The 56278-nt window shown below is 68.7% G+C and carries 51 protein-coding genes and 11 pseudogenes (1 of these 62 cut by a window edge); 31 read left to right on the forward strand and 31 right to left on the reverse strand.

The window, feature by feature from the left end:
* Positions 1-310 precede the first annotated feature (310 nt).
* On the reverse strand, positions 311-1264 hold the full coding sequence (locus tag ACFZAT_RS32020; protein WP_391269221.1) for a helix-turn-helix domain-containing protein: 954 nt from the start codon (positions 1262-1264) through the stop codon (positions 311-313).
* Between the two features lie 353 nt (positions 1265-1617).
* On the opposite strand from ACFZAT_RS32020, the gene ACFZAT_RS32025 reads away from it, so the two are divergent.
* Positions 1618-1923: an STAS domain-containing protein gene (locus ACFZAT_RS32025; RefSeq protein ID WP_391269223.1), complete on the forward strand. Its 306-nt coding sequence runs from the start codon at positions 1618-1620 to the stop codon at positions 1921-1923.
* 60 nt (positions 1924-1983) lie between these two features.
* On the opposite strand, the gene ACFZAT_RS32030 is transcribed toward ACFZAT_RS32025, so the two are convergent.
* From ACFZAT_RS32030 to ACFZAT_RS32055, 6 genes are all read right to left on the reverse strand, one after another.
* Positions 1984-2397 (reverse strand): ATP-binding protein, encoded by a 414-nt coding sequence (locus ACFZAT_RS32030; RefSeq protein ID WP_391269225.1) that lies wholly within the window; start codon positions 2395-2397, stop codon positions 1984-1986.
* A 360-nt stretch (positions 2398-2757) separates the two neighbouring features.
* Entirely contained in the window at positions 2758-3417 is a 660-nt protein-coding gene (locus ACFZAT_RS32035) for a glycosyltransferase (RefSeq protein ID WP_391269227.1), read from the reverse strand.
* 60 nt (positions 3418-3477) lie between these two features.
* Positions 3478-4092, reverse strand: a complete 615-nt coding sequence (locus ACFZAT_RS32040; RefSeq protein ID WP_391269229.1) for an SAM-dependent methyltransferase — start codon at positions 4090-4092, stop codon at positions 3478-3480.
* Complete coding sequence (locus ACFZAT_RS32045; RefSeq protein WP_391269231.1) at positions 4089-4862, reverse strand: PIG-L family deacetylase; 774 nt, start codon at positions 4860-4862, stop codon at positions 4089-4091. Before ACFZAT_RS32045 ends, ACFZAT_RS32040 begins: the two co-directional genes overlap by 4 nt.
* Positions 4859-5866: an acyl-CoA dehydrogenase family protein gene (locus ACFZAT_RS32050; protein ID WP_391269233.1), complete on the reverse strand. Its 1008-nt coding sequence runs from the start codon at positions 5864-5866 to the stop codon at positions 4859-4861. Before ACFZAT_RS32050 ends, ACFZAT_RS32045 begins: the two co-directional genes overlap by 4 nt.
* Positions 5867-6018: 152 nt before the next feature.
* Positions 6019-7008: an SDR family NAD(P)-dependent oxidoreductase gene (locus tag ACFZAT_RS32055; RefSeq protein WP_391269235.1), complete on the reverse strand. Its 990-nt coding sequence runs from the start codon at positions 7006-7008 to the stop codon at positions 6019-6021.
* Positions 7009-7201: 193 nt separating this feature from the next.
* On the opposite strand from ACFZAT_RS32055, the gene ACFZAT_RS32060 reads away from it, so the two are divergent.
* From ACFZAT_RS32060 to ACFZAT_RS32070, 3 genes are all read left to right on the forward strand, one after another.
* Complete coding sequence (locus ACFZAT_RS32060) at positions 7202-7357, forward strand: DUF6131 family protein (RefSeq protein ID WP_391269237.1); 156 nt, start codon at positions 7202-7204, stop codon at positions 7355-7357.
* A 739-nt stretch (positions 7358-8096) separates the two neighbouring features.
* Positions 8097-8330, forward strand: coding sequence for a DUF5133 domain-containing protein (locus ACFZAT_RS32065; protein ID WP_391269239.1), 234 nt, complete (start codon positions 8097-8099; stop codon positions 8328-8330).
* 32 nt (positions 8331-8362) lie between these two features.
* Positions 8363-8536, forward strand: a complete 174-nt coding sequence (locus tag ACFZAT_RS32070) for a hypothetical protein (RefSeq protein ID WP_391269241.1) — start codon at positions 8363-8365, stop codon at positions 8534-8536.
* Between the two features lie 20 nt (positions 8537-8556).
* On the opposite strand, the pseudogene ACFZAT_RS32075 reads toward ACFZAT_RS32070, so the two are convergent.
* Positions 8557-8661, reverse strand: a pseudogene (locus ACFZAT_RS32075) (glycine cleavage system protein H); the annotation flags it as partial.
* A 313-nt stretch (positions 8662-8974) separates the two neighbouring features.
* Between ACFZAT_RS32075 and ACFZAT_RS32080 the strand changes: the two are divergent.
* The 9 genes from ACFZAT_RS32080 to ACFZAT_RS32120 all read left to right on the forward strand — a co-directional run bounded on the left by ACFZAT_RS32080 (position 8975) and on the right by ACFZAT_RS32120 (position 15974).
* The gene (locus tag ACFZAT_RS32080) at positions 8975-9661 is read left to right on the forward strand and encodes a DJ-1/PfpI family protein (protein WP_391269242.1); all 687 of its coding nucleotides are present in this window, start codon (positions 8975-8977) and stop codon (positions 9659-9661) included.
* A gap of 185 nt (positions 9662-9846) precedes the next feature.
* Positions 9847-10089 (forward strand): HVA1 family protein, encoded by a 243-nt coding sequence (locus ACFZAT_RS32085; RefSeq protein ID WP_391269243.1) that lies wholly within the window; start codon positions 9847-9849, stop codon positions 10087-10089.
* The gene (locus ACFZAT_RS32090) at positions 10086-10271 is read left to right on the forward strand and encodes a DUF3140 domain-containing protein (RefSeq protein ID WP_391269245.1); all 186 of its coding nucleotides are present in this window, start codon (positions 10086-10088) and stop codon (positions 10269-10271) included. Before ACFZAT_RS32085 ends, ACFZAT_RS32090 begins: the two co-directional genes overlap by 4 nt.
* A 94-nt stretch (positions 10272-10365) precedes the next feature.
* Entirely contained in the window at positions 10366-10770 is a 405-nt protein-coding gene (locus ACFZAT_RS32095; RefSeq protein ID WP_391269247.1) for a hypothetical protein, read from the forward strand.
* A 334-nt stretch (positions 10771-11104) separates the two neighbouring features.
* Complete coding sequence (locus tag ACFZAT_RS32100; protein WP_391269250.1) at positions 11105-12073, forward strand: alpha/beta hydrolase fold domain-containing protein; 969 nt, start codon at positions 11105-11107, stop codon at positions 12071-12073.
* A gap of 126 nt (positions 12074-12199) precedes the next feature.
* Positions 12200-12889, forward strand: a complete 690-nt coding sequence (locus ACFZAT_RS32105; protein ID WP_391269252.1) for a GPR1/FUN34/YaaH family transporter — start codon at positions 12200-12202, stop codon at positions 12887-12889.
* A gap of 71 nt (positions 12890-12960) precedes the next feature.
* Positions 12961-14871, forward strand: coding sequence for an amidohydrolase family protein (locus ACFZAT_RS32110; protein ID WP_391269254.1), 1911 nt, complete (start codon positions 12961-12963; stop codon positions 14869-14871).
* A 27-nt stretch (positions 14872-14898) separates the two neighbouring features.
* A complete protein-coding gene (locus tag ACFZAT_RS32115; protein ID WP_391269256.1) occupies positions 14899-15411 on the forward strand; it encodes a DoxX family membrane protein in 513 nt (170 codons plus the stop codon).
* Positions 15411-15974 carry a ferritin-like domain-containing protein gene (locus tag ACFZAT_RS32120; protein ID WP_391269258.1) on the forward strand — a complete coding sequence of 188 codons (564 nt, stop codon included), beginning with the start codon at positions 15411-15413 and terminating at the stop codon, positions 15972-15974. The genes ACFZAT_RS32115 and ACFZAT_RS32120 overlap by 1 nt, the downstream gene beginning before the upstream one ends.
* 195 nt (positions 15975-16169) lie before the next feature.
* Here the strand turns inward: ACFZAT_RS32120 and ACFZAT_RS32125 are convergent, their stop codons facing one another.
* From ACFZAT_RS32125 to ACFZAT_RS32155, 7 genes are all read right to left on the reverse strand, one after another.
* Positions 16170-17003, reverse strand: coding sequence for an alpha/beta fold hydrolase (locus ACFZAT_RS32125; RefSeq protein ID WP_391269260.1), 834 nt, complete (start codon positions 17001-17003; stop codon positions 16170-16172).
* 78 nt (positions 17004-17081) lie between these two features.
* Positions 17082-17744: an isochorismatase family protein gene (locus ACFZAT_RS32130; protein WP_391269261.1), complete on the reverse strand. Its 663-nt coding sequence runs from the start codon at positions 17742-17744 to the stop codon at positions 17082-17084.
* A 171-nt stretch (positions 17745-17915) separates the two neighbouring features.
* Positions 17916-18317 carry an SsgA family sporulation/cell division regulator gene (locus ACFZAT_RS32135; RefSeq protein WP_391269262.1) on the reverse strand — a complete coding sequence of 134 codons (402 nt, stop codon included), beginning with the start codon at positions 18315-18317 and terminating at the stop codon, positions 17916-17918.
* Between the two features lie 51 nt (positions 18318-18368).
* Positions 18369-19025 carry a CE1759 family FMN reductase gene (locus ACFZAT_RS32140; RefSeq protein WP_391269264.1) on the reverse strand — a complete coding sequence of 219 codons (657 nt, stop codon included), beginning with the start codon at positions 19023-19025 and terminating at the stop codon, positions 18369-18371.
* Positions 19022-20107 carry a CE1758 family FMN-dependent luciferase-like monooxygenase gene (locus tag ACFZAT_RS32145; protein WP_391269266.1) on the reverse strand — a complete coding sequence of 362 codons (1086 nt, stop codon included), beginning with the start codon at positions 20105-20107 and terminating at the stop codon, positions 19022-19024. Before ACFZAT_RS32145 ends, ACFZAT_RS32140 begins: the two co-directional genes overlap by 4 nt.
* Before the next feature lie 104 nt (positions 20108-20211).
* Positions 20212-21225 carry a helix-turn-helix domain-containing protein gene (locus tag ACFZAT_RS32150; RefSeq protein ID WP_391269267.1) on the reverse strand — a complete coding sequence of 338 codons (1014 nt, stop codon included), beginning with the start codon at positions 21223-21225 and terminating at the stop codon, positions 20212-20214.
* 210 nt (positions 21226-21435) lie between these two features.
* Positions 21436-23901, reverse strand: a complete 2466-nt coding sequence (locus tag ACFZAT_RS32155) for a helix-turn-helix domain-containing protein (RefSeq protein WP_391269269.1) — start codon at positions 23899-23901, stop codon at positions 21436-21438.
* Between the two features lie 62 nt (positions 23902-23963).
* On the opposite strand from ACFZAT_RS32155, the gene ACFZAT_RS32160 reads away from it, so the two are divergent.
* Positions 23964-24122, forward strand: a complete 159-nt coding sequence (locus tag ACFZAT_RS32160) for a hypothetical protein (protein WP_391269272.1) — start codon at positions 23964-23966, stop codon at positions 24120-24122.
* A gap of 175 nt (positions 24123-24297) precedes the next feature.
* On the opposite strand, the gene ACFZAT_RS32165 is transcribed toward ACFZAT_RS32160, so the two are convergent.
* The 3 genes and pseudogenes from ACFZAT_RS32165 to ACFZAT_RS32175 form a co-directional block, all read right to left on the reverse strand.
* A complete protein-coding gene (locus tag ACFZAT_RS32165) occupies positions 24298-26280 on the reverse strand; it encodes a discoidin domain-containing protein (RefSeq protein WP_391269274.1) in 1983 nt (660 codons plus the stop codon).
* A 745-nt stretch (positions 26281-27025) separates the two neighbouring features.
* Positions 27026-28660 (reverse strand): alkaline phosphatase D family protein, encoded by a 1635-nt coding sequence (locus ACFZAT_RS32170; protein WP_391269327.1) that lies wholly within the window; start codon positions 28658-28660, stop codon positions 27026-27028.
* A 72-nt stretch (positions 28661-28732) separates the two neighbouring features.
* A pseudogene (locus tag ACFZAT_RS32175) lies at positions 28733-28939 on the reverse strand (transposase); the annotation flags it as partial.
* A 219-nt stretch (positions 28940-29158) separates the two neighbouring features.
* Here ACFZAT_RS32175 and ACFZAT_RS32180 point away from each other — a divergent pair.
* Both ACFZAT_RS32180 and ACFZAT_RS32185 read left to right on the forward strand, forming a co-directional pair.
* Entirely contained in the window at positions 29159-30226 is a 1068-nt protein-coding gene (locus ACFZAT_RS32180) for a glycoside hydrolase family 19 protein (protein WP_391269276.1), read from the forward strand.
* A 145-nt stretch (positions 30227-30371) separates the two neighbouring features.
* A pseudogene (locus ACFZAT_RS32185) lies at positions 30372-30488 on the forward strand (N-acetyltransferase); the annotation flags it as partial.
* Positions 30489-30583: 95 nt separating this feature from the next.
* Here the strand turns inward: ACFZAT_RS32185 and ACFZAT_RS32190 are convergent.
* The 4 genes and pseudogenes from ACFZAT_RS32190 to ACFZAT_RS32205 form a co-directional block, all read right to left on the reverse strand.
* Positions 30584-30754, reverse strand: a pseudogene (locus ACFZAT_RS32190) (IS5/IS1182 family transposase); the annotation flags it as partial.
* A gap of 196 nt (positions 30755-30950) precedes the next feature.
* Positions 30951-31469 carry a hypothetical protein gene (locus ACFZAT_RS32195; protein WP_391269278.1) on the reverse strand — a complete coding sequence of 173 codons (519 nt, stop codon included), beginning with the start codon at positions 31467-31469 and terminating at the stop codon, positions 30951-30953.
* Positions 31470-32178: 709 nt separating this feature from the next.
* Positions 32179-32361, reverse strand: coding sequence for a hypothetical protein (locus ACFZAT_RS32200; protein ID WP_391269279.1), 183 nt, complete (start codon positions 32359-32361; stop codon positions 32179-32181).
* Between the two features lie 454 nt (positions 32362-32815).
* A complete protein-coding gene (locus tag ACFZAT_RS32205) occupies positions 32816-33178 on the reverse strand; it encodes a helix-turn-helix domain-containing protein (protein ID WP_391269281.1) in 363 nt (120 codons plus the stop codon).
* A 131-nt stretch (positions 33179-33309) separates the two neighbouring features.
* Here ACFZAT_RS32205 and ACFZAT_RS32210 point away from each other — a divergent pair, with 131 nt between their 5' ends.
* From ACFZAT_RS32210 to ACFZAT_RS32220, 3 genes and pseudogenes are all read left to right on the forward strand, one after another.
* Positions 33310-34293, forward strand: coding sequence for an alcohol dehydrogenase catalytic domain-containing protein (locus ACFZAT_RS32210; protein ID WP_391269329.1), 984 nt, complete (start codon positions 33310-33312; stop codon positions 34291-34293).
* Positions 34294-34612: 319 nt separating this feature from the next.
* Positions 34613-34723, forward strand: a pseudogene (locus ACFZAT_RS32215) (IS5/IS1182 family transposase); the annotation flags it as partial.
* A gap of 73 nt (positions 34724-34796) precedes the next feature.
* Positions 34797-35429 (forward strand): hypothetical protein, encoded by a 633-nt coding sequence (locus ACFZAT_RS32220; RefSeq protein ID WP_391269282.1) that lies wholly within the window; start codon positions 34797-34799, stop codon positions 35427-35429.
* A gap of 131 nt (positions 35430-35560) precedes the next feature.
* Here the strand turns inward: ACFZAT_RS32220 and ACFZAT_RS32225 are convergent.
* Both ACFZAT_RS32225 and ACFZAT_RS32230 read right to left on the reverse strand, forming a co-directional pair.
* A pseudogene (locus ACFZAT_RS32225) lies at positions 35561-35686 on the reverse strand (hypothetical protein); the annotation flags it as partial.
* A 39-nt stretch (positions 35687-35725) separates the two neighbouring features.
* Entirely contained in the window at positions 35726-36202 is a 477-nt protein-coding gene (locus tag ACFZAT_RS32230; RefSeq protein WP_391269284.1) for a DUF6003 family protein, read from the reverse strand.
* Positions 36203-36424: 222 nt separating this feature from the next.
* Here ACFZAT_RS32230 and ACFZAT_RS32235 point away from each other — a divergent pair.
* Positions 36425-36835: pseudogene (locus ACFZAT_RS32235) on the forward strand (PRC-barrel domain containing protein).
* Positions 36836-37004: 169 nt separating this feature from the next.
* Here the strand turns inward: ACFZAT_RS32235 and ACFZAT_RS32240 are convergent.
* Positions 37005-37457 carry a peptidase inhibitor family I36 protein gene (locus ACFZAT_RS32240; RefSeq protein ID WP_391269331.1) on the reverse strand — a complete coding sequence of 151 codons (453 nt, stop codon included), beginning with the start codon at positions 37455-37457 and terminating at the stop codon, positions 37005-37007.
* On the opposite strand from ACFZAT_RS32240, the gene ACFZAT_RS32245 reads away from it, so the two are divergent.
* The 4 genes and pseudogenes from ACFZAT_RS32245 (at position 37411) to ACFZAT_RS32260 (ending at position 40111) form a co-directional block, all read left to right on the forward strand.
* Positions 37411-37542 carry a hypothetical protein gene (locus tag ACFZAT_RS32245; protein ID WP_391269334.1) on the forward strand — a complete coding sequence of 44 codons (132 nt, stop codon included), beginning with the start codon at positions 37411-37413 and terminating at the stop codon, positions 37540-37542. The two genes, ACFZAT_RS32240 and ACFZAT_RS32245, sit on opposite strands and share 47 nt — an antisense overlap.
* A gap of 91 nt (positions 37543-37633) precedes the next feature.
* A complete protein-coding gene (locus ACFZAT_RS32250; protein WP_391269286.1) occupies positions 37634-37903 on the forward strand; it encodes an integrase core domain-containing protein in 270 nt (89 codons plus the stop codon).
* 6 nt (positions 37904-37909) lie between these two features.
* A pseudogene (locus ACFZAT_RS32255) lies at positions 37910-38171 on the forward strand (IS5/IS1182 family transposase); the annotation flags it as partial.
* Positions 38172-38416: 245 nt separating this feature from the next.
* Positions 38417-40111: a RecQ family ATP-dependent DNA helicase gene (locus ACFZAT_RS32260; protein ID WP_391269288.1), complete on the forward strand. Its 1695-nt coding sequence runs from the start codon at positions 38417-38419 to the stop codon at positions 40109-40111.
* Positions 40112-40188: 77 nt separating this feature from the next.
* Here ACFZAT_RS32260 and ACFZAT_RS32265 read toward each other — a convergent pair whose 3' ends face one another.
* Complete coding sequence (locus tag ACFZAT_RS32265) at positions 40189-40317, reverse strand: hypothetical protein (RefSeq protein ID WP_391269290.1); 129 nt, start codon at positions 40315-40317, stop codon at positions 40189-40191.
* A 215-nt stretch (positions 40318-40532) separates the two neighbouring features.
* On the opposite strand from ACFZAT_RS32265, the pseudogene ACFZAT_RS32270 reads away from it, so the two are divergent.
* The 3 genes and pseudogenes from ACFZAT_RS32270 to ACFZAT_RS32280 form a co-directional block, all read left to right on the forward strand.
* Positions 40533-40808: pseudogene (locus tag ACFZAT_RS32270) on the forward strand (relaxase domain-containing protein); the annotation flags it as partial.
* 117 nt (positions 40809-40925) lie between these two features.
* Positions 40926-41165 (forward strand): annotated as a pseudogene (locus ACFZAT_RS32275) (transposase); the annotation flags it as partial.
* A 1004-nt stretch (positions 41166-42169) separates the two neighbouring features.
* Positions 42170-42631, forward strand: a complete 462-nt coding sequence (locus ACFZAT_RS32280) for a hypothetical protein (protein WP_391269292.1) — start codon at positions 42170-42172, stop codon at positions 42629-42631.
* Positions 42632-42701: 70 nt separating this feature from the next.
* Here ACFZAT_RS32280 and ACFZAT_RS32285 read toward each other — a convergent pair whose 3' ends face one another.
* Both ACFZAT_RS32285 and ACFZAT_RS32290 read right to left on the reverse strand, forming a co-directional pair.
* A complete protein-coding gene (locus ACFZAT_RS32285) occupies positions 42702-43103 on the reverse strand; it encodes a DUF5958 family protein (protein ID WP_391269294.1) in 402 nt (133 codons plus the stop codon).
* A 2-nt stretch (positions 43104-43105) separates the two neighbouring features.
* Entirely contained in the window at positions 43106-43732 is a 627-nt protein-coding gene (locus ACFZAT_RS32290; protein ID WP_391269296.1) for a DUF6000 family protein, read from the reverse strand.
* Positions 43733-43833: 101 nt separating this feature from the next.
* On the opposite strand from ACFZAT_RS32290, the gene ACFZAT_RS32295 reads away from it, so the two are divergent.
* Complete coding sequence (locus tag ACFZAT_RS32295) at positions 43834-44106, forward strand: hypothetical protein (RefSeq protein ID WP_391269298.1); 273 nt, start codon at positions 43834-43836, stop codon at positions 44104-44106.
* Here the strand turns inward: ACFZAT_RS32295 and ACFZAT_RS32300 are convergent.
* Complete coding sequence (locus ACFZAT_RS32300; RefSeq protein WP_391269299.1) at positions 44096-44971, reverse strand: acyl-CoA thioester hydrolase/BAAT C-terminal domain-containing protein; 876 nt, start codon at positions 44969-44971, stop codon at positions 44096-44098. The genes ACFZAT_RS32295 and ACFZAT_RS32300 overlap by 11 nt on opposite strands.
* A 189-nt stretch (positions 44972-45160) precedes the next feature.
* Between ACFZAT_RS32300 and ACFZAT_RS32305 the strand changes: the two are divergent.
* Positions 45161-46341: pseudogene (locus ACFZAT_RS32305) on the forward strand (IS701 family transposase).
* Positions 46342-46504: 163 nt separating this feature from the next.
* Here the strand turns inward: ACFZAT_RS32305 and ACFZAT_RS32310 are convergent.
* Positions 46505-48379, reverse strand: a complete 1875-nt coding sequence (locus tag ACFZAT_RS32310; RefSeq protein WP_391269301.1) for a hypothetical protein — start codon at positions 48377-48379, stop codon at positions 46505-46507.
* Positions 48380-49288: 909 nt separating this feature from the next.
* Positions 49289-49867 carry a DUF1524 domain-containing protein gene (locus ACFZAT_RS32315; protein WP_391269303.1) on the reverse strand — a complete coding sequence of 193 codons (579 nt, stop codon included), beginning with the start codon at positions 49865-49867 and terminating at the stop codon, positions 49289-49291.
* Positions 49868-50646: 779 nt separating this feature from the next.
* Between ACFZAT_RS32315 and ACFZAT_RS32320 the strand changes: the two genes are divergently transcribed.
* The gene (locus tag ACFZAT_RS32320) at positions 50647-54240 is read left to right on the forward strand and encodes a LamG-like jellyroll fold domain-containing protein (protein ID WP_391269305.1); all 3594 of its coding nucleotides are present in this window, start codon (positions 50647-50649) and stop codon (positions 54238-54240) included.
* Positions 54241-54530: 290 nt separating this feature from the next.
* Positions 54531-56278: the 5' end (the start) of an RHS repeat-associated core domain-containing protein gene (locus tag ACFZAT_RS32325; protein ID WP_391269308.1), read on the forward strand. It continues 4726 nt past the right edge of the window; 1748 of the gene's 6474 nt are visible here — the first part of the coding sequence; the start codon lies at positions 54531-54533; its stop codon lies off the right edge, out of view.

Below are 56278 nucleotides of genomic sequence, written 5' to 3' on the forward strand. Positions count from 1 at the left end.
CCGGTCCGGCAGTAACGGCTCGATCCTCGCCCACTGGGCGTCAGTCAACGACACACATCACCCAACGATCAGATGATCCGAAGGAAACGCTCTAGGCGCCACGGGACCGTGAGGTGCATGGAGCCCACCCCGCGCGGCCTCGCCGCCGCGCTCGCTCGTCTCACCGCTGCTCGTCGTAGACGTGGGGCGGGTACGGTGATGCGGGGCCGTCTGCCGCGGCGATCTCCCGTGCTGCCGCGCATTCAGCGGCTGGCATACGGTGCCAGAAAGGTGCACCGCGAACGCCGACCCCACGCCTCAGGAAGGCCCTTCAATCGCCTGCGCGAAGAGTCGCGGCCGGGGTGACGCCGTACAGGCGGCGGTAGGCGGCTGCGAAGCGTCCGACATGAGTGAAGCCCCAGCGGGTGGCGATCACGGTCACACTCGATGTGTGAGGATCGGCATGCTGCAGATCACGGTGAGCGTGTGTCAGGCGCACTTGGCGAAGGTAGGCGAGAGGGCTCATCCCGGTGTGCCGTCGGAAGGCGTACTGCACGGCACGCGGGGTGACAAAGGCGGCGGCGGCGATATCTGACAGGCTGATGGGGCGCTGAGCGTTCTCCTCGATGAACGAGCGCGCCCGGCGCAGGGTCTGTGTGTGAGCGTCGTCGCTGTCGATGCGATGGCACGGTTCCTGCTGTGAGGTGTTGGGGAATGCGGTCAGGGCAACAGCGGCCAGGTGATCTGTGGCAGTGGCGACGACTAGTGGATCCGGGGCCGACGGGCCCGTCAGGACATTGTCACGCAGGAAGGCGACCGTGTTGCCCAGGCGCCGGCCGGCTCCGGCGTCGTGTGTGCGCTGGCCGGTGAAACGGACCGGGCCCTGCGGAGAGCGGGCGCCGACGGCGGCCACCCGCTCGAGAACCGAGGGGTCGAACATGGTGATGGTGTAACGCGCGGAGTGCAGGACGCCGGTATACGGGCGCTCCGGAAGCGCGATGAGGAAGCTCTCGCCCGGGCCGTAGATGTCATCACGGCCGTCGGTGGTGTCCACCATGCTGCCGCTGTGTACGGTGATCAAGCAGTGCATGCCCAGCGGGTTGGCATCGTAGGACATGGTGTAACCGAAGGTGAGGCGATCGACGATCAGGCCGTCGGTCGCAGTCCGCACGATGCGAGCGTGCGTGTCGTTGGGCCGGCCGCCGATGCGCATCGGCGTGTACGCCTGCGACAAGAACTCTTCCGTCTCGGCCAGGCTGCTGCTGTCGAAACGCTCGGTGTCCAAGTCCGCCTCCCATACGGCCTTCGGTGGGCCGATCGCGCCTAATAGTACGGCGCTGTTTCCGCCCCAGGTCACGGCGTTGCGGGGCCGGTGAGATCAGCGGTGCACCACATCCAACCGGGGCGGATGTGTTCCAGAAGGTCGAAAGACGAAATGCCTCAGTCCATCTTGCGAACTGTCTGCCGCGATCACGGGGACGCGGACATACAGGGAGAGCGTGTGGGCACCGGTGGGTCGGGCGGCTCACTACAGGGGCGCCGGACTATGCGTGCGCAGAGAGAGAGGGGCCCGCAGTGCTCGCAAGCCAAACAGCTCGGCACCCCAGCGGGGGTGCCGAGCTGTTGGTGGAACGGGACGTGCACACCGGCCACTGGATGCTCTCCGCCCGGGGGGCGTTCGACGCGGTCACCACCAGCCTACTGAGCCAGGCGCTGGAGGCGGCCTGCCAGGCAGGGGGGCGCTACATCGTGGTCAACTGCTCCGAGATCAATTTCGCCGACGTCGCCTTCTTGCGTGCGCTGCTCTGCCACTCCCATGGGGCACGGGTCGTTGTGGCCGCACCGTCCCCTGTCGTGTGCCGCCTTCTGGAAGCCACCGACACGACCCATCTGCTTCAAGCGACGGGTGGTCCGGGCGAGGCCCACGGAGAGAGGACCCATTGAAGACAGCTGTCGTCCGGGGCGGCGTGGCCGACCCGGACATGGAAGTGGAAATGGAACGCTTTACACCAGAGGCACCGCGGCTTCGATACGTTTCCCGGTGTCGGTGGGGATCACCGACAGGCGTTTCGCGAGGCGATTGACCATGGCCCAGCCATAGCCGCCGGTGGTGAACTCTCCCTTGGCGCGCAAGGGGAGAACGGGAAGTGCGGTGCTGTGGTCCGCGACCGACAGGAGCAGTTCGTTGCCCTCGATCCGGGCGGAGAATCCGGTCAAGCAGACTCCATGTCTGTAAGCGTTGGTGACCAGTTCGGAAGTCACCAACAAGGCGTCAGCCCAGACGACATCGCCCTGACCTATCTCCTTGCCGGAGAGGAACTGGGTGCGCAGCAGCCTTTCGACCCGCTCGCGAGCTTCAGCGGGGCTCGACGGAAGGCCGGCGCCTGCGACGAAAGCACCAACGACCTCATCGCTCACACTCCCTCCATCTCCTATCAGCAGTTGCCTCTGGCATCCCGCATGCCCCCTGATCACGGGCGTACACGGAGACACAGCGACTCCCTCTCGGGCGGTGGCGCACCAGTCCACGGGCCGGGGAGCGGGAAGGCCGGCGCAAGGCGTCGCTGGACGCGCCGGCGCGGGCTCGGACCACCTCAGCGGCCTCGGATCCGTACCTCGCGGGCAGCCATGGCCAGCCTCCACCGCAAGCAGGTGATGTCGTGCGGCCCAGGCCGGGGCGCGTTCCTCGTCGAGGGTTCCCTCGGTGCTGATGTCGCCGGCCGCATGTGTGCGCGACCGGTGGATGTGGGCGGCTCGGCTCCGGTGCGGGGTGGTCATCTATGGTTCCGCTGGTGGTTGGAGGGAGAGAAGCAGGTCGGCGAGGCCGGCCGGGGCGCGGCCGCGCAGCCGGTCAGAAGTATGGACAGGGTGGTCGTCCGTGCGGGCGACGCGGTGTCCGGCTGCCGTAAGCCGTGTCACGAGGTCACGGTCCTCGCTCGTGGTGAGCGCGGCGAAGCCTCCTACAGAGTGGTACGCGGTGGCGGACACGCCCATGTTCGCGCCGTGGATGTGGGGGTGTTTCCAGGTGGTGTCGCCTTGTGCGGTGGGCCGGGTGCGGTAGTAGGCGGTGTCATGCGGGCTGTGTGCGTTTCCAGGACCCGATGGCGTGCCTGAGGTGAGCCGGATAGTGCCGAGTACGGCGTCGTGGCCGCGCCGGGCCCACGCGGTCTGCCGGGCCAGCCAGTGCCTGGGCACCCTCGAGTCGGCGTCGGTCATGGCCAGCCAGATGTCTGCTTCCTGTGGGCCCAGAAGCGCCAGGGCGTGCTGTACCCCGGCGGCGCGGGCTGCTCCCACATTGCGTCGGTTGATTCTGATGACGTAGGCGCCCGCGCGTGCGGCGAGGACGCCCGTGGCGTCGGTGCAGGCGTCCGCGGCCACCACGGTTCGCACGGGCAGCGGGGGCCACTTCGGCAGCGGCCGCACTGATGCTGCGGACACAGTCGGCGACGCGTTCTGCCTCGTTGTGGGCGGGGACCACGACGGCCACGGCCGAGATGTTCATGCCAGGCCCTCGGCGCGGGCAGGCGACAGTGCGATGCCAGGGACAGTGCCCCGTTCGTGGACAGTGAGGGTGAAATCCGGGTCGTCGTACCGGGCCAGCGGGCGCAGTTCCGGAACGGTGCTGACCTCTTCGGCGATCTCCCGGCCGGTGCGGGTGTGCTCGTCGACCGGGTGGTTCCAGTGAACGGTGATCAGGTGTCCGCCGTCGGCGAGGCTGCCGGCGCTCTGGCGCAGTACCCGGGAGCGAGCGGAGGAGCCGAAGTAGTACAGAAGCTCCGACAGGATCACCAGGTCGAAGGGGCCATCGGGCCATTCGTCGGGTACCGCCATGTGCTGAACCGTCACCTGGGGCAGGCCGGCCAGACGGCGCGTGGCTGTGCCGACTGCTGAGGGGACGCGATCGGCGCAGAGCAGGGCGTCGCAACGCGGGGCGAGGAGTTCGCTGAGGACGCCGACGGAGCATCCGGGTTCGAACGCTCTGCGGTAGCGGGCACGGGGGAGCGCTGCGATGGTCAGTCCGTATTTGCGCTGGTCGTACCAGCGCCGGGCCAGCTGCCAGGGGTCGGCGGCTCGGTCGTACTGGCCCTCGAAGTAGCTGGCAGGAGTGTTCAACGCATCACCGTTTCGTACGTGCGGGTGTGGTGGGCGAGCTCCTGCGGAGGCAGGACAGCGTCCTGCTCGGGGCCGCGGGGTTCCAGCTGGCTGGTGAAGCAGGCCAGTGCCGCCCTCTTGCGTGTGAGGCCGTCCTCGGTGAGCGGCAGCACGCCCGCCCGGTGCCAAGGCACCCGCGGGTCGCCGGGATGGGCCCAGTGCCACATCCACACCGGATACGTCCAGACGGTGACCCCGCGGTCAACCCCCGCTCGCCGTGCGGCGCGGCCGGCCGCCTCGTGGTCGCTGTGCAGATCGCCTTCCCACGGCGCCAGGCACAGCGCGGCTCCGGTATGAGCCAGAACTTCGGCGATGACCGCGCGGGCATCCTCCTCATGGCGGTCGAGACGAGTGTCGGGCAGTCCGGCGTGCACGGCGTCCGGCAGCGTACCGAGCGCGCGCAGAGCCTCGGTGAGTTCCTTCCCCCGCCGCTCGGCGAGACGGGCCATCGCCCCGGCGTTGCCGGTGCCGTGCGAGGCTTCACCGGCGGTCAGGCACACGGTGTGCACCGGTACGCCCGCAGTCAGAAGGGTGGCGACGGTGCCGCCGCAACCCAGGACCTCGTCGTCCGGATGCGCGGCCACCACCACGACCGGGCCCTGGGGCACCCGCAGCCGGGGCAGCGTCCCCTCCAGGTTTTCTGCCTGCCAGACAGCCTCGTCGGTCCCGGCGGCGTCGATCAGCGCTGCGGCCTCCTGCCGGGACCCCACAGCCCTGGCAGCCCCCCTCATCGAACTACCTTCGCGGGCTCGCGCGCCACCAACCGGCCGAGCTCCGCGAGATTCGACTCGGCATGGTGCTGACGCACGTACACCGTAAGGTCCGCGACCGCTTGTGCGTGCCTCTCGTCATGACACAAAGGTCCCGCTCCCGTCGCGCGGCCCACGTGCTCCATCACCTTGGTGCAGACCTTCTCGACCAGGGCCCGTACCCGCAGTCCGCGCAGCGCGGCCTCACCGCGCTCGTCCCGGGGATCGGCGTCGATGGCGTCTCCGGCCCCTTGGACCATCGTCTGCGCGGTGTGCAGGAGCAGGTCGACCGTGCCCAGGTGGGCAGCCGCGTGGTCGTTGGCCCCGTCCGTCGCGACGCGACTGTAGAGAGCGGCGGAGACGGCCTGCGCGCCGCCGAGCCAGCATGCCGCCACGCCGATCCCGCCGTGCAGGAAGCCGGGGCGCCGCAGATACTCCTCCGGGTCGCCTACTGCCCGCGCCGCCACATCCGCGAAAGTCACGTCCAGGGTGTCACTGCCCCGCATGCCCACCGCGGGCCACGTCCCGGCAACCGGCGAGACTCCCGGCTGGTCGAGCGCCACCGCGAAGAGCCGGTAGCCGTCCTCGGCATCAGCCGTCACCAGCGCGTGAGTACAGGAGCGGGCTCCTGAGCAGTACGGCTTGAGACCGGTCAGCCGCCATCCTTGCTCGGTCCGTCGGGCCGTGACGCCGGGGCCCGGCGGGCGCGCCGCCCACACTCCCCACCGCTCGGCAGGGGCGGGCCGTGCCTGCTCCAGCTCCTGCATGATCGCCACAGCGTCGAGATGGCCCTCGGCGAGCCGTGCCAGGGACAGGTCCCTGCGGCCCAGTTCGGCCAGGACGGTGAATCGGTCGGCGGTTGCCCGGCCGGGCAGCGGGACCTGCGCGGCGTCTTCCGCGACGAAATCCGCGAACAGTTGACCCGCACGGGACTCCGGGCTGAGCGGGGAAAGTGGAGGATCCTCATGCCGGGGACGGTCGGTCATCACTCATTCCTCCTGGAGCTGGTGGGCTGGCACCCTGGATGACGGGCACGGACCAGTCACCCGCAGGGCTATGTCTCAGCAGTTCATTCGCCGGATCGCCGCTGAGCCGTGGCCGCGAGCTGCCCGGCCGGTGCAAGCTGCTGGCTGTGTGCTCAGGAGCTGGTGCGCGGCCCGGGCTCTTGCTGATTGGCCTGCGGCACCACATGGTCGTTACGTGCGCTGCCCCAGGCACGGACGAGCCTGGCGATCGGGTTGAGCGGCTCCCCGGCCTCGGCGCCCTGGCGCAGGGGGCCCGGGCCGGACGCGGATGGCAGCAGGCGTGCGGCGACGCCGCTGAGCCGGGTCGTCAGGCCGGGCGCCATCCCGTGCGCGAGCTGGGCCGCTTTGGCCGGTGCGGTGAGCACCAGCCGGGCGCGTCGCTGGATGACCGCGTCCACGATCCTGCGAGCGGCCCGTTCGGCGTCCATCGACAGGGGAGGGGCGCCTGCGACTGTGCTGAACCAGCCGAACTCGGCATCGACGTTTCCGCCGAACTCCGCCTGCCGGTGTGATCCGGTCCGCATCAGACCCGGGTGGACGGCGGTGACGCTGACGCCCGATGCCGCCATCTCTGCGTGCAACCCCTCGGCGAGGGCAGCGATCGCGGCCTTGGCGCACGAGTAGGGCAGCAGGTGCGGAACGCCGAGCAGACCGCCCACCGAACCGATGAGGCCGAGGCGGCCCCGGGTCTTCTTCAGGTAGGGCAGCGCTTCCAGAGAGGTGTGCAGGGCGCCGTAGAACATGGTGTCCATGGCGTCACCGAACTCCGCTGCGCCCACGTCCTCGACGGGCGCGACCTGGATGACGCCGGCGTTGGCGATGACGAGGTCGAGACCGTCACGCTCATGGACCTCGCGCACCAGGGCACCCACAGCGGCGCGGTCGCGCACGTCGCAGACGACCGTACGCACGCTGGACCCAGTGGCCTCCCGCAGCTGCGCAGCCGCCCGCTCCAGTTCGTCGGCATCGCGGGCGGCGATGGTCACGATGCACCCGCGCTCCGCCAGCTGCCGGGCCACAAACAGCCCCAGACCCCGGGAGCCGCCAGTGACCAAGGCCCCGGGGCCCCTGGTCCGATGCGGGAGGGGGGTGCGGTTGGTCATCTCATCGCCTTTCCGGGGGGCGCCCTCGATGGGTGCGGGTACTGCCGTGGGCGGGACGCGCTCCAGGTGCCCGCGTCTTGCCGCTTGTAACACCCCGCATTGCTATTCCGCGAGGCTGCTGTGCAGATCACCCCGGTTGTAGGTCGGCCACACCGGCGTGAAACTGATGACGTGTGCTGATCGGAGGCGTGCCATGATCATCCTCGGTCTTATCCTTCTCATCATCGGCCTGATCGCTGGTATCGGCGCCCTATGGACCATAGGAGTCATCCTGCTGGCCATCGGTGCGGTGCTCTGGGCCCTCGGAGCCCTCGGGCACGCCGTGGGAGGGCGACGGCACTACTGGTGACTGCCCTCTGTCAAGTGACTGCGGCGAAAGCCCCGCACAGGTGAGGAGCCTGGCGGCAGGGGACTGCGGTGTCCCCGTTCTTCTCGACCAGCCGGCTGCCGCTGTCGTGCGCCGTAGTCCAGGGCAGCCGGCCGGGTCGGGCTTGTTCGGTCTGCCAGCCGAACAGGTCCTTGGGGCCGAGCCGCTCACGGTTGCCCGGCGTTGTGGGCGAGGTATGCGGCCAGTACGAAGAAGGAGGCGGCGATGATCCGCAGGGTCGTCTTCTCCCGGGCTTCGCTGACGTTGTAGGTGGCCGACGCGGCAACCAGCGGCGTTATGCGGCGGGTAAACGCGTCAGGGGGTCGGGGACGGGCCGGGGATAGCGCGGCCGCTTCAGCAGCAGCCCTTCGTGGCGGCGTCCGGCACGTCTTGTCCGCCTCGACCGCGACAACAGGGGCCAGCACGTGCCCCAACGCGTGGGCCGACCACAAAGTCGGGCAGCGCGTGCGGTCCGGCCCCGGGGCCCTGCCGGGAGGGCCGGTGACGGCGAGGTCGCATCGGCGATGACGCGGCCGACCGTGCTGTCGCCGACGGCCATCGTGGTCGAGGCCGGCCTCTCCCCGGCGGCATCCGCTGCCCACCAGCCGGTGGTCCGGAAGGCGCTTGGGGCACTTGTGACGGGCGAGGAGTGCGGGGCGCAGAACCGGGCAGGAGGAGGCACGACCCCAGTCGGTGCAGGTGAAAGAAAGACGGTTCTGTGATGCTGATGGCCCATCCCGCGGTGCTGCGGAACCTGATCGACCAGTACGAAGCCCTCGCCACCGTGGATGCCTCCCGTGCGGACAGCGCTCAGGTGCGCCAGCGTATGAATGACGTCGCCTACACGTTGTGCGTGTCCACCGGTACCCGCGACATCGACGCGGCGCTGGTCGCGGCCCGGCACCAGCTGCCCGGGGCCCGCCCGCTGGACGACTCGGTCCTGCAGGCGGGCTGAACCGCCGCCATTCTCCGCTGTCACTGGCCTCGATGAACGGACACCCTCACGTGGACACCACCGCCACGAGCGCAGCACCGATCTACAACGTGCTGATAGCTGAGCGGGGCGACGTCGTCGCCGACGCGGCACGGGCCGCCGAGCAGGCCCTGCGAGAGACGAACCTCACCCTGGACTTCGGCCTTCGGGCTGACGACAACGCGTAGCTGCCGATGCTGTTCAGGTCGATCTCCACGAGCCGACCCTCACCGTAGGGGTCGCCGTTGACCGTCTCGGGGCTCGCCGCGAGCTCGTCGATCACCGCGACGACCGTCCCCGAGACCGGAGCGTAGAGATCGAAGGCCGCGACCGGTCACTTCACCTGACCCATGCGCTGCCCCGCGATGAGGCGTCGCCCCGCCTGAGGAAGGCGGGCCCAGACGACGGCCCCGAGCCATTCCCGGGCGTGGTCTGTGATCCCGGCCCGGCCCCGTTCTCGGCGGTCCTGATCACCCTCACGTGCATCTCGGTGTACCGCAGCTCTTCCGGGATCACCGCGCCTCGTTCGACATCACTTTCGCACCGTGCCGTGAACGAGTTCTTCGCGACGGCGCGCATACGGTTCGTCTACTCAGACTCCCTTTTCTTTTGAGGAGAGCATCACCATGAAGGTCCTCGTCGTTCTCACCTCGCACGACCGGCTCGGCGACACCGGCCGTGCCACCGGGTTCTGGCTGGAGGAACTCGCCGCACCCTATTACCGCTTCAAGGAGGCCGGGTGGGAGATCACTCTCGTCTCCCCGAAGGGCGGCCGACCGCCGTTGGACCCCAAGAGCAACGAGTCCGGCGCCCAGACCGACCAGACCCGACGCTTCGAGGCGGACACCGAAGCCATGGCGGCATTGGCGAACACCAACCCGCTCGATTCCATCGACGCCGACGACTACGACACCGTCTTCTACCCGGGCGGCCACGGCCCGCTGTGGGACCTTGCCGAAGACGCCGACTCCGCTCGCCTGATCGAGAACACCCTTCGCGCCGGCAAGCCCCTCGCCCTGGTCTGCCACGCTCCAGGCGTTCTCCGTCACGCCCGAAACGAGGACGGAACGCCCCTCGTGCAGGGCAGGAAGGTCACAGGCTTCACCAACACGGAGGAGGAGGGCGTCCAGCTCACCGAAATCGTTCCCTTCCTCGTGGAAGATGAACTCAAGAAGCTCGGCGGCCACTACACCAAGCAGGCGGACTGGCAGCCCCATGTGGTCCAGGACGGCCTCCTCATCACCGGTCAGAACCCTGCTTCCTCCGGCCCCGCAGCCGACGCTCTCGTCGAGTTCGTCTCGGCCCACGGCTGAGCACCCGATCGCCTCAGGAGCGCCCAACGGCGTGGTCCGCAGGTTCGCGTGAGCGGACAGCGGCCGGCATTGGGCCGCACTGGAGGGTGCGCTTCCCGGGTGCGTGAACGCCGGACACCCGTGATCCTGGCGGAGACGGGCACCTGTCCGCCACAGCCGACCCCCGGACGAGAAAGGGCGTTCCGATGGCCAGCGAAGGCAAAGGCAAGGCCAAGAAGCTTTCCCATGGTGACGACGTCACGTGGAAGAGTCACGGACAGGAGATCGAGGGACCCGTCACCAGGAAGTTCGATAAGCGGGCCGAGGCAGCCGGCCGCACGGTGGACGCGTCCAAGGATGAACCTCAATACGAGGTGAAGAGCGATAAGACGGGCGCTACCGCAGTGCACAAGCCCGAGTCGCTCCGCAAGAAGGGGAGTGGCTCGTGAGCGGCGGTCGGAACCCGGACCGGCAGGAGATTCTCGACCGGTTCGGTGACGCCGCCGGCATGACCGCCGGCGAGTTTGAGAAAAGGCTGGACACGGACGACTCCCGGGCGGCCGGGCAGAAGGGCGGCGGTGGGGAGTCGACCGGCCACGCTTCCGGCCGCCCCGGATCGTCGAGTCGATGAACCGGGGCCACGACCCCGAGACGTAGCCCCCTGGCCTCGGCCCGTGGTCCCGCGCGCCAACAGCGCTCATCAGGGGCCGCCGCGGCGGCCCCTGATGAGCGCTGAAGACGGTCTTTTCCAGGCGTGCTTCGGCCGCGAGAGAGCGTTGTGCCGGGCGGCGCGGCCGCAGCTGTTTCGCGCCCGCACCGGAAGCGCTTTGCCCAAGCTCAAGAACACGCTGACATACGACGCGATCATCGGTGGACTGAGCCCTGACACCGGCCGGATCACGGGATGCCTCGGCGCCGCCCTCCCGCGCCGGTCGCCCCACGGCCAGGGCGAGGACACCGACGGTGCCGAGGCCGAGATCGATCTGGCCGGCCGGCAGCTGGACCGCCTGGGTGAATACAGCACTCCGGCGGCCAGGCAGAGGCCGAAGGCTTACGCAGTCGCTCGTGCGATGTGGAGAGCGCAAGAAGTACCACCGCTGGCGGCTCCGGTGGGAGTGCCTGAGGCGTAGGGGCAGGTCTCGGGAAACCGGTCTCTTATCGCGGTATACGCGAAAGGTGCCGGAGCGGCGGCCGGCGAGATCTTCGCGGCGGGCCTCGCGGGAGGCGTGGGCGAGGCCCGGGCCATTTTACCCGGTCCTTTCGCTCTCGCACAGTGAGTCGCGGGTTTCGGCTTGTGAGGCCACCGAGCCGCGGCCGGGTGACAGCGTGATGCGCTGAGAGGCAAGGAGTGGTGCGCGCAGAGAAGGGAATCACCGTCGGTCATGCCTAGCGTGCTTTTCGGAGCGGCACGTTCTGGGCTCGCTCCGTCGGACATCCCTTTCCGTACTGGAAGAAGACCCCTTCATGCATACTTTTGCCGCCCCTCCCGCGCCTGTCCTGGAAGCGGCCGCTGCCGCCTTTGCCGAGGCGACGGCGCAGCCCCCGTACCTCTTCGACCTCGCCCCTGCCGACGGCCGCGCCGCTGTGGACGAGGCGCAGTCCGGCTCCGTGGAACTGCCCGAGGTGGACGAGGAATGGGCGACCGTCCCGTCCGATGCCGGTGAGGTGCGCGTACGCATCGTGCGGCCTGCCGGATCCACGGGGCCGCTCCCGGTGATCCTCTACATCCATGGTGCCGGCTGGGTCTTCGGTAACGCGCACACCCACGACCGGCTGGTGTGCGAGCTCGCCGACGGAACGGGCGCGGCCGTCGTGTTTCCCGAGTACGCGCTGTCGCCCGAGGCGCGTTATCCCGTCGCGATCGAGCAGAACTGGGCCGTGGCGCGCTGGATCGTCACCGACGGCGCCCGGTACGGCCTGGACGGCGAACGGATAGCCGTTGCGGGTGACTCGGTGGGCGGCAACATGAGCGCGGCGCTCACCCTCATGGCCAAGGAGCGGGGTGGCCTCGCTCTGCGCCAGCAGGTGTTGTTCTACCCGGTCACCGATGCCTCCTTCGACACCGCCTCCTACGCGCAGTTCGCCGAGGGTTACTTCCTGCGCCGCGACGGCATGCGCTGGTTCTGGGACCAGTACACGACCGAGGAGAGCGACCGCGCCCGCATCACCGCCTCCCCGCTGCGCGCCACGACCGACCAGCTCGCCGGTCTCCCTCCGGCGCTCGTCATCACCGCGGAGGCGGACGTGCTGCGCGACGAGGGGGAGGCGTACGCCGCGAAGCTGCGTGCCGCCGGGGTGCCGGTGACCGCCGTGCGGTACCAGGGCGTGATCCACGACTTCGTCATGCTCAACGCGCTGCGCGGCACACAGGCCGCCGAGTCCGCGATTTCTCTCGCCGTCGCCACGCTGCGTACGGCCCTGGCAGCGAGCTGAGCCCCGCTTCGAACCCGCGGTTTCGAACCCTGCCCAGGCGGGACCGGCCTCCATGCGACACCGGCCGGTCCCGCCCCGCCGTGCTGCCCTGATGCGGCAGCAGTCTTCTCCGATCAGGTGATCACCATGACCACACCTCCACCCGCCCGTCACTTCGAACCCGATCTGCGCGCGATGACCCGCATCAACCTGCGGCCCATCGCTTCCCCGATGCCCCTCGGCTTCTACGCCGTCGGCATCGCCTCCGTCGTCGCCGGGACCTACCAGCTCGGGATACTCGGCGAGGACGCCGGCCGAGCCGTGGCCTTCACGATCCTGCCCGCGTTCGTCCTGCAACTCCTGGTCGCCGTACTCGCCTTCGGAGCACGTGACGTCCTGGCCGCGACGCTCATGGCGTGCTTCTCCGGTACGTGGCTCGCCAACGCCCTCGTCCTCGCGCTGCACCCGGAGCACGGACCGCGCGTCCTCGGCGTGCTCAACCTGTGCTTCACCCTCTTCGCCCTGCTCATGGCGTCCGTCGCCCGAGCCAAGCGCGCTCTGTGGTTCGTGCTGTGCGTGGCCGTGCCCCGCTTCGGGGTGGCAGCCGCGGCCGGGCTGAGCGGCGCGCACGCCCTCACCGTCCTCTCCGGAGCCCTGGGGCTCCTTCTCGCAGCTGTCGCCCTCTATGCCGCGTTCGCGCTGATGCTGGAGGACATGCGGGGCGAGGAGGTGCTGCCGCTGGGGCGCAGCGGCCCGGCGCACCACGCTGTCGAGGGCGACCTGAGTGTGCAGCTGCGCAACCTCGAACGCCACGCGGGCGTGCGCCGCACTCTCTGAGGACTGCCGCAGCCCCCGGCGTTCGCCGCGTTCCACCACCCTGCCCCTCCCACCCTCTGGAGCCCTTCTCCATGATCAGCAGCACCCCCATGCCCGTCGGCGGGTTCACTCCGCAGCCGGGCCTCGCCCCAGCTACCGGCGCCGACCTCGTCGTCCGTAACGCCAAGGTGTGGACAGGTGACCCGGCCCGGCCCGCTGCCTCGGCCCTCGCCGTACGCGACGGCATGATCCTCGCAATCGGTGACGAGGCCGACGTCGCCGCCGTGAGCGGCCCCGGCACCCGCGTCGTGGACGCCCTCGGGCGCCGCATGGTGCCCGGACTCAACGATTCCCATCTGCACGTGATCCGCGGCGGACTCAACTACGTACTCGAACTGCGCTGGGACGGTGTGCCCTCGCTGCGCCAGGCCCTCGCCATGCTGCGTGAACAGGCCGGGCGTACGCCGAAGGGCCAGTGGATCCGTGTCGTGGGCGGCTGGACCGCCGACCAGTTCGCCGAACGCCGCATGCCGACCGTCGCCGAACTGACCGCGGCCGCCCCCGACACACCCGTCTTCGTGCTGCACCTCTACCAGTCCGCGCTGCTCAACCGGGCCGCCGTCCGCGCTGCCGGACTCACCCGCGACACCCCCGATCCCGCCGGCGGCCAGATAGTCCGTGGCCGCGACGGGGAGCCCACCGGCCTCCTCCTGGCCGCACCCAGCGCCCTCGTCCTCTACTCGACGCTCGCGCGCGCCCCCGGCCTCGGCCCCGAGGAGCAGCGCGTCTCCACACGGCACTTCCTGCGCGAGCTCAACCGGTTCGGGCTCACCTCGGCGGTCGACGCGGCCGGCGGCTTCCAGAACTTCCCCGACAACTACGCCGCCGTCACCGACCTCGCCCGGGCCGGGGAACTGTCCCTGCGCATCGCCTACCACCTCTTCCCCCAGACCGCCGGGCAGGAGCTGGCGGACCTGGCCCGCTGGACGGACATGGTGAAGCCCGACGAGGGCGACGCCTGGCTGCGGCTCAATGGGGCCGGCGAGAATCTGATCTGGGCCGCCGCCGACTTCGAGAACTTCGCCGAACCGCGTCCCGGCCTCGCCCCCGGCTACGAGAGCGAGTTCGAGAAGGCCGTCCGGCTGCTCCTCGAACACGGCTGGGGGTTTCGTCTCCACGCCACGTACGACGAGACGATCCGCCGCGACCTCGCCGTCTTCGAGAAGCTCGCCGCCGACGGCCTCTTCCCCGGGCAGGGCCGCTGGCTCTTCGACCACGCCGAAACCGTCTCCTCCGGCAGCCTGGAGCGGATCGCCGCGCTGGGCGGGGCCATCGGCGTGCAGAACCGGATGTCGTTCCAGGGCAGGGTCTTCGCCGAACGGTACGGAGCGCAGGCCGCCGCCCGCACCCCACCGGTCAGCGAGATGCTGGAGGCCGGTCTGACGGTGGCCGCCGGGACCGACGCGACACGTGTCTCCTCGTACAACCCATGGGTCGCGCTGCACTGGCTCGTCACCGGGCGCACGGTCGGGGACCTGTGCCTCTACCCGCCGGAGCGGCTGCTGAGCCGCGAACGTGCCCTGGAGCTGTACACCATCGGCGGAGCCCGTATCACGGGCGAGGCGGACGTCAAGGGCACCCTGGGCGTCGGCCGCTACGCCGACTTCACGCTGCTGAGCCACGACTACTTCTCCGTCCACCAGGACGACATCCCGCACATCGAGTCCGTACTGACCGTCGTGGGAGGGCGGATCGTGTACGCGGCGGCCGAGCACGAGGGCGTCGACGAGGCGCTGCCGCCGCTCGCCCCGGCCTGGAGCCCCGTCGCTCACTTCGGCGGCTACCAGGCCACACCGCCGCCGGGCCTCATCGGAGCGCGGCAGGCCGACCGGATCGCCGAGGCGGTCGGCGCCTCCGAACAGCACCGGCAATGGCGGGTGGCGCGCGGCTTCGCTCCCGAGGACACCGCGCCGCGGGTTTTCGACCCCTGCTATGTGCTCTGACCGACCTCACCACAAGGAGAAACACGCGTGGACAGCGCGCTGTTGCTGCTCCGGCTCGTCACGGGACTGCTCGTGGCCGGGCACGGAGTGCAGAAGATCAGTTTCCGCCTCGGCGGCAAGGGCCTCGCGGGCGGCGTCGAGGAGTTCCGGCAGGACGGATTCCGCGGCGGCCGGCTCACCGCTCTCGCCGCCGGAGGCACCCAGGTGGGCGCCGGACTGCTGCTCGCCGCCGGAGCCCTCACCCCGCTCGCCGGCGCCGGAGTGATGGGCGTCATGACTGTCGCCCTCACCGTCAAGCGCCCGCACGGCCTGTGGGTGCAGAACGACGGCTACGAATACCCCCTGCTCCTCATCGCGGTCCCGGCCGCACTCGTCCTGGCCGGCCCCGGTGCCTGGTCACTGGACTCCCGGCTCGAAGTCACCCCCTGGCCCGCCTGGCTGAACACCGGCTGCCTCGCACTCGGGCTCGCCAGCGGCCTGCTGACCCGTCTGCTCCTGCACCGGACACCCTCACCCGCGACCACCCCGAGGAACGCCTGATGACCACCCAGCAGACCTCCCGCCCCGCCGTACTCCAGGAATTCGGGACGGTGCGCCCCGTGCCGCTCGGCCTCACAGCCGACACCCGGCGGCACGCGGCCCAGCGCCTCAACCGCGTACTCGCCGACACCCACATGCTGTACGCCCTTTACAAGAAGAGTCACTGGCAGGTGCGCGGCGGCCTCTTCCACTCGCTGCACCTCCTCTTCGACCGGCACGCCGGCGAACAGCAGGCGCTCGTCGACGAGCTGGCGGAACGGGTGCAGATCCTCGGCGGTGTCGCCGTCGCCGATCCCCGGCACGCCGCCGAACTGACCTCCGTGCCCCGCTTCCCCGACGGTGCCGAGGACGTGCCGGATCTCCTGCACCGGCTGCTCAGGACACACGAGGGCATCCTCCTGGACGCCCGCGAGGCCGCCACCCGGCTCGGCGCCCTCGGCGACTCCGGCACCGAGGACCTGCTGGTGTCTTCGATCGTCCGCACGGGGGAGCGGCAGGCATGGTTCCTCACGGCGGAGACCGCGACGGACGCGTCCGCTCCCGGGAACCTTCGGAACCTCTGACCTCCCCACCACACCCGCCCCGCGTCCGGTCTCCGGACGCGGGGCGTTTCCCGTGCCCGCTGCCCCGGGTGTGCCCGCGTGCCTCAAGCCGGCCACGCACTTGCCGGGCCCGGCGTCCGCACGCACGAAGGTGCCGGGGCAGTGACGTCGTTCCGTCACCGCCCCGGCACCGGGAAGCCCCTCAGGAAGAGGGAGTCACCGCTTCAGGAAGGCCAGCAGCGCCTCGTTGACCTCCTGCGCGTGCGTCCACAGCAGACCGTGCGGGGCACCGTCGATCACGACGTACTCGGCAGTTGGCAGCGCCGCGTGGAAGCGCTCGGCGGTCGCGCCGATCGGCAGGATGCGGTCACCGCTGCCGTGCACGATCAGGGCCGGCACGTCGATCTTCGGGATGTCGTCGCGGAAATCCGTGAGCCACGTCGGAACGGCCGCGCGTGAGGCGTACGCGGAGGAGCCGGCCGCCGTCTCCCAGTTGGCGCGCACGACGGCTTCGCTGATGCGGGTACCGAGATTCTCGTCCAGGTTGTAGAAGTCTCGGTAGAAGTCCTCGAAGTACGCGTAGCGGTCGCGGGTCACGGCGTCCAGGATGCCGTCGAAGACGGCGCCGTCGACGCCGTCCGGGTTGTCGTCCGTCTTCAGCAGGAAGGGTTCGAGACCCGCGAGGAACACGGCCTTGGCGACGCGCCCGGAACCGTACCTGCCGAGGTAGCGGCCGACCTCGCCGGTGCCCATCGAGAAGCCCACGAGGATCGCGTCCCGCAGGTCGAGCCGTTCCATGAGCGCGTGCAGGTCGTCGGCGAAGGTGTCGTAGTCGTAGCCGGTCGTGGGCTGCGACGACTGCCCGAAGCCCCGCCGGTCGTACGTGATGACGCGGTAGCCGGCGTCGAGGAGGACGGGAAGCTGCTTCTCCCAGGAGTGGCCGTCCAGCGGGTAGCCGTGGATGAGTACGACGGGCCGGCCGCTGCCGTGGTCCTCGTAGAAGAGGTCGATGGGGGTGCTGTTCTCATGGCCGACGGTGAGGAAAGACATGGTGGGTTCCTTCGGGAAGGCGGGATGGAAATGACGGGTGCCCGGCACCACGGGGTGCCGGGCACCTGCGGGCGGCGATCAGCCGGCCGCGTGCGGGCTGATCATCGACTGGGCGTAGACGACGCCCATGCCGTACGCGCCGCCGTGCTCCTTCACGACATCGAGCGTCGCGGCGTAGGTCTCGCCGCGCGCCCAGTCGCGCTGGAGCTCGAGGAGCACCTGGAGCCAGGTGACGGGCACGGCGCCCGCAGCCGTCATGCGCTGCATGGCGTGCTCGTGCGACTCCGCCGTGACGCCCGCGGAGGCATCGGCGACGACGTACACCTCATAGCCCTGACCGAGCGCGGAGAGGGCGGGAAGGACGAGGCAGACCTCGGTCCACAGACCGGACAGGATGATCTTGCGGCGACCGGTGGCCTTGACCGCCTCGACGAGCGCGGCGTCCTCCCACGCGTTCATCGAGGTGCGGTCGATGACCGCGTGCTTCGGGAAGACGTCCAGGAGCTGCGGCAGGATCGGGCCGGAGAAGGACTCGGCGGCCACCGTGGACAGCACCACCGGCACGTCGAAGACGCGGGCGGACTTGGCGAGCCCGACCGTGGCGTTGATGACGCCCGCACGGTCCGCGCTCGCCGCGCCGAAGAACATCTGCGGCTGGTGGTCGACGAAGAGCATCATCGCGTTGTCGGGTGTCAGCAGGTCCGGACTCGGGGCGGCGTGGACGGAGCTGGGATCGAACATGGTGATTCCTCGGGTGAAATAAGTGGGATGAGGTAGGAGCAGCCGGACACCGACCGGTGCCGGGCTCGACATGGCGAACCTATGGCCGCCGGTGAAAAGGCGGTTGACTGTGAAGGTCCGCTTCCTGTGCCCTGCCTGCACACCTGCGGCCGGGGGCGGAGGACGAAAAGGTCAGCCGGCCGTCGTGAGGCCCGCGAGCAGTTTGTCGACCGCCCGCGCGACGCACTCCGCGACCGCCGGCGGCCAGGTGTCGGTGCGGGCGAGATAGGTGAGCACGGCGGCGGTACGGAAGTACAGGACGCACCTGCCCGAGGGCGACCGCAGGACCAGTTCCGTCTGCGTACCCGCCGCGCGTACGCGTACGTCGCCCTCACCGGCCCGGTCGTGCACACCCTCCTCCAGCAGGGCCCGCGCAAAGACCCAGGTCGCCGTCGGCCGGCCGTCGGGTGACAGGAAGTCGCAGTGGACGGCGAGCGGGTCGTGCGGAAGATGCCGCAGATGGACGGTGAACCGTGCCAGATGAGCGTGCGGCCCGACGACGTCCGCGGTCAGGACGTGTACGACGCCGTTCATGTCCGCTCCGTCCACGTACGACGGCACAGGCCCACCGGCCGAGCCCGGCGGCTACCCCGCCGGGTGCGCGTGGGGGCTGCGCAGTTGCGCCGCGAACGCACGGATGCCCTCCTCTTCCTCCTCGGCGGAACCGGACACCGCCGAAGCCCCGCGCCCGGCGAGGGCGGTGGCGAGTTCGGCCGCCGCGCGCCCGATGCGGCGGGGCAGCGCGGGATCGGCGTCCTCGGCGCCCGTACCCCAGTCGGCGGTGGCCGCGAAGACACCGGTGGGAACGACCGCGGCGCGCAGATACGCGAAGAGAGGCCGCAGGGCGTGGTCCAGGACGAGGGAGTGCCGGCTCGTTCCGCCCGTCGCGGCGACGAGGACCGGCCGTCCGGTGAAACCGTCCGGGTCCCACAGATCCACGAACGACTTGAAGAGCCCCGAGAACGATGCGGCGAAGACCGGCGACACCGCGATGAGGGCGTCGCTCGCACGTACACGGTCCAGCGCCTCTTCGAGGGCGGGCGGCGGGAAGCCGGTGACCAGAGCGGAGGCGATGTCACGGGCGAGCGGGCGCAGCGAGACCTCCTCGGTGACGCACTCGACCCCGACCTCCGCGCAGGCGTCGCGCGTCGCCTCGCCGAGCCGGGACGCGAGCAGCGCCGTCGCCGAGGGGACACCGAGCCCGCCCGCCACGACGACGACGCGCCGTACGGGGCGGCTCATCGGGCGGTCTCCGCGAAACTGCTCACGCGTGCCGTGTGCGTGGGAGCCTCGGCGACCCCGGCGGGCCGGGCAGCCGCGAACTCACGGCGCAGCACCGGAACCACCTCCTGGCCCAGGATGTCGAGCTGTTCGAGGACCGTCTTGAGCGGCAACCCGGCGTGGTCCATGAGGAACAGCTGACGCTGGTAGTCGCCGAAGTCCTCACGGAAGCGCAGCGTCCGCTCGATGACCTGCTGCGGTGATCCGACGGTGAGCGGGGTCTGCTCGGTGAACTCTTCCAGCGACGGCCCGTGCCCATAGACAGGCGCGTTGTCGAAGTACGGACGGAACTCCCGCACGGCGTCCTGGGAGTTCTTGCGCATGAAGACCTGCCCGCCGAGCCCCACGATCGCCTGCTCCTCCGTACCGTGGCCGTGATGGGCGAACCGTCTGCGGTAGAGGCGGATGAGCCGCTGGTAGTGGCGCGCCGGCCAGAAGATGTTGTTGGCGAAGAAGCCATCCCCGTAGAAGGCCGCCTGCTCGGCGATCTCGGGACTGCGGATGGAGCCGTGCCATACAAAGGGCGGCACGCCGTCGAGCGGGCGCGGCGTGGAGGTGAATCCCTGCAACGGCGTGCGGAAGCGGCCCTCCCAGTCGACGCTCTCCTCGTCCCAGAGTCGCCGCAACAGCGCGTAGTTCTCCACGGCGAGCGGGATCCCGTCCCGGATGTCCTTCCCGAACCACGGGTACACGGGGCCGGTGTTGCCCCGGCCCAGCACGAGGTCGGTCCGACCCTCCGCCAGGTGCTGGAGCATCGCGTAGTCCTCGGCGATCTTCACCGGGTCATTCGTCGTGATGAGCGTCGTCGCCGTGGACAGGACGATGCGCTCGGTACGGGCCGCGATCCAGCCGAGCACAGTGGTGGGTGACGACGGGACGAACGGCGGGTTGTGGTGCTCCCCGAGAGCGAAGACGTCGAGGCCTACCTCCTCCGCCTTGAGCGCGATGGCGAGGATGGCCTTGAGCCGTTCCCCCTCGGTCGGCGGCCGTCCCGTGACGGGGTCGGCGGTGATGTCGCCGACGCTGAAGATGCCGAACTGCATGGTGTTCCTCACTCGAAGCCTGGGCGCGGCGTGTACCGCGCCGGTGCGAGGCTAGGAGCGGGGGAGCGCTCCGGGGAGCCGCTCGGTGTACGAGGCCTTGCCGTTCAGCGCCCGGCCGCCGACCGTCGTACGAGGAAACGCGCCGCCTCGTCCGGCACGCCGCTCGCAGCGAATGCACGAGACCGCCATTCGAGCGGTGAACATCCGTGCAGCTGGCGGAAGGCGCGGCTGAAGTGGGCCGCGTTGGTGAAGCCGCACAACTGGGCGACGGCGGCCACGGTCACGGCCCGGCGCCCGGGCCTGGCCAGTTCGCGTGCGCTTTCCTCGAGCCGACGTCGCTGGATGAGCCGGCCCACGGTCGACTCCTCCGCCTCGAAGACCCGGTGGAGGTACCGCAGCGAGATGTGATGGGCCCTGGCTATGGACTCCGGCGAGAGCGAAGGGTCCCGGTAGTGCCCGTCGATGTAGGCCCTGACCCTGCGCACCAGCGCTCCGCGCGGACCGTCCTGCACCGTCTGCGAATACGACGCGCTGTGCTCCAGTACGAGGAGCGTCACCAGGTCCACGAGCGCGGCCCCCAGTCGTACGCCGACGTGGGGCGCCCAGTCCGCTGGGGAGGTGACTGCCGGGAGAAGCGACGCGAGCAGGGCAGCCGTCCCACCCGTCGTGGGCAGGGCCGTGCCGGCCACCGAGCCCAGCTGCGCCGCGGAAAGACCGATCGCCCGCGCGGGCACCCGCAGCACAAGAGCGGTGAAGGGACCTTCGTACGACAGCGAGCACCGCTGCGCGCTGTCGTGCATCAGGAGCACACTCGGCCCGGCCAGGACATCGGCGTCACGCCGCCGGTACGTTGCCGAGCCGTGCGGGTGCAACAGGAGCACGAGGTCCGGCTCGTCCGAGCCGGACGTCCGCACCGGCACTCGGGTCACGCGCTGCGCACCCGACACGACGGCGGAGACGGTCACGGCCCCCAGCCGGTGTATGACGATGTCGCCGCCCGGCGCCCGGCCGTCGGCGGTCGTGACGGAGACCGGCATCGCGGCGTCGCCCCACCGCGAGCCCCAGCGGGCGAGATCTTCCTCGTCGTGGACGGGGCCGGCAGACAGCAAAAGGCTCAAGTGAGTGCTCCTTGTCTCCTGGGAACGGAGAGGGAAGTCGGGCGGGAAGTGCTGAAGGAGCCGACCGCAGACCGTCCTGCGTCCGGCTCCTTCAGCGGAATCCCAGCCAACCAAGCCGCCACCGCGGTAACCAGGCAGACACCAGGCGGTTTGGAACTGCCTGTCCGCACCGAAGGAGCACCGGTTCCCGGTGCTCCTTCGCCCAGAGCCCTACTCGAAAGCAGTACGGGAGGGCAGAGTGCCCGTACCGAGTCCGGCCAGGCCCGCCCGCGCCTCCTCCCGAAGGTCAACCGGGGCGGAATCACCCAGCCCCAGCACGGCCCGGTAGTGGCCTTCAGCCTCCGCTGCCCGGCCGAGATGGGCCAGGCAGTGGCCCCGGTACAAGTAGATCTTGGTCGTCGCGAGGTGGAATCCGCTGTCCGCGTACGACTGTTCAAGCCCGGCCAGGACTCCGGCCGCCTCCTCCCACCGGCCCTCGTTCAGATAGACGAAAGCGACGTGGTAACGGGAGATGCGGACAGTGACGGCGTAGCGCGGGTCGTGTACCCCGCCCGGCAATTGCGCCAGTGAGCCCATCACCGCGTGGTGCGTCTCGATCGCCTCCTGTCCGCGGCCGGCCTTGCGCAGCACTGTGATGTTCATATTCGCCGCCTGGAGATACCGGCGAGTGTCGCCCGCACGCAAGAAGAGATCCATGGCCTGCGCGATGTCCTCGACGGCGGGCAACACATCGTTCACGACATCGCGCAGCCAGCCCAGATACATGTATGCCTCTGCCTGCCGGCCGAGGGAACCGCACGCGGACGCGATGGCCAGCGCGGAGGTCGCGGCCTCGAGCGCTTCCTCGTGCTGCCGGTGGCATTGCCAGTGCACCCAGGCAAGCATGCTCAGGCACCCTGCCTGGGCATCGAGATCGCCCGTCGCCTCGGCTGAACGAGCGCCGAGAGCAAACACCTCCGACCAGTGCCCCCAGGAGATCCAGGAGTTGCACACGGCCTCGACGGCGAACGCGATCACGACCACACGTCCGGGATTCTGCTGCTCGGCCTCCTGCCGCAAGGCCGAGAGCCAGTTGTCGCTCTCGGCACGCAGCCACTCCAGGGCCTGCTCACGAGTACGGAAGTGTTCGGGGCATGGTGTCGAGTCGCAGCGTTCACGGGCCTCCACGCCGCCAGAGACCATGTGAGCGGCGGAGACGACCGTGTCCAGGAGCCATCCGCGCAGCCGGACAGCAGCGGCTGCCGAAATTGTCTCGTCGTCCGTGCCACGGTTCCGGGAGCGCCCGTACAGGCGCAACAGGTCGTGAAAGCGGTAGCGATCCCCAACCGACGTCATCAGGAGCCCGGCCTCCAGCAACTCCTCCAGCCTGTCCTCCGCCTCCACCGCGCTCGTCTCCGCGAGCACCGCGGCGTAAGGGATACCGAAGTCCCCGCCGGGAATCAGCGACAGCAGGCGGAACACACGTGCCGTCTCCGGGGCGAGGCGGGAGTACGACAGCTGGAACGCCGAGCCGACTCCCAGGTCCCCGGCGCTGAGAACGTCCACCCGGCGGTCCTCGTCGGCGAGCCGATCCGCGAGCCGCCGCAGGCCCCACCCGGAGCGGGTCACAGCCCAGTTCGCCGCGACCCGGAGTGCCAGCGGAAGGTGGCCGCACAGCGCGGTCACCCGGGCCGCCGCGTCCGGGTCCGCATCGACCCGGCCGTCGTCCACAACCGAACGCAGCAGAGCGGTGGACTCGGATTCGGCGAGTGCTCCCAGCTCCAGGCGGCGCACGCCGCTCAGCCCGGTCAGCGGACGGCGGCTGGTCACGATGACGAGCATCCGCCCCTCTGCCGGCAGGAGCACCCTGACCTGCGCCTCATGACCGGCATTGTCCAGAACAACTACGGCACGCAGCCGGGCTGCGGTGGATTGGTAGAGCGCGAGCCGTTCCTCGCCAGTGAGCCGTCCGATCCGTGCCTCTTCGACCCCCCAGGCGCTCAGCAGCCGGACGACGGTCTCGTCCGGAGTCGGCGGCCGGTCCTCCAGGCCGCGCAGGTCGATGAAGAAGGCGCCGTCGGGAAAGTCCGGGCGTCGCTCCTCCGCGAGGCGCAGTGCCAGGGTCGTCTTGCCGCTACCGGGTACCCCGGACACCACGGCCACCGGCGGCAGCGGCGGTACCTCCCCGTTCACCACCGCATCGGAGTGAGCGCCCTCCTCGACGAGGTCACCCAGCACTCGCAACTCGTCCTCGCGCCCGACGAAGTCACGGATGCCCCGAGGCAGCGGAGCCGAATGCGCGGCGGGACTCGGCACGTCCGCCGCTTCCTCCCCGCGGTCGGTCCGCGCGGCCACGAGCAACTCCTCGGCCTCCGTCTCTTCGAGCTGGAGGCCTTGCATCAGCGCCGCGACGGTGCCGTGCCGAGGCCGCGTGCTGCGCCCGCGCTCCATGTCACCGATCGCGCGCACGGACACCCCGGAAGCCTCCGCGAGCTGCTCGATCGTGAGCGCCCGTGCGAGCCGCAGCCGGCGTACCAACCTGCCGAGAGAAGAGACCGTCACCGGGTGACCGTCCCGAACCATGCTGGCCTTGCCTTCCTCGTGGATCCGCCAGAAACGAACTGCGGCTGCATCGACGATGGTGTGCTCATGAGGGGGCGAAGCGCTCTCATGAGCGCAACGGACGAAGATGGGCAATTCGCTGACCCTGACATTAGTACTCGCACACCAGGCACTGATGGCCGCCCCCACCAGCCGCGATGCGTGAGTGGCAGATCGAACCCCGGGAGTACGCCCGGCAGGACGCCAGGCGCGGCAATAGGCACGCCTACGCGAGCCTCGACCCGGTGCGCACCGCGCTGATCGTGATCGACATGCTGCCGTTCTTCGTCGAGGCGAACCCGTACGTGCGTCGATGACCGTCTTCTGGTCGCGGCTGTCGAAGGTGTACTTCCAGACGTTGCAGTCGGGGTCGGTGACCGACGACGGTTCGTCGTGCTTGCTGCAGGCGCAGGTCGTCTTCTGTGACGTGGAGCGGGCCATGACGACCCCGGGATCCGTGGAGGGTCCCGGGGTCGAGGGCCGCGGCCGGGGTCAGGTGCCGTACACCTGGAGCTGCGCGATCTGGCCCGCGGGCCAGCCCGTGTTGGCGGTGAGGACGAGCCGCAGATGGCGGGTGGTCGTGGAGGCGGGGAGGGTCAGAGTGGCGGTGTTCCCGGTGAGCGGGTCGAAGGAGCAGTCCGTGCTGCCGCGCAGCACGGAGAAGGAGGAGCCGTCGGCGCTGCCCTGGACAGTGACGGTCTGCGTGCGCGCGCCCCAGTTGGTGGATGGCGGCAGGGCGAGAACGACGCGACGGACGCCTGTGGGAGCGCCCAGGTCGACCTGGAGCCACTGGGGGAAGGCATGGTTGGCGCTCTCCCAGTACGTGCCCGGATCGCCGTCCACGGCGTTGCTCGCACCGTACGTCTGGGTGTGGCTGCTTTCGGAGACCGGCCGGCGCAGCGCCAGGTCGCCGGTGGGGGTGCCGCCGCCGGCTGCCGTGGTGACGGTGACCCGGGCCGAGGCCGCGGACACGGAGCCTGCGGAGTCGAACGCCTGGACGTCGAAGGTGTACGAGGTCGCCGGGGAGAGGCTGCTCACCGTGTACGTGGTGGTGTTCCCCGGAGCGGTGCCCGCGAGGGTGGCCGTGTCACCGGTGATCCGGCGCACGCGGTACCCCGTCACACCGGAGTCGTCCGTCGAGGCGGTCCAGGCCAGCGCGACGGTGGTGTCGGTGACGGTGGTGGCGTGCGGACTGCCGGGGGCGGTCGGTGGCTGGTTGCCGTTGCCACCGACGAGCGGCGGGGTCGGCCGGGTGGCGGTGACGGGGAGCTGGCCCTTCAGCATGCGGCCGCCGTCGCCGGTCAGCCGGAGATAGTAGTCGGACGAGCAGGCGGTGCCGTCCTCGTCGAGCGCGAGGAAGCCCGACCCGGTGGGGACCCAGTCCTGGGACTCTGCGGTCTTGGCGATCTGGTTGCCCTCGTTGTACTCGTCGAACATGGAGATGTAGACGCTGGGCACCCCCGCCCGGCCCATGTTGTAGAACTGCCGCCACATGAAGTCGCCGTGGGCGCGCTGGCGTTCGGTGACCCCGCCGGGCAGGACGCACGGCTGGTAGTCGATGCCGTGCGCGGTGCACTCGGCGAGGTCGGGCACGGTGGCGGCGTTGTAGAAGTTGTCGGCGTCACCGGCGTTGCCGATCCGGCCGACCAGCCATGGCGAGAGCATGTCGAAGGCGTGGTAGACGCCGCTGAAGCCCGGCCGGGAGTCCCGGTCGCCCGTTCGCCACCAGGTCGGAACCCCGCCGATGACGTAGCAGCCCTGGGCCTTGAACCAGTTCAGCACGTCCAGACAGGCTTCCGGGGTGAATGGCCGCTGGGCGTCGTTGAAGCCGAAGCCCCAGATGCACACCACCGGCTTGCCGTTCTGCCGGGCGTACGCCGAAGAAGCGGTGTGCGCACGCATCTTGGCGGTCCAGTCGGCCTTGATGCCCGTCTGCATGGACGTCCAGTCGGACACGTCGTACATGAGGTAGAACTTGACCCCCTCGGCCTCCGCGGCGGCGCGCACCTTGCTCGCCATCGCGTCACGCGTCGGCCCTTCGCCCCCGGTCGGGTTGAACCGCTGGAGGGCCGCGGCGTCGATCCCGTACTGCTTCATCCACCGGAAGTGGGTGTCGACGGTGGACTGGTCGTAGGACGAGAACAACGAGGCCGGCTGCCCGTTGCCGAGGTTGCCGAAGGCGGTCCGGTACGTGGCCGGGTACTCACGGACGTCGGGCCAGGCGACGATGGCGTGGTTGGACGGGGAAGGGGTCTCCCCCCAGTTCCGCGCCCAGTGCCACCAGCCGTCGATCGGGGCGCCGTCGCCCTTGCAGGCGAACCAGCCCTGGTACCCCACGGTCACCTTGCCGACCACGTCGCCCGGGCCGCTGGCTGCGGGCGCCGCGTGCGCGAGCGTGGCCTCCCCGCCCGCGATGACTCCTGTCAGTCCCGCCGCCGTCGCCGCTTGCAAGAACGTGCGCCGCGTGAATCCCACCGAGGGCTCCTTCGATCAGTTCTCCACTGCGGCGCCCCGCGGGGTCGCGATCGGACCACCGGTAGCGCTGCAACTTTACGCGGGGGACTGTATTGATGTGAACACGCCACCGCAAGGGGTCGTCATGAGGATGAAAAAAAGAGAGCTTTCGTGCGTGCGGGGACCCGCTCGGGCCGTTGGTGACGAGTGAGGAGACGAGCAGAACCACGGAGCCGACGGCCTCGGACGGGGACGGATGTGCGAAACCCGAGAGGAAGTGCCGTGTGCTATCGCATCTGCCCGTGAGGGATGTCGCGGAGCGGGCAGGCATGACACTGACGCTCATCGTGTTCATCGGGTCACCCTGACGTCTGCGGCGTCATGCCCACAATTGTCTGCGCGGTGCTGGTGCCAGGGTTGGTGGCCGGTGCAGGAGAGCCGCAGAGAGAAGCGCGCTGGGCAGGCCCCGATGCCGCCGTTCGACAACGAGGAGCTCGCCGTGGCCCTCGCCGGTGCACCGGAGTCCCTCGCCCCGATCGGTGGCGACCTGCACGCCGTCAACGCCTGGATGGCCTGCCACATCGCCGCCCTGCCCCGGGGACCGCTGTACAGAAAACAACGGTTCCACGCCCTGACGACCGAGAACGGCACGTTCTCCTACACGGACGTCGAGGCGGCGGCCCCGGGGAAGCGCCTACGCGCCGCCCTCGACGAGGGGCGAATTCCGGACTGGGTGAGGGCGGTCCGGGCTGGTGCGCTGCCCGCGCTACGCGAGCTCCCGGTCCGTGATCGTCCGCAGGGCGCTCGCCCCGGCACGGTCCGCCCGGGCCTGTTCCAGGCGCAGCCGCGCCGACCGGCCCCGGAAAGTCAGCGTCATGATCTGGTTGCCGAACCAGGGGCCGCCGGTCCTGCGCCAGCTCACCGCCGGCGGCGCGCAGCGTCCGTGCCGGGCGATGCACCGGCCGAGAGCCCGTGCCAGAGCGCTCCAGCCGAAGCGGAAGCCGAGGCGCATCGAGAGCGGCACGGAGTTGTGGACGGGCGAGCAGGTCAGCTGGGCCACCCGCGCGTCGGGCGCACGCCCCGGCCAGGACGGCTCGGCGATGTAGGCGTGGTGCACGTCGCCCGACAGCACGCTCACCGTCGCGGGCGCCTCCGGTCCCGTACCGGCCTCGGCGATCAGATCGCCCAGCGCGTCGAAGGACGAGGGGAAGGCTGCCCAGTGCTCCAGGTCGGCTCCGCGACGGATCCGTTCCCCGCGCTCGGCCCAGCGCTCGCCGCGCTCGCCGCCGCACATCGCGGCGTTCCAGGCCTCGACGTCGTGCACCAGATGGGGCAGCAGCCAGGGCAGGGAGGTGCCGATCAGCAGGTGGTCGTACGAGCCCCGCCCGTCCAGGATCTGCTCGCGCACCCAGGCGGCCTCCTCCGGGTCGAGCATCGAGCGGCGGTCCTCCGCCAGGACGCGGGCCGCGCGGGAATCCACCATCAGCAGCCGGGTGCGGCCGAAATCGCGCCGGTAGCTCCAGCGGACGGAGGCCGCGTCGGCGTCGGCCCGGGTGGCGAACGCGCGCAGGGCGGCGGTGCCGTCGGGGGCCTCGCGGACGGCGGCGTACAGCGGGTCGTCGGCCAGCTCGGCCGGGGAGAGGTTGCCCAGCTGCTGGTACACCCAGTACGACATGAGCCCGCTCAGCAGCCGCTCCTGCCACCAGTCGGTGGCCCGCATGTCGGTGAGCCAGGCGGCGGAGGTGTTCCAGTCGTCGATGACGTCGTGATCGTCGAAGATCATGCAGCTGGGCACGGTGGACAGCAGCCAGCGCACCTCCGGGTCGAGCCAGGACTCGAAGTAGAGGCGGGTGTATTCCTCGTAGTCGGCGACCTGGTCACCGGGCGGTTCGTCCAGGTCGCGGCGGTCGCCGATCCAGCGGCGGGTGGCGTCGGACACCTCGTCGGCGTACACCTGGTCGCCGAGCAGCAGCAGGACGTCGGGGCGGGCGCCCTCCGGGTCGGCCGCCATCCGGACTGCGAGCGTGTCCAGGGCGTCCGGGCCCACCGGGTCCTTGCCGCCGGCCGGCGGCGCGGCCCAGCGACAGGAGCCGAAGGCGACGTGCAGACCGTCGTCGTCGGTTGGCGTGGCGATCACCGAGGGCGGGAAGGGCGAGTCGGGCGGCGGCCACACGCCCGCACCGTCGAGGAGTACCTCGTACGACGTCGACGTGCCGGGGGTCAGGCCCTCCACCGGCACCAGGGCGTAGTGGTGGCCGGCCACGAGGAAGGTGCCGGCCGTGCCCCGCGCCCCGTCGGCGCAACGCACCTCGGCGGTGCAGGGGCCGCTCGTCTCGACCCAGACCGTCGCGCACGAACCGTCGGTGTACCTCAGCAGTGGGCCCAGGCGCAGTCCAGTCATGATGATCCTCTCCTTCGTCGCCCCGTACGGTACGGGGCGACGAAGGCTGGTGGGAGGGTGGGCACCGAACGGCCGGCCGTCAGCGGCCCGGGGCAGCGGCACCGACGCCAGGGCCCGGCGCATCCGATCCGCCTCAAGGCGGCCCTGGGCGAGCGCGGCGTAGAGCCCGCCGTGGCCGCGGCGATGTTCGCCAACCAGCGACAGCTCGGCCGGCGACCTCACCGGCCCGTCCCCGCACAGAACCGCGTCGGCCAACAGTCGGCTCGGATCCCGGCCCACGGCCGAGGCGTGCGATGCGAGGAATTGGCTTCAGGTCGAACGGCGTGGAGCACAGGACTGGTTGGAGGTGAAGCCGATCACGAGGAGGTGAATCGGTCGATCTCCTGCTGCGCCTCGCCGGCCTCGCGTGCCGTGAGTTTTTGGTCTAGACCTTGACAGGTCCATACCATGTTGCTTATGTCTGTCTCGTCCCACTCAACCCCCTGAAGGAGTGGCTGTATGTCCAGACACCGTCTCTTCGCGCTCATTGCGGCGCTCGCCCTCGCGCTGGGCCTTTCCCTGTTCAGCCCGATGGCTTCCCCGGCCTCGGCGGCGACGTGCGCGGCAGGCTGGAATTCCTCCTCGGTCTACACAGGTGGTATGAGTGCGTCGTACCAGGGGCACAACTGGCAGGCGAAGTGGTGGACCCAGGGTGAGACGCCGGGCTCGGCGCAGGTGTGGGCCGACCTGGGGTCCTGCGGTGGCGGCTCCGGCGGCGGGGGCAGCAACTGCGACTATCCCGCCTGGACGGCCGGGCGGGCATACGTGGCCGGTGACATCGTCAAGTACACGAATGGCAGCTATTACAAGGCATCGCACGACAACCCGGGCTACGACCCCACGATCAGCACCTGGTACTGGGACCCGTACAGCTGCACCGGTGGTGGTACGAACCCGCCCACCAACGGCTCATTCGTGGTCAGCGAGGCGCAGTTCAACCAGATGTTCCCGAACCGGAACTCTTTCTACACGTACAGCGGGCTGACCGCCGCCCTCAGCGCGTACCCGGGCTTCGCCAACACGGGCAGTGACACCGTCAAGAAGCAGGAGGCCGCGGCCTTCCTCGCCAATGTCAGCCACGAGACCGGCGGGCTGGTGTACATCGTCGAGCAGAACACCGCCAACTACCCGCACTACTGCGACAGCAGCCAGCCCTACGGCTGCCCGGCGGGCCAGGCCGCGTACTACGGGCGCGGTCCGATCCAGCTCAGCTGGAACTTCAACTACAAGGCCGCGGGCGACGCGCTCGGCATCGACCTGCTGCACAACCCGAACCTGGTGCAGACGGACGCGGCCGTGGCCTGGAAGACCGGCCTCTGGTACTGGAACACCCAGAGCGGCCCCGGCACCATGACCGCCCACAACGCCATGGTGAACGGCGCCGGCTTCGGTGAGACGATCCGCTCCATCAACGGCTCGATCGAGTGCAACGGCGGCAACCCCGCCCAGGTCCAGAGCCGCATCAACACCTACCAGACCTTCACTTCGCTCCTCGGCGTCCCCACCGGCGGCAACCTCAGCTGCTGACCGCAACCCGAGCGTCGGCGTCGCATGCGACGGCATGCGGCGCCGACGTGATTCGGTGGATCTGCCCCTCGTGCGTCACCTGCGGCGCGGCACCGCATTGAGTGCCCGCCCACTCTGCCCGATCCGTCGGCCCCACTGAGTTGGCGGAGTGGGCCGCGCACTCATGACAGCCGCGACTCAGCGCCTCGCCCCGAAACCGGTGACCATCGAAGTCATCACCTTCGGACTCGACCATCCCGGAGCCAGTTGGAGCGGCGCCCGCATCTCACGCCTTATCGGCCAGGACTACGTCCGGCCCGGTGCGAGCCGTCCACGTCGTCGAGGAACGCGCAAGCGGGCCATCACGTGAGCGAAGGCGGGCGCGTCACCGGCCTGTCCGGCAGTGAGAACGAGGGGTCGGCAGCGGGCGTCGGCTGCGAGGTGAATCTTCGTGGTCAGTCCACCTCGGGAGCGACCGATGGCATGGTCATCCGGCTCGTCGGCACGGCCCCCATTTCTTTCCTCTCGGGCCCCGGCTGCGTGCTGATGGGGCGCGCACGATCGTGTGGCCCAGGTGAGAGAGCTGGATATCCCGTAACGCTCATGGAGCCAATCGATGAAGTCCCATTCGGGCCAGAAGGCGAACGACTCGGGGCTGGAGTGCACGGTGAGTGCCACGCGGTAGCCGGTGGTGGAGTGAGCCGTCGGCAACCACATACCAGGCCGCAGACGGACTGGATTGCGATCACGCTCCGAAGCCGTCGTCCGGGGCATCAGCTTCCGGGGGCGCGCACTCGTGGGTGCCGATCCAGTGACCAGCGCTGTCCAGAAGGGGCTCGGAGTCGGCCCTGGTCCGGAAGGTGAAGGTGGTCCCCGTCGACTCCACCTGCAGGGCGAGCTGACCGGGTGGCTGCTGGATCGTCACTGGGTTGAAGCAGCAGCCGATCGTGTCGAGTGCGGCTGTGACCTGCGCGTGAGTAATGGGTTCTGAAAACGTGGCGAGCGACTTCGTCCCAGGGGCGGGAAGCTCGATGGTGTCGCGCCAGGTCTGCATGCTGATCATCGTGACGCGGCGGCAGCGGCACACACAGAGTTCGACGTCTCCATAGGAGAACAAGTGGGGCCAGCGCCGTCGCTTGCTCACCCGACCAATGTCCCAGGGCGGCCCGAGCGACGTGGCGAGGTCGTTGAGTTTCGCGCCGCAATGCAGTGGGCCGATGGTTGCGGTGGAGCCGAACTCGGCCAGAGCGCGAAGCACGTTCACGCAGCGAAGCCTGTCACCCGGCCTGATCCGACGTCCATCCGGTCCGATCACCGTCTTCCCACGCGGTGATCCGGATTCAGCAGGTCTGCTCGCCAAGGCGTACCAACCGGCTCACAGCCCCGCCGGCTGCCCACCAGAAACGGTGCACCTTCGTCCGTACGAGGTGGTGCGCATTCGCCGGGCAGACACGTGGTCTCGAAACTCTTTCGCGGTCGGCATCCGCGCCGACTCACGCCGAAGTCCGGTCCTGGCACGTGATGAGCGAAGGTGCCCCGCCGGCGCTAGCAGGGAGCAGGCCGTAGGCGGGTTCCTGCGGCGGCCTCACACCGAATACCGCCTCTCCGGCGCAAGTGCGCTGCGCTAATACCGCTCCGCACGCAGGGCTGCTGCGACCCCTGCGCACGCGGCTACGAACCCAGCCCCGACACCTACGTGGCGTCGACCACCCCGGTACGCCACCAGCTGGCCGCCTGACCTGGTGGGAAACCACCCCTGACCGATACGGTCCCCGCCACCGACAAGAACCTCGACGCCGCCTGCACCGCGGTCGCCAATGAGACCGCACGCACGGACGGCAAGGCGTTCTTACCGCCCGCCTTCAACGGCGGTCCTCGCCGGGCTCGCCTCCATCGCCGCCAAGGACCTCCCGGCCGTGACCGCACGGCCGTCGCCGTCGCCGTTCTCGCCCCGGGCGCCGCCGTGCTCTGGCTCAACGATCTCCGCGACGGCCCAGGGCTTCGAGCTCTCCGATGATGCTGGCCCAGATCTCTTGTGCCTGGCTCGGCATTTTCGCCTGCGCGTCCTTCATGGACGTACGAATCTCGACATCCTTGTGCTGGAAGGCGAGGGACCATGACGCCGACGCCAGCACGGCAGAGAGCTCCGTGGGCACGCGCTCCGGCGCGGAGTGGTAGCAGTTCGGCTGCGCAGTCAGCGCCGGCAGCGGCGTACGCGTGCGCCTGCCCGTCCTCGTTGACGAACAGCCCCTGCACCACTCCGTGTCGGTAGGCGTCCGACCATCCGTTCCGGGTGTTTCGAACACGCGCGAGTGCCTTCCCCGTAGAGGACAGCGCCGCTCTGAAGATCGGACACCGGCGGCGAGACCGCGCCCAAGAGCACGGTATGAAGCCGAGCCAGCGCCCATCGCACCCACAGCAGTGCCGCATGGACGGCCGCCTGGGCAACCTCGTCGGTGACCTGAGGTACGTGACAGGAGCGCCTGTCCCGTCTCAGATGATGTGGTTCGTGGCTATGGCTGTGACCTGCGGCGATCGGAAGGGTCGAGACGCCAGGTCGGCGATTTCTCGACCGAAGGGGTTCGCCGTGCGCGGGTGCCGGTCGTCGTCTCAGTCCATCTGGTCCGAGGAAATGCCTTTTTCGGTAGGTGAGTTGTCGGCTCGCAGAATCGTGTCGAGCAGGTCGGGGAAACGGACTTGCAGCTCGGCGGTGCGCAGTTTGGTCAGTTTGCGGTTTCCTTCCTCGCGCTGGTGGATGATGCCCGCCTCGCGCAGGACCTTGAAGTGGTGGCTGAGGGTGGAAGGCGCCACCTCGACAGGGAAGGTGCCGCAGGCGCGTTCGGGTGCGGCGTACAGAGTGCGGACGATGGTCATGCGGGTCGGGTCGGCTAGAGCGTGCAGCACGTCCAGCAGGTCGATCTCGGACGGCAATGGGTGGGTCAGCGGTGCGCGGCGCTGGCGTGAACGTGCCACGAGGGGCCACTCCTTGCTAGCGGGTCAAGGGTCTTCAAGTTGTTCGACACTCGTCGAAGAATCATGCTACCAATTTCGTCGAACATCGAACAAGATAGTCGGCGATGGGAGAAGGAATGCGCGCCTTGGTGATGACGACCCCCGGCGGGTCGGAGCGGTCGAAGGTCGCGGACGTCGATGCGCCCCGCCCCGGGCCGGGTGAAGTGTCCATCGGCGTCGGCTACGCGGGACTGAACTTCATGGACGTCATGGCCCGTCGCGGCGACGCGGGTTACGCCCCGGCCTGGCCGTACCGCCCCGGCCTGGAGGTCGCCGGCACGGTGCGTGCACTTGGCGCCGACGTTACCGGCCTGACGGTCGGTGACCGCGTGGCGGCGGTGACGAGCAGCGGCGGAGGGCTCGCGGAGATCGCCACTGCACCCGCGGAACTCACGGTCCCGATACCGGCCAACGTACCGCTGGCCGCCGCAGCCGCGGCCCCGCTGGGCCTGGCGACCGCGCTGCTACTGCTGTCGGACGCCGGCCGGTTCACCCCGGGGGACAGTGTCCTGGTCCACTCCGCGGGCGGCGGCATCGGCAGCGCGCTGGCCAAACTCGTTCCGCTGCTCGGCGGCGGGCGCCTGATCGGCACGGTCGGCCGCCCCGAGAAGGCCGCAGCCGCTCAGCAAGCCGGATACGACGTTGTGCTCGCCCGTGGAGCGGCAACCGCCGGGGACATTCGGACCGCCAATCAGGGGCGCGGTATCGACGTCGTCCTCGACCCGCTCGGCACCACCGCGCTCGACCTCGACCTCGACGTCGCAGCCACGGGCGGCCGCATCGTCCTGTTCGGCAACGCCACCGGCGAAACCCTGGACACCCTGCCACCCGCCGGACGCCTCATCGGCGGCAACATCACGCTCACCGGCTTCAGCCACCGGGGTCTGGTCGCAGGCGCACCCGGCAGGGTTGCCGCAGCTGTCGCCCGGACCCTCGCCTTGATGGCCGAGGGCCACCTCACCCTCCCCGTCAATGAAGTCCCAGAGCTCGCCGACGTCCCCGCAGTCCACGACCTGCTTGCCGACGGCCGCGGCACCGGAAAGTACGTCGTACGCGTCGGGACATCCACCGCCTGAGCACAGCACCCGCATGGCCCGTGTTGCACCGAAGCCCGCAGGGCTGCGTAGGTCAGAAGCAGGAACGATTGTCGACGCATTCCGGGAACGATTTCGGGTGGACGATCAAGACGATGTTGATGAGAGGTAGAAACAGGGGGGACCTCGGAGGGGGGCTTTGGTTTACCGGACCGCCGGGATTGTCCATGAGGGATGATCCCCTCATGGACGGAGTTGTTGACCTTGACGAGGTGGCTGTCGTTCTGACTGGAGGGACTGCGGGCTGGACCTCGGCCGGCCTCGAAGTGGGCCGGCCGACGCGAAGGGATGCGGAGGCGATCTGAGCGGCTGCCGCCGGCTGCACCGACGTTACGAGCGTAAGCCCGAGCACTTTCTCGCCGTCACCGCCATAGCCACCAGCCTGATCAACTGTCGCCGACTCACCAAGTGAAGGCTCACGGGCGGAGGTGGCTTTGCGCTGATCGCCCGGATGGGCGCACGACCGTGCTTCACAATGGCTCCCTATGACGAGCACCCTGATGACCACGGCCATCGCGATCGTCGGCACGCTCCTGGGCAGCGGACTGACGGCGCTTGTGACCGCTCGGATCGAGCGGCGAAAGAATGAGGCTCTGGAACGCCAGCAGATACGCCAAGAGGCCGCACAAGATCGGGCTGCGCTTCGTGAACTACGGGTCGAGCACCGGAGGTGGCGCCGGGATCGTCGGCAAGCTGCCTACCAAGGCTTGATGGATGCAGCTCATGAAGCGCAGGGGGCTATCTGGCAACTGGCACGGCTGACGCTGGAGCCCTACGACCAGCATCGCTATGACATACGGCGTGGTGCAGCCATCGATGCTGTACGCGTGGTTCGGCAGGCGGCGAACACTGTTGAGCTCGAAGGACCCGCTGGTGTGGCGCAAGCTGGTGCCGAATACGCCGAAGCCATAGATGGGCACATCCACCCGCCCATTCAGTACCTGATGGAACTGAGTAGGGGGCCGGTGGCTGATGAGCAGAAAGACCGCTATCGCTCCTCAGCCACGGAAACGGGCCTTGCCGTGGAGGAAATGCGGCGGCGCTTCGTTCCTCTCGCGCGTGCGGCTCTGGACGAGTTGGTGGACGAGGCCGGCCAGGGGACGCAGGCGGCTGCATGACAGGGGCGATCGAACCTCTCATCACGGTCCCCGGCCCGCGACGCCCGCCCTCCTTGCGGACGTATCACCACGCTCTCCGGCCACCCGCAGGAACAGCTCCCACAACCTCAGGCGCCTTCCCATCCGCTACCTCATCCGCTCAACAAGGCTTGCCATGTCCTGGACAACAAGCCACTACGCCAAACGAAACGACGTCTAAAGCGCCGGCTCTTGCGGTCGACGTGCCCGCACCGGTGGCAGGACTGCGACGTGTAGGCAGGGCTGACACGGTCACGTCACGCCGTATCCGTGACCGATCAGGAGCGAGGTGCGGTCGGCAGGGCCGCAGGGTCCACTCCGGAGAGTTCGACGATGCGGTGCGCCGGGAGGCCGGCGGCCAGAGCTTTGTGGAGCAGGGCGTCGCGCCCCTCCTTGCTGTCACGGTAAGACAGCAGTTCCTTCTCGACGGCCGCCACCTGGTCGGTGGCGGCAGCCCGGCGTACCCGCTCCAGCTCCTCCTCGGTCAGCGGCACCGGGAGCCGTTCTACTCCCTCGGGAATCATCCCGGTCTCTTCGGGCGGCACAACGCGTAGCGCCGGAGACGCGGCATCGGTCTGGTGGGCATCGAGCCAGGCCCGCACGGCCGGTGTCTGCAGGCACTCCAGCTCTCCGGCAGGGAGACCGGCATCGCCTGCCAGCCCGAGCCCGGGGCACCGTCGGCGAGGAAGAGATAAGCGTCGTCGGTCATGATGGGTCACTCTCCAGCGTCGGCTGTGGCGGTGTTGTGCACCCACTTACCCGCTCTGGCCTAGCCGTATCTGGTTGGCGTGCTGCGATCGACTGTTCGGGTCGTATGCGACACACCATCCCGGGGCCTGAAGGTGCCCCTCGCACTCGTGAAGCTACTGGGCCGTGTCCGAAGCCTTGCCCCTGGGCGCAGGCCACGGCCGAGGCCCGGAGTGGATACAAGAACGCTACTGGGGGAGCCCTCAAACTCGGTTCGGTGTCCGCACGCCATGCTCCGAGGTGCTGCGGGCACACGCCTGCTAATACCGAAAGAGAAACAGAGGGAATGGAAGTTTGAAGCGGAGAATATCCGGGACTGGCGGGACCTTGACGTGGTGGACGTCGAGGGGGACAAGATCGGACCTCTGGAATCCATTTACGTTCCCGCCGCCACCGAACAGCCCGCCTTCGCGGGCGTCGCGATCGGACTACTGACCCGGAGACGGATCGCTTTCGTGCAGCGGGACAAGGGTGTGGTATCACCCTGATATCTAAAGGTGGCGTGGTCGAAGCAGCTCGTCAAGGAAGCCCCATCCATCAATTCCGACGGAGAACTGCTGGCTGAGGAAGAAAGCGGAATCTTCGATCATTACGGCTTGGGTTACGGAACGGGGACCGGTCGTCCGCTGGCCCGACGCTGATCGAGGTACTGGGCCGGGAGCAACGCGCGCAGCGGCGCGGCTGCATGCACCCCGCCCGCCTCGTGGCTGCCTCGACCCGGGCGGCGACTGCCGCCAGATGCGCAGCCGCGCGGTGCCGTCCGGACGGAGCCGGTGGCCTGGGCCCGGGCCGGGTGCCGTCGGTGTTGAGTCAGGCGCCGCAGGGCGTGTCGTAGTTCTTCAACGAGTGCGTGGCGTCGTTCATACCGTAGGAGCGAAGCTCTGCAATCGTGTCGCCTTCGCGTCCAACACAGACGCGGGAACCGGTGTTGTTGTCCTTGGCGTAGACCCTCGCGGTGCGCCCGCTCTTGTTGATGACGGAGCTCCCGGCGCCGCGAATGTAGTCGGGCAGGTGCCGCACCGAACCGTCGGAGGCACGCTTCACGTAGGGCTGCCCGACGAAGTTGATGTCGGGGTAGTTACACACGAACCCGCCTGGGCAGGCGGTCTTGTCCCGGGGGACGACTGCTGTGTTCGGGCTTGTGGCGTGGGCCGGGGTCAGGCCGGTGAGCGAGGCCGCGAGAAGGACAGGGACGGCCGCCGCGAGGAGCGCGCTGGTGCGGGTACGCGGGGTAGCCTTCGTCCTGGACGTGTACTCGCGGATGAACGTCGGCTGGCAGGCCGCGAACCATACGCGGACCGAACTCCCCCTGGGCGCCTTGGATATGGCCCTGTGGCCGGTCGAATGAGAAGGACTCCGGACTGATCCATCACAGCGAACGCGGGTCGCAATACGTATCAATTCGGTATGTCGACCGGCTCGCCGACATCGACGCCTCCGTGTCGGTCGGCTCCGTCGCGGACAGCTATGACAACGCGATGGCCGCGGCGCTGAACGGCACGTTCAAGGCCGAGCTGATCAAGATGCAGGGCCCCTGGAAGGACGTCCACCAGGTCGAGCGCGCGATCTTCCAGTGGGTCAGGTGGTACAACGAAGAACGTTTCCACTCCGCGCCCGACTACCTGCCGCCAGCTGATTCGGACGTGCCTGGCAGAAACTTCCGGCCGACCGCGACGCAAAGGGGCACCGCTCCTTCCCTGCTGACCTGAGTCCTGCGGACCGGGAGTCCATGGCGAAATCTGCCGCACGCTTGTTTCGGGGGGAACCTGTTTACGGTCACTTCGCCGCATCGCAAAACGACGAGGTCTTCGACCAGCTCAACGGTTGCCTGCGGCGCCTGGTCCGGAAGGCCGAAGGCCGCGGGGTCAGCCCAGCGCCTGCGTTCTCCATGCCCAGAGCGTCAAAACCTCGGCCCATGTGCCCGCGGGCGGCCAGGATATCGACGTCCGAAAGGAGATCGCGAGCCGCAGACGTCACACCGTGCCTACCGCTGCTTCCACGTCCGCATGTTCGTGCCCCCGGCTCAAGTGAGGGACGGGCGATCTTGCACGCCGTCGGGGGCGAGGTACTCAGGCGACGGTGCCCGAGCACCGTACAGGCGAACCCGCGGAGCCACTTTGCGCAGTAATCCCGTGCTCGCACTGAGCCAGAGCCCCGATCCGGGGCAGCAGGGGGTGCGGGGCCGCAGTCGAGGGCTTCCGCGCGATCACACGAGGAGCGACATGACCAGTTCGTCATCCCGCCGTCTGCGGCGCAGGGCAAGGGACGTATTCGGCTGGCAGCAGCTGCGGCCGGAGCAGTTGGTGGCGATGGAGGCGGTGATGGAGCAGCGCGACACGCTGGTGGTGATGCCCACGGGCGCCGGGAAGTCGGCCGTCTACCAGGTGCCGGGGTTGCTGCTGCCGGGGCCCACCGTCGTGGTCTCACCGCTGATCGCCCTTCAGCGCGACCAGGTGCAGGGACTGCTACGCCGAGAGGGGGCCGACGCGGCGGCCGTGAACTCGAACCAGACCGAGAGACAGAACGCGGCGGTGTGGGACCAGATCAGCGCCGGTGGTGTCGACTTCCTCTTCCTGGCTCCGGAGCAACTGGTGAAGGAGGAGGTGATCGACCAGCTGGCGGCGGTCCGCCCTGCGTTGTTCGTGGTCGACGAGGCGCAGTGCGTATCAGCCTGGGGGCACGACTTCCGCCCCGAGTACCTGCGGCTGGGACACGTGGTGGAGCGGATCGGACGGCCGCCGGTCCTCGCGCTCACCGCCAGCGCCGCCGCTCCGGTGCGGAAGGACATCGTGGCGCAGCTCGGCATGCGCGAGGTCCGCGAAATCGTGACCGGCTTCGACAGGCCGAACATCGACTTGGAGGTCATCGCGTTCCGTGACGTGGCGGCCAAGAGGCGGGCCGTCGTGGAACGCGCGGCGGCGGAGGCCAAACCCGGCCTCGTGTACGCGGCGACGCGACGGGAGGCGGAGGACTACGCGGAGGAGCTCGACCTGCTGGGGCTGGACACGGCCGCCTACCACGCAGGGCTCTCGGCGCAGGAGCGCTCGGACGTGCACGACCGCTTCCTGGAGGGAGCGTTGGACATCGTGGTGGCCACATCCGCGTTCGGCATGGGGATCGACAAGCCCGACGTGCGTTTCGTACTGCACGCGTCCGCGCCGGGGTCGCTGGACGCCTACTACCAGGAGATCGGCAGAGCCGGGCGGGACGGCAAACCCTCCCGCGCGATCCTTGCCTACCGGCCCAAGGACCTCGGCCTGCAGCGTTTCTTCGCGAGCGGCCGCCCCGACCAGGACACGGTGACCCAGGTAGCACGGGTGCTGAAGGAGCACGACGGTCCCATGCACCCCGGTCTGCTGCGGAAGCGGACCCGCCTGACGGCGAGCCGGCTCACGGCCGTGGTCAACCTCCTGGAACAGGTGGCCGCCGTACGCACCAACGACGCCGGAGAGCTGGTGCCGACAAAGGGGTTCAGCGCCTCCGAGGCCGCCCGGCTGGCCGCCGAACGAGCCAACGCCCACAAGCGGCTGGAGCGTTCGCGGGTCGACATGATGCGCGGCTACGCCGAAACCAATGGGTGCCGCCGCCGCTTCATGCTCGGGTACTTCGGAGAGGCCTCCCAGGAGGCCGAATCGTGCGGCTCCTGCGACCGATGTACGTCAGCAGAGGCGGACGGGCGGGGTCTCACCATGGGGCCGGAAGTGCTTGCGGGCACCGGCGGGCTGATCGGCGAACCGTCACTCCCGCCGGGGAAGCACACGATCCGGCCGGGTGCGTCGGTACAGCACGAGCGCTGGGGACGCGGCTCGGTGATGAGCGGCGAGAAGGAGAGAGTGACCGTGCTCTTCGACTCAGTCGGCTACCGCACGCTGTCCCTGGCCGTCGCCCGGGAACAGGGGCTGCTCACGCTCCTGTGACGTACGGGGGAGGCCGTACCGGAGCCGCACGTGACCGCGTGCGGCCCGGGCGTGACCACAGTGGTGAGCAGCTGAGGTTACCCCCAGCGAGGTGAGCGCTGGCACTCGTCGCTGCGGCCCCGGACCTCGGCGGAATGGCCGCCGTTGCACTCCATCGAGCCGTTGATGGAACGGATCGTCTCACCGAAGCCGACGCCGTTCACCATGGCGTCACAAGCAGACCCGGCTGCTCGGCCGCGATCGCACCTTCCGGCCGCAGGGCGTCACGGGTCGTGCTGTGGGCGCTGGGCGACGCCACCGTGCGCGGGGTCATCGAACGGACCCACGAGCGGGCCGTGACCACAGTGCTGCGCCGGCTGAAGGACGAGGTCGCGAAGATCCGGTGGGCGTCGGGCCGCAGCCGCGGGAAGCGCCCGCGCTCGTGGTCGCGGCGTTCCGGCACTTCGATAACCGCGGGGGGCTGCCGCTTCGGCACGAGCACTGCCTGATGCTCAACCGCGTCCAGCGCACGGGCACCGACGCCGATCCGTTCTGGGGCGCCCTGGACACCTACCGCCTCCACCAGCACGTCGTGGCCGCCGGCACGCTCTACACCCTCACCATGACGACCGAGGTGTGTGAGGAGCTCGGGCTGACGACCGTGCCTCGGGAGGTCACGCCGGGCCTGCGCCCCGTCGTGGAGATCGCCGGAGTGCCCGAGGACCTCATCAACTGGTCAGCGTCCCGCCGGCAGCGCATCGAGGGACGCCCTGGAAGTGCTCACCGGCAAGTACGTGAAGGACCACGGTCATTTGCCCGGCGACCGCCACCGAGCGCCCGCCTGGGCATCGATGTCGAAGTCACCCGCCGTGATCCCGCCCAGCAAGGCTTCAAGGTGATTCCGCGACGCTGGATCGTCGAGCGGACCTTCGGCTGGCTCATGCGTCACCGCCGTCCCGCCCTCGACTACGAAACCCACCCCCACCGCTCTGAAGCCATGATCAAGGTGGCCATGGTCGACCTCATGAGCCGACGACTCACCCACGAATCCACCTCGAACTGGCGCGACTCCTGAGTCAGGAGAAAGCGCCCTGAGCAGGGCAGTGCCAGTCGGCCGAGTCGATCACGTTCTCGTCCGCGTCACTGAGGTGGAAGCATTTTCCGCTGACCCACACCGTGATCGACTCGGGCCGATGGTCGACCTGGAATGGTTCGTCCTCCCGCAGAGTTCTGGACCATGAGCCATCCGCTGCAGGCGAGTGGGTGACAACGACCCACGTCTGCTTCGGGAGCATCTGGTGCGTCTCTGCCCAGGGCTCCACGGTCAACTCCAGCGCGGACTCACCTCCATTACAGATCAGCAGCCGCGCTGTTCCGACACTGCCCATTCCCCGCACCCCTCCTTGCCTCTACGGGCGATCCCGCCCGCAGCTGCAGATTACGGGCCCGCACGACCCGATCGTCACGCACGACTACCTGAAGCCGCTCTGCCACCCGAGATATCAAACAGCCCTGCCGGGACAAAACACTCTTCGAGAGCAGGAGTAGAGAGACGTGTGTGATGGATGCGGCGGTCAAAGAGGCTGCCGTAGCTCGGTTCCTCCGCGAGTTTCCGCAGATGGAGCAGGCTGTATGCGATCACCGCGCGCTGCTGGGCTGCTGCTCGCTGATCTCCTTCATGCTGCTCCTGCCGTCCAGCCGATGAGCTCGGTTCGTGCCCGTTCGACCCTTCAGCCATCCGGCGGACCGGGTTCTTCGACTTCCGCGGCTACCACGAGCTCAACCCCGAGCGCGGGCGCTCCTGACTCTGTCCGCTGCTCCCTCCTGCGCCCCGACCCCGCTCAGCGCGGCCGCTTGGTGGAGATCCGCGACAACCTCCTCGACCGGATCGCCGAAGCCGAGAATGAGGGGCTGGCTCGGCGAAATCGAGGGCCTGCGCGTCAGCCTCGCCGGCGCCGAATCCAGAATCGACCAGATCGACTCCGCGTCCGGCAGCGTGGCGATCAACCTTGGCATGTTGCGCAAGGCCCCGGCTCACCCCGCCCAGAAAGGGAGCAGGGTCGCTGAGACAATCGCGGGATGATCAGCAATGAGATCCGGTTCGATTGCCAGCGCCGTGGCGACAGGGGTCCGCTCGTGGTCGTCCCTCACATCGACGGAGCACCACTCACCGAGCTGATCGATGAGTACGAGATCGCGGCCGGGATGCAGCCTGCAGGTGATGCCTACGGTGGTCTGATTCCGGAGTTCTACCGGTTCGGACCGATGCAGGACCACTTCCTCGGACTGTCCACCAGCGCGATGGGGCCGAAAACCCCCGTCCTCGGTTGTGAATGCGGTGAGTGGGGGTGCTGGCCGCTCATGGCCCGCATCACCGCGACAGCGGATCTCGTAACCTGGGAAGCCTTCGAGCAACCCCACCGCAAGACCCGCGACTACGTGGCATTCGGTCCGTTCCAGTTCGACCGCCACCAATACGATGACGCATTGCACGCCCTGAGTGCGGTGATTGGCTCCGCCGCCGACGACACGAGCGCATGAACACTGCCGTCAGTCCGTCTTGCCGCACATGGAGTCCAGGGGGCGGAGGCCAGCGGCGGGGGACTCGTCCTCACCCGTCGGCGACGGGCAGGTTGTGCCACCAGTGACTGCATCCGCCGGAGCAGAAGCGTTCGCGGCGCCGTTCGTCTGCGACCGCGAGGACCTCGACCAGTAGCCGGAACGCCTTGCGTCGTTCGTCGACAGGGGTGAGGCCGGCGATCTTCCCCAGTTGCTGGCCGATCGGGCCGCAGGTGATCAAGACCGCCGGGGTGTGCGTCGGGCGCAGCCCGGCACGTCGGATGCTCTCCGGCCCGTCTTCGGTGACGGCGCGCGCCTGCACGCAGTGATGGCGCAGGAACAGGAGTATCTGGGCCTGCTCCTGCGGGCTGTGGGTGTCGAACCACTCGATGCCCTGTGACATCGGGCGCAGTCCTTGGGCGAGTTCGTTGAGGATGATGTCCCGCTCGGTCATGATCAGCTCCCGCAGGCCAGCGAGGCGAAGACCTCAGCGGTCTCGTCGACGAAAGCGCACAGTTGCTGCACGGCCTGCCGACAGTCATGCGGGTCGAGAGCCGCCACGGCCCGGACTTCGAGCCATCGGTCCCAGGGACCGGCCGGGGCAAGGAACCGTGTCGTGTACTCGGAGCCGAGAATCTCATCGAGGTACAGAAGCGTCCCAAGGACGATTGCCTGGTCGTAGTCGAGGTCGGGACGCGACAAGTAGTGGTCAAGGTATGCGCTGAGCAGTTCGGCATCCGCTGCAGTACCGAACTTCGCAAGGGCGACGCAGTACGCCGCGCCCGCATACGGCCCCTCACTGGCAAGCAGGAGCCGGCCTATGAGCTCGCGGAACTCGGACCTGTGGGCCACAGCAACCAGCCAGGCGGCAGTCTTGCGCTCGCGCCATCCACCCTCGAGGAGGACGCCGAGCTCCGCCGGAGTGATTTCGTACGCAGCCTGAGCCAGATCCCGCACAAACGCGGAGCGTTCGACCGGGCTCAACCGGAAAACGCTCCCGCCCAACCGAAGGTATCGCCGGTCAGGCGTGACGAACCGCCGAACCAGATCCTGCAACTCGGGATCGCTCTGGACATCACGCATAGCCGCATCCTGGCCCGGGACGGTACCCATGTGCCACAGGTTTGCCGACTGCCGCAACGGACCGGAGTTACTAGTTCAGAGAAGCCTGCATCCGCTTCCCCATGCTGCGGATCGACCCGAGACAACGGCAGCGACTGATCGAAATCATCCACAGCCTCAACGACCGCATCAGAGAGGCCATGTCGAACGGCTGGCTCGGCGAGGCGGAAGCGCTCCAGGTCAGCCTCGAAGCCGCAGGTAAGGAACTGGCCGCCCTGGACCGCGCTGCTACGCGCGTCTCAACCCGCATCGCCGATCTCGGGATCCCCGCAGATCAGGAACCGAAAGGGGACCTCGTGACCAGGACACATCGGACTCTCGTCCTCAGCCGGTAAGCACGGATGGGCTCCCGCCGGCGAGCGCGTCAAGGATATGAGGCCATGCAGCCTTGCCGAGGAGCGCGTCAGCTTCAGGCGTGCCTCCGTACTGAAAGTGCGGGGACGCTGATGCGGGGCTCTCGCCAGGAAGACGCGGTCGGTGTCCGGCATCATCGCGCGCGATCAGACGCACGGTGGCTCTGGCCGAGCGCCGGCGTTGGGCGAGTTGTTCGGCGAAGGGCAGCGACGGCCACATCGCGTCGTCGCCGCCCGCAACCAGCAGCAGGTCGGCTCTGGCGGCCTCCACGGGAATCTCTGCCGGCGGAAGGAGGTGAGCGAAGGTCCGATCGCTGAGTTCGTACCACCTGCGGATGGCGACGGGCCCGCTGTCCGGCTCCGAGGGAGTCCACGAGTCGTCCATAGGGACAAAAGGTAGTGGCTGCCCCTGCCACGTCCAGGACGAGCGATACGGGTGATGCGCTCCGTCACGTCCTGGACCGACGTTGCACCAGACCCGCGAGGTAGGCGACAACGCGACGACTATGTCCACGCGGTGGTCGTGCACCGCCGTGAGCAAAGCTGCTTCAGCTCCTTTGGAAACGCCAAGAATCCCGATGCGTCGCGCTCCCTCACGTTGAAGGACGTCGACGGCGGTGGTGAAGGTCTCCAAGGGGACTTCGCAGATGCCCGGACTCTGCCCTGGCCCACCGAACCAACGGATCGCCAGGGCTGTGACTCCTTGCCGAGCCAGGACGCGCGCCCGCTGGCGTTCGATGCGCCCGCTGGATCCTGCCAGGACCAGCACTCCGACGTCACTGCCATGGGCAGGAGCGACGAGAAGTCCTTCCCACGGATCGGCCAGCTCGTGCTCAGTGATCTCCACGCGCGCTTCCTGCCTCCACAGCTCTCATAACCCACCGTCCAGCACGCGGCGCGCGGCCACCTACCAAAGCCACCGCGCCCTGCCTCCACTCACATGGAGGTCTCCATCATGACGCCCCACATGCCACCTGAGTTAGTACTGCAACGGTCCTTGCCGTGACGGTTGGGCAGGTGGTTCGTTGGTCTGCTCATGGGTGGGGAAGTCTTTGATGCCCGGTCATGGGCGGGTGAGCTGAAGGCTCTGCATGATCGGTTCGTGCACCGTTTTGCGAGGTCGGAGCCGCGTGATTCGGCACTCGCGTATATGCGTGGGCTGATCGCTCCGCTGGAGCGGAAGAATGGCTGGACGCTGGCGGAGGAGGCCGGGCATGCGGGTCCGGACCGGATCCATCGGCTGCTGAACCGGATCGACTGGGACGCGGGCGAGGTCCTGGACGATGTGCGCGAGTACGTCGTGGAGCACCTGGGCGACCCGGGTGCGGTGCTGATCGTGGACGACACCGGTTTTCTGAAGAAGGGGGTGCGTTCGGCCGGGGTCCAGCGGCAGTATTCCGGCACGGCCGGGCGGACGGAGAACTGCCAGGTCGGAGTGTTCCTCGCCTATGCCGCTGGCCGCGGCCGCACCCTGATCGACCGGCGTCTCTACCTGCCGGCCTCCTGGACCGACGACCGGGAACGGTGCCGGCGGGCCGGTATCGGCGACGAGGTCGTCTTCGACACGAAGGTCGCCATGGCCCGGGCCATGGTCCGCCGGGCAATCGAGGAGAAGATCCCGTTCGGGTGGGTGACCGCGGACGCCGGCTACGGCTACTCCAAGAGCTGGCGGACCGAGCGGGAACGGGCGGACGTATTCCACGTCATGGCCACCACCCGGCACGACACCGTCGTCACCCGCTGGGCCATGGACCATCCCGTCCACGACCTGTTCCATGATCTGCCCCGGCAGAAGTGGAAGCGCCGGTCCTGCGGAAACGGCTCGCACGGGCCCCGGGTCTTCGACTGGGCGAGAGTGGAGGTCAGGCCCTGGCACCGGGACGACCGGCGGCACTGGGTGATCGCCCGCCGCAGCGTCCGCCGGCCCGAGGAGGCCTACTACATCGCCTACTGCCCCGCCGACACCACACTCGACCAGCTGATCCACATCGCCGGCAGCCGCTGGGCGGTCGAAGAATGCTTCCAGACGGCCAAGCAGGAATGCGGCCTGGACGACTACCAGGTCCGCCGCTACCCAGGCTGGCACCGCCACATCACTCTGGCCATGGCCGCCCACGCCTGCCTGACCGTCCTGCGGGCCCGCGAACTCGGCGCCGGGAAAGCAGAAACGGATCCTCCGGCCTCGTCCCGCTGAGCTCCCCGAACTCAGACGCCTGATCCACCGGCTCACCCACCGCCGGCCGGCCTCGATCGACCACGTCCTGCACTGGTCGACCTGGCGACGCCGACGACAGCACCAAGCCCGAATCTGCCACTACCAACGACGCGGCCACACACCACCCGAACCTGCCCAACCATCAGGGGAAAGACCGTTGCAGTACTAGGGCTTGTAGGCCGTGCTGCCTGACAGACGGTCCCGGGCCCACGCATCGCATCGATCGCGGTGCGCCTCGTGCTGATCAGCTACGGGCGTTCCTTCTGCGAGTGCGGTGAGGCTGGACAGCAGCGCCCCTCCCGCTAGTTGGTGCACGACCGGGGCGACGCTGGCTGCGGCGGCCGCGGTGACTGGGCCGCCGTGGGCGAGGGCGTTGCGGACCAGCCGCAGGCGGCCCAGGGTTCGCGTCCACCGGTTCTCCAGGTCCGTGTACCAGGCTCGTACGCCTTCAGGGGCCGAGATCCGGTGGGCCGCGGCGGCCGTCCGGCGATGCTGCAGGGTGCGTTCCGGGAGAGCAGCTGCCAACGCAGGAAGTTCGGCAGCCACCTGGGCCATGTCAGCATGGGATCCCCAGCCTCGATGACACAGCAGCTTGTCACGGATCGCAGTGACCGCTTCCTCTTCCGGCCGGCTCCACCAGTGATGGTCATCGCATGCACGCCACACCACATCGAACAGCTCGGACGTCATGGAGCGCCGGATCCATGCGTTCTTGTGGTAGGCGTCGAGATACCCGTACCACGTCTGCCCATGCCCGCACACCGTCCCTGTCACGGTCTCCAAGATGCGCACATCCAGCAGTACTGAGGCGTGCGGGGGTTGCACTCCCGAGGCCTTCCACCAGCCGATGGCATCGACCACACCGGACAGGTTTGCAAGCCCGGATGCTAGGTGCGGAGCTACGCGTGGTGCCATCTCGGACAGGCGTCTCGAAGTGATTTCCATCGGCCCGTAAGGCATTCGAGCGTCGATGTCCTCGTCGAGCCGACTGAACACCTTCCAGCCGCAGTCACCATAGGCGGCATGGATGTAGCCCTCGTAGAGCTCCCAGCCATGCCGGTCCTCAGGGAATGTGGCCGCCAGAATCAACGACTGCACCAGGACACGGGAGTCAGCCGGTGCATCGGCCCGGGCTCCGGAACCCAAATCGACTCTGGCTATCACCACATCCCTTCCCTCGGGCAGCATCTCAGCGGGAAAGAAGCCGTCGTCGGCCGTTGCCTCGGCAGGCAGGTCGCTCTTGGACGGCCCGTCATTGAGCAGGTTCCCGCGCAACCACTCGCTGTCGTACAACGTGACGGGTCCGTACTCCTCGACCATCTTGCTGGTCGCCGCCCGTCTGAATGCGTGCCACACCACATGATGGGCCGTGAGGGGCTGAGCCACCACTAGCCGGCCACACAGATCAGCGCGCGCCTGCGCGCTCCACCCGGCCGCAGACCCCACGATGTCTCTCAACGGTGCAGTGACATCGAGATCGCCCAGCCAAACCTGGGCCCGCTGCACGGACACTGCGTCATCGCGCATCACCCCGGACAACTGTCGGCACACCTGCTCCGCCTGACGCTGTGAGCGCTGCAACAACACGTACAGCAGTTTCCGGTACTGGTCGAGTGCGTCGAAGCCGACACCGTCGCGCGCCGAGCCCACCAAGTCCTGCCACGCCGCGGGCAACAACTGCCCACTATCAGCCTGCATGAGCAGCTCATCGGCCAGCCGCGCCGCCTTGGCGATACTGTCCGCAGCGCTGGCGTTCGGCGGCGTCGAAAGTGCGGAAAGGAGCTCGGAGAGACGAGGCTCCAACTGGTGCCGTACCGCCTGCCCCAACTGGCTGGCACCATGCGTGAGGTCGGAAATCGCCGCTTCCCAAGGCTGCCGCTGGCGCCCTGTGTAGGGTCCGTCGCCAGCCCGCGCACGCAGCTGCTCCAGCGCCTCCGGCCAGGTCAGCTCCCCCTCCCGCGAGCTAATTCTGATGCCCCGCAGGGCCTGCGCCACCTCATCAGTCCACGTCAGTGCAGCGTGCACCTCACTCTCACCCATGAAGTGCAGTCTGCCACCGCTGTTTGACAGACGGCCCACTGCCGTCTCCGCCGGCCAGCGACCTTGGGGAGTTGGGTGATATGCGGTTCCGGGCTCGGCCGTGCGGCGAGCAGGGCCGGTGACGGCTGGTCGCATGGTGCCCCGTGCCTGCGGTCCCTCTCGTGATCGCGAAGCACCCTGTCCTGCTGCCTCCCTCCCTGACGCCCCTGCGTCCCAGCGCGGTGCTGCCGGATGGCACGGAACCGAAGCCGGTGTTCTTCGATCTGGGCAGCGGCACGCATTTCCACGAGACGAGCGACTGGTGGGTCTACGACGGCGGCACCCCGCGCGCCCTGCACGCGACCGCGCTGCGCGCAGCGTGCTCGTGCGGCTGGCGCGGCACCACCCTGCACCCCGTGGACTGGCAGCAGGTCACTGCCGAGGGCCCGGAGGACTACGACACCCAGGGCCCGCACGACGACTGGACGCGGCACATCGCCGACGTCGAGCACCGGGCCGTCCCCATTCCCGAGGACGGCGCCGCTCTGTCCGACCAGCTGCGTCAGCGCCTGGACTCGTCCTGGCCGTCGACGCGCCCCTGGCCGCTCTCCGGCTCGTCGCCCTTCAGGAGTCCTCGATCGCCGAGGCCGGCGCGGTCGCCGCACACATTGCCCGGGCCGACGACCCGTCCTGGGACACCATCGCCACCGCCCCCGGCGTCACCGACTCAGAGGCCCGCAGCCGCCTGCACCGCTACGCGCGCCACTACTGACCAGGAGGTCGTTAGCTGGGCGGCGTGCGAGGCGTGCAGGACGTGGCGCCGTGCCCGGGCGGGGGTTAGCGGGCGAGGGTGATGGTGACGGGCTTGTTCGGGCAGGGGTCCGTGGCCTCGGTGAGCGTGTTGCGCTCGCTGTCGTCGATGGTGAGCTGCTAGCGGAGCTTGGTGGCGATCCAGTCGGTGAGGTACTGGCAGTGGTAGGGCTGGTACGGGGGCATCCACTCGGCCGGGTCCTGATCGGCCTTCGACCGGTTCGTCGCGGCGGTGACCGCGATCAGGGAGCGGTCCTCGGCGAGGTCGTTCGCGTACGCCTCACGCTCGGCCGGCGTCCAGGCGGAGGCGCCGGAGTCCCAGCTTTCCGCGAGCGGCACGAGGTGGTCGATGTCCAGGGCGCCCGGGTTGTCGACGTAGGTGTTGCTGTAGGGGCTGTACCACTGTCCGCCGGACAGCTTGCACCGCGCACCCTGCTCGGGAGCGACGACCGCCTCGGCCAGGAGGACCTCGTTGCGGGTGTTGCAGCCGTCCTTGTCCGCATCCACCCAGTGCCTGAACTTCGATCGTTCATAGCCGGTGCGGCTCTCGTCCGCGACGGGCAGAGCCTGCAGGGCGTCGGCCAGGGACAGGGTCAGGACGCTGCCTTTCTCGCCCAGGGCCCCGGGTTTTGCGTGGGCGGGGGTGGTGAGAGCGGCGAGCGCGGCAGCAGCGGCCGCGAGGGAGACGAGGATGCGCACGACGCGTCCCTTTCGAAGATCAACACAGAGGGTTCGTGATCTTCGTAGCGGTTCGGTACGCGCCGATCGGGGCGATGCGCCAGGTGTTCACTCCGAAGCGTGGATAGTCAGACCGTTGCCAACTGATGCGTGCGACCGGCAGTGCCACAGCGGTCGGGCTACGGCGATGGTCTACTTCGGCCCGGTTCACGCTGGGCCCCGGTCTCGGCTCTGTACAGAGGCCCTGGTTGACCGGACGTGGCGGGCCGGATTTCGGGTCGCGCTTGGCTCGAATGGTGGAACAGCCGGTAGGGCGGCTCGAGATTCGCTTTCGAGATCTTCTTCGGTCGCACCGCGACTCTGCGGCTGGTCCGGACCGAGAGAACTCGCCGCAACTGGCCTTGAGTAGACGGCCGTTGTTGTCGTGGGTGTCAGCCCTGTGCTGTTTGTGGTGCATACACGGACTGTCATGACCAGTTCCGGACGTAACTCCCCCTTCGCGTGTGCAATTAACTTTTAGTGGCGGATTGATCACTCTTGACGGGGCGGGCCAGGGCCTACATATTTGGCCGACTTGTGTGCAAGCTGTGAACCGTGGGGGCGGGGTTGTGAATGGTGGGGTGTGGCGTCGTGTGCGCCGCCGGGTGTGTGTCCTGGCCGTGTTGTCCGTGGCGTTGGGCGGTCTGCCTGCGCTGAGTGCACCAGCGGTTGCGCAGTCGGCCGCAAGTGCCGCGGCTCAACAGACAGGTACGGCTTCTGCGCAGGAGCGTGCGGTCGAGTCCGGCGAGCGGGTCGAGGTTGTGGATGAGCGCACCGAGCGGGAGACGGTGTACGCCAATCCCGACGGGGTGACGTTCACGATGGAGAAGTCGATTGCCCCGGTGCGGGTGGCCAAGCCGGACGGGGGATGGACGACTCCGGACGCGACACTGGTCGAGCGGCCGGACGGTTCGATCGGCCCCAAGGCGGCCGCGATGGAGCTGTCGTTCTCGCCGGGCGGCAAGGGCCCTGATCTGGTCACGATTGGCGATGACGGGCAGTCGGTGACGCTGGGCTGGCCCGGCACGTTGCCAGCCCCGCGCCTGGACGGTGCACGGGCCGTGTACGACGATGTCCTGCCCGACGTGAATCTGATCATGACCGCGACGGTCGAGGGCTTCCGTCAGGTCCTGGAGGTCGAGACAGCCCAGGCCGCGACGAACCCGGCCCTGAAGAGCATTGCCTACGACCTCAAGGCCGAGAACCTCACTCTGAACCAGGGGCCTGGTGGGGGAGTGGATGCCGTCGATGGTGATGGCAACACGCTCTTCCGCTCCCCAGTGGCGCAGATGTGGAACTCTGCCGGCGACGCGTCCGCGCCTACCGCTGCTGGGGCGAAGCTGTTCACGGCCCCGGCTGCCGGGGGCGACGGCGTGACGGCGGCTGCCGATCCGGTGCCGGCCGGTCCCGAGGAGGAAGGGGACCCGCTGGCCGGTCCCGGAGATGGCGACGAGTCGGCCGTCCTCAACCTCGCGATCGGGGATACGTCGGTGACGGTCACTCCTGACGCGGATCTTGTGGCGGCTACCGCGAGTGACGAGTTCCCCCTCTATATCGACCCGTCGGTCGAGCTGTACGAGTCCGAGCGCACGGTGCTCTCCTCGGACGGTGACACCTTCTACAACTTCGACGGCGGCGAGAACGGGATGAGCGTCGGCAAGTGCGGCCAGGCGGTCATCAACGGCATCTCGTACTACTGCGGCAACGGCTACGTGAACCGCATGTACTTTGAGCTCGCGCCGACGAAGCTGGCCGGCAAGTACATCCTGGACGCCACGTTCTCCGTGACCGAGACCTGGTCGTTCTCTTGCGACGCCCGCTGGGTCGACCTGGAACGCACGAACAACATCTCCAGCACGACGAAGTGGCCCGGTCCCACCAAGCTGGACCAGATGGGTGACCGCTACGTCTCCGCGGGACGCGGCAGCAACTGCGCCCCGTCCCAGCCCCGGGCGCAGATCAACTTCAACGACAACCCGGACGAGAGCGACGAGAACCTGACCGCGACGGTGAGGAGCTTCGCCGCCGGCAACATCTCCCGGCTGACCCTCATGCTGATGGCGAAGCACGAGGACGATCCCATTGCCTGGAAGCGGTTCGACGACGACGCCGTCCTGAGCGTCGACTACATCGGCACCCCCGCCAAGCCCACCAACATCGGCGTGGACAGCGCACCCTACTTCGCAGGCCCGGATGGTGCGCTCCCGCCTCCAAGCCAGAGCTGCGCGACGAGCGAATCGGCCCCGGCCATCAAGAGCAGCCCGACCGTCACGCTCACCGCCACACCGCAGACCGCCAAGGGCGGAGAGAGCGAGGCCAGGCTCCGCGTCTACTTCGACGTCGACCAGAAGAGCGGCAGCACCTGGACAGACACTCCACAGCTGGACGAATCCGTCTACCCATCGACCGGATACGTGGGCGACGGTGTGGAGGTGCCCATGAGGTGGTCCGGCCTCAAGGACGGCACCCTGTACCGCTACCAGGCCTGGACATGGGCCTACAGCGAGAAGGTGCACCTGCTGACGAGCGCGGCGGCCCGCTACTGCTACTTCAAGGTCGACACGACCGCACCCAAACCGCCGACCATCAAGATCAACACCCCGTACACCGCCTGTGCGACGGTATGCGAAGCCCACGGTGCGCCCGGGGTGAAGGCCACGTTCGCGGTTGGCCCCGGCACTGGTGACACGAACGCGAAGTACCAGTACCGCCTCTCCACCGATCCGGCCGGCAAATGGTCCGAGCCGGTGACCGGCAACACCGTCACCATCGGGGTGACCCCGACGGTGTCCGGAGAGAGCATCTTCGCGGTGCGGGCGATGGACTACAACGGGTGGGGCGACGAAGCGCATATGAGCTTCAAGGTCGGTCACGGCGCTGACGCCATCGGGAACTGGAACTTCCTGGAGCAAAGCGGCCCCGCCCTGGACACCTCACCATCCCCCTTCGCGAGCGAGCACAGCGCAACCCTGCAAGCCGGAGCTGCCCGTACAGAGAAGGGCCGGCGCGGCGACGTGACCTGGACCAAATCCGACGGCTCGACGGGCCGAGGCGACAAGGGCCTGCAGCTGGACGGCGCCACAGGCTACGCCTCGACTCCGAAGCAGATCCTGTCGACGAACACGTCGTTCACAGTGGCCGGCTGGGTCCGGCTTGAGGGAACGGCACACAACTACGCCATGATCAGCCAGGACGGTGTCAACCGCAGCCCCTTCAGCCTCGGGTTCGACCAGCCGTCCAAGAAGTGGTCCTTCCGCGCAGTGAATGCCGATGCCCCGGCCGACGGAACCTGGTCGTATGCGAAGGCCGCGTCGGCCAACCCTGCGGCTACCCATGTGTGGACGCATCTGGCAGGTGTGTTCGACGCAGGGGACCCTGATGCAGGCGAAGCTCCGACGTTGAGCCTGTACGTGAACGGTGTCCTTCAGAGCACAGTGCCGTACGCGACACCGTGGGCGGCAACCGGCCCGCTGCAGATCGGCCGCATGCGGTGGTCGGAGACCTACACCGACTACTTCCCGGGCGTCATCGACGAGGTGAGCGTGTGGCAGTCAGCCCGGTCCAAGGACCAGATCGCCAGCGATGCCTCACTGCGCGACGCATCGGGCAAGCCGTTCGTGGAACTCGTCGCCGACTGGAAGCCTGCCGCCACTACGGGATCGAAGGTCCCTGACGGGTCCGATTCCAAGTACGGTCCGGAACTGACCTTGTCGACGGGGGTCTCGTCGGCACCTGCCGGGCAGACGCCGGAAGAGTGGATCTTGAACGGGACGTCCGGCGCGGGTACAGCTGCGGGCCCGTTGGTGGATGATTCCGGTTCCTTCACGGTGACCACCGAGGCAGCCGTCGACTCCGCCGGCATTGCGTCCAAGCCAGTCGGGTACCGGGCACAGATCCTTGGCCAGAGGGCAGGGGCGGGCTCTTCGTGGAGTCTGTGGTTCGAGAAGACCGGGACCGACACGCAGGTGGTCGTGGACGACGACGACCAGCCCGTCCTCGACGGAGACGGCAACCCCAAGACCGAGACCACCCAGGTCGGACGCTGGTACTTCGGCCGCCTCGCCGCCGACGGCACCTCCACGACCGCCGTCGCGAGCAACGAGATCGCAGTCCTCGACACCCCTGTCCGACTGACCGGCATGTTCGACGCGGAGACACAGTCCATCAGCCTCTATCTCGGGGCCAGCGCAATGGGGGACGACAACACCCCGTTCACCGCGGCCGTCGGCAGCGGAAATGTAGAAGCTGGCAAGGGCGCATGGGGCAACTATCTGCCCGGCCGTATCAGCGACATCCGGATCTGGGCGGGCGCCATGAGCGGCCGGGACCAGGTCGAAGAGACAGTCGGCGTATAACCCCTCTGCCGTAAGGCTGGGGCGCCCGCACGGCGCCCCAGCCGGTCCCCTCGCTTGCCGCATCACTGCCGTGTCCTGTCGCGGCCGGACTCTCATGGAGAGATGACACCACCATGCCCAGACCCTTTCGCGGCCACAGGAAGAACAACGCCCGGCCACGCTCGGTAGGAGGTGCCGGACTGCGCATTCCACTGGTCGGAGCCCTGACCCTGGCGCTTTCCATACCTGCCGCGCTGACACCAGTAGCCTCCGCCCAGGACGCGCTGGGCGCCCCCCCGGTGCCCAAACCCGTGAGCAACCCTGTCACGCCGGTGACCACGCCCGGCGCGAAGGCAGCACGGGAGCGGGTTGCGAAGAGTAAGGCGACTAACGACAAGCGGGCCGCCCAGGCCCGCAGCGAGCGGGCGGTGAGCTGGCCCAAGCCCTCCAAGCACGCGGAGAAGATCACGGCTAGCCGCAGCGACGGCATCGTTAGAGTCACCACCACAGGCAAGGGACTGGGCAAGAAGGCGAAAAGTTTGGCGTCCGGCACGGCCACCGTGAACGTGCTCGACCAGAAGAACACCCGTGCCGCCGGCGTCACCGGGGTTGTCTTCACCGCCGCTGCTCAGACCCCGGGCGCCGCGACAATCAGTGTCGACTACACCTCGTTCGGCTCCGCAGTGGGCGGGAACTGGGCAGGCCGCCTCGGCCTCGCCACCATGCCCGCCTGCGCCCTGACCACCCCAAACAAGGCCGAGTGCCGCAAGCAGACCCCAATTGCCTCCCACAACGCTCTCGCCGAGCAGACCGTCACCGCACAGGTGAACCTGCCCGCAGCAACGCCGGAATCTCCGAAGGGACAAAGCGCCGCCAGCAAGAATTCAGCAACGGCCAGCCTGCCAAGCACCACGGCCCCGGCGACCGTGTTTGCTCTGACTGCCGCGGCGGATGCGCCGGCCTCAGCGACGGGCAACTACAAGGCCACGCCGCTGGCCGCGTCCTCCACCTGGGAAGCTGGCGCAGCTTCGGGGGCGTTCACCTGGAACTACCCGATCACGGTGCCTCCGGCTGCCGCCGGGCCCGTGCCATCGCTGTCGCTGTCGTACAACTCCGGAAGCATCGACGGGCGAACCGCGAACACCAATAACCAGGGCTCCATGCTCGGTGAGGGCTTCGACCTGACCTCGTCGTACATCGAGCGCCGCTACGGCTCATGCGACGACGACGGGCAGAGCGACAAGAACGACCTGTGCTGGAAGTACGAGAACGCCACCCTGGTCCTCAACGGGCAGTCAAACGAACTGGTCAAGGACGACACCACCGGTGTCTGGCACCTCAAGAACGACGACGCCTCTCAAGTCATCCACAAGGTCGGCGCCGACAACGGCGACGAAGGCGACGACATCAGCGCCGACGGCAAGACCGGCGACGGCAAGGGCGAATACTGGCAGGTCATCACCGGCGAAGGCACCACCTACACCTTCGGCCAGAACAAGCTCAAGAACGCCGGCACGCAGCGTACTAACTCGGTATGGACTGTTCCCGTCTTCGGTGACGACGCCAAGGAGCCCGGATACTCCTCCGGTACCAGCTTCGCCGGCCGCGCCAAGACACAGGCATGGCGCTGGAATCTCGACCAAAGCACCGACATCCACGGCAACGCCTCCACCTACTGGTACACCGCCGAGGAGAACAACTACGCCGAGAACGGCGACAAGACCGACCTTGAGGCATACACCCGCGGTGGATACCTGAACGAGATCAAATACGGGCAGCGCGCCGAAGCCCTTTTTGCTGGCGTCACGTCGGGCAAAATCACCTTCACCTACAAGGAGCGGTGCTTCACCGACTGCACCTCACTGACCGAAGACAGTTCCGACAACTGGCCCGACGTACCGTTCGACGCCATCTGCTCCGCATCCAAGACCGACTGCGAGGCGACCGGCCCCTCCTTCTTCACCCGCAAGCGGCTCACAGCGATCGACACCTTCGTCTGGTCGACCGCCGCCGAGCCAGACGCCTACAAGCCCGTCGACAGCTACGCGCTGACGCAGGA

Origin of the sequence: Streptomyces sp. NPDC008163, from assembly GCF_042956885.1 — a bacterium.
GTDB classification, from domain to species: domain Bacteria; phylum Actinomycetota; class Actinomycetes; order Streptomycetales; family Streptomycetaceae; genus Streptomyces; species Streptomyces drozdowiczii_A.

Bases quoted from the DNA above. Each gene is read 5' to 3' on its own strand.
- ACFZAT_RS32160 (WP_391269272.1), top strand. From the start codon at position 23,964: ATGCGTGAGTGGCAGATCGAACCCCGGGAGTACGCCCGGCAGGACGCC.
- ACFZAT_RS32110 (WP_391269254.1), top strand. From the start codon at position 12,961: ATGATCAGCAGCACCCCCATGCCCGTCGGCGGGTTCACTCCGCAGCCG.
- ACFZAT_RS32280 (WP_391269292.1), top strand. From the start codon at position 42,170: ATGATCAGCAATGAGATCCGGTTCGATTGCCAGCGCCGTGGCGACAGG.
- ACFZAT_RS32065 (WP_391269239.1), top strand. From the start codon at position 8,097: ATGCTGATGGCCCATCCCGCGGTGCTGCGGAACCTGATCGACCAGTAC.
- ACFZAT_RS32125 (WP_391269260.1), bottom strand. From the start codon at position 17,003: ATGTCTTTCCTCACCGTCGGCCATGAGAACAGCACCCCCATCGACCTC.
- ACFZAT_RS32085 (WP_391269243.1), top strand. From the start codon at position 9,847: ATGGCCAGCGAAGGCAAAGGCAAGGCCAAGAAGCTTTCCCATGGTGAC.
- ACFZAT_RS32105 (WP_391269252.1), top strand. From the start codon at position 12,200: ATGACCACACCTCCACCCGCCCGTCACTTCGAACCCGATCTGCGCGCG.
- ACFZAT_RS32100 (WP_391269250.1), top strand. From the start codon at position 11,105: ATGCATACTTTTGCCGCCCCTCCCGCGCCTGTCCTGGAAGCGGCCGCT.
- ACFZAT_RS32295 (WP_391269298.1), top strand. From the start codon at position 43,834: ATGCTGCGGATCGACCCGAGACAACGGCAGCGACTGATCGAAATCATC.
- ACFZAT_RS32260 (WP_391269288.1), top strand. From the start codon at position 38,417: ATGACCAGTTCGTCATCCCGCCGTCTGCGGCGCAGGGCAAGGGACGTA.
- ACFZAT_RS32095 (WP_391269247.1), top strand. From the start codon at position 10,366: ATGAGCGCTGAAGACGGTCTTTTCCAGGCGTGCTTCGGCCGCGAGAGA.
- ACFZAT_RS32050 (WP_391269233.1), bottom strand. From the start codon at position 5,866: ATGACCGACCGTCCCCGGCATGAGGATCCTCCACTTTCCCCGCTCAGC.
- ACFZAT_RS32045 (WP_391269231.1), bottom strand. From the start codon at position 4,862: ATGAGGGGGGCTGCCAGGGCTGTGGGGTCCCGGCAGGAGGCCGCAGCG.
- ACFZAT_RS32310 (WP_391269301.1), bottom strand. From the start codon at position 48,379: ATGGGTGAGAGTGAGGTGCACGCTGCACTGACGTGGACTGATGAGGTG.
- ACFZAT_RS32120 (WP_391269258.1), top strand. From the start codon at position 15,411: ATGACCACCCAGCAGACCTCCCGCCCCGCCGTACTCCAGGAATTCGGG.
- ACFZAT_RS32210 (WP_391269329.1), top strand. From the start codon at position 33,310: ATGACGACCCCCGGCGGGTCGGAGCGGTCGAAGGTCGCGGACGTCGAT.
- ACFZAT_RS32135 (WP_391269262.1), bottom strand. From the start codon at position 18,317: ATGAACGGCGTCGTACACGTCCTGACCGCGGACGTCGTCGGGCCGCAC.
- ACFZAT_RS32285 (WP_391269294.1), bottom strand. From the start codon at position 43,103: ATGACCGAGCGGGACATCATCCTCAACGAACTCGCCCAAGGACTGCGC.
- ACFZAT_RS32290 (WP_391269296.1), bottom strand. From the start codon at position 43,732: ATGCGTGATGTCCAGAGCGATCCCGAGTTGCAGGATCTGGTTCGGCGG.
- ACFZAT_RS32180 (WP_391269276.1), top strand. From the start codon at position 29,159: ATGTCCAGACACCGTCTCTTCGCGCTCATTGCGGCGCTCGCCCTCGCG.
- ACFZAT_RS32220 (WP_391269282.1), top strand. From the start codon at position 34,797: ATGACGAGCACCCTGATGACCACGGCCATCGCGATCGTCGGCACGCTC.
- ACFZAT_RS32070 (WP_391269241.1), top strand. From the start codon at position 8,363: ATGAACGGACACCCTCACGTGGACACCACCGCCACGAGCGCAGCACCG.
- ACFZAT_RS32170 (WP_391269327.1), bottom strand. From the start codon at position 28,660: ATGACTGGACTGCGCCTGGGCCCACTGCTGAGGTACACCGACGGTTCG.
- ACFZAT_RS32145 (WP_391269266.1), bottom strand. From the start codon at position 20,107: ATGCAGTTCGGCATCTTCAGCGTCGGCGACATCACCGCCGACCCCGTC.
- ACFZAT_RS32265 (WP_391269290.1), bottom strand. From the start codon at position 40,317: ATGGTGAACGGCGTCGGCTTCGGTGAGACGATCCGTTCCATCAACGGC.
- ACFZAT_RS32080 (WP_391269242.1), top strand. From the start codon at position 8,975: ATGAAGGTCCTCGTCGTTCTCACCTCGCACGACCGGCTCGGCGACACC.
- ACFZAT_RS32130 (WP_391269261.1), bottom strand. From the start codon at position 17,744: ATGTTCGATCCCAGCTCCGTCCACGCCGCCCCGAGTCCGGACCTGCTG.
- ACFZAT_RS32055 (WP_391269235.1), bottom strand. From the start codon at position 7,008: ATGACCAACCGCACCCCCCTCCCGCATCGGACCAGGGGCCCCGGGGCC.
- ACFZAT_RS32140 (WP_391269264.1), bottom strand. From the start codon at position 19,025: ATGAGCCGCCCCGTACGGCGCGTCGTCGTCGTGGCGGGCGGGCTCGGT.
- ACFZAT_RS32060 (WP_391269237.1), top strand. From the start codon at position 7,202: ATGATCATCCTCGGTCTTATCCTTCTCATCATCGGCCTGATCGCTGGT.